This is a genomic window from Azospirillum sp. RU38E (genome assembly GCF_900188385.1).
Classification (GTDB): domain Bacteria; phylum Pseudomonadota; class Alphaproteobacteria; order Azospirillales; family Azospirillaceae; genus Niveispirillum.
This window is the reverse complement of record NZ_FZOI01000004.1, coordinates 1-55,074: the sequence shown is the minus strand read 5'-3', so window position 1 is coordinate 55,074 and position 55,074 is coordinate 1. Positions and strand designations below refer to the sequence as shown.

The 55,074-nt window shown below is 63.3% G+C and carries 55 protein-coding genes and 3 tRNA genes (1 of these 58 only partly in view); 38 read left to right on the top strand and 20 right to left on the bottom strand.

The window, feature by feature from the left end; genetic code table 11:
- Positions 1–1,171: the 5' portion of an alpha/beta hydrolase gene (locus CHB97_RS09905; protein WP_089287815.1), read on the bottom strand. Its footprint begins 629 nt before the window's first position; only the first 1,171 of its 1,800 coding nucleotides appear in the window; its start codon is at positions 1,169–1,171; its stop codon lies off the left edge, out of view.
- Between the two features lie 167 nt (positions 1,172–1,338).
- On the opposite strand from CHB97_RS09905, the gene CHB97_RS09900 reads away from it, so the two are divergent.
- The 8 genes from CHB97_RS09900 to CHB97_RS09865 all read left to right on the top strand — a co-directional run bounded on the left by CHB97_RS09900 (position 1,339) and on the right by CHB97_RS09865 (position 9,724).
- A complete protein-coding gene (locus tag CHB97_RS09900) occupies positions 1,339–1,830 on the top strand; it encodes a hypothetical protein (protein ID WP_089367426.1) in 492 nt (163 codons plus the stop codon).
- Positions 1,831–1,955: 125 nt separating this feature from the next.
- Positions 1,956–3,185, top strand: coding sequence for an LL-diaminopimelate aminotransferase (locus CHB97_RS09895; protein WP_089287813.1), 1,230 nt, complete (start codon positions 1,956–1,958; stop codon positions 3,183–3,185).
- Positions 3,186–3,197: 12 nt separating this feature from the next.
- Entirely contained in the window at positions 3,198–4,496 is a 1,299-nt protein-coding gene (locus CHB97_RS09890) for a homoserine dehydrogenase (RefSeq protein WP_089287812.1), read from the top strand.
- 94 nt (positions 4,497–4,590) lie between these two features.
- A complete protein-coding gene (gene glpX / locus CHB97_RS09885; protein ID WP_089288100.1) occupies positions 4,591–5,565 on the top strand; it encodes a class II fructose-bisphosphatase in 975 nt (324 codons plus the stop codon).
- Between the two features lie 95 nt (positions 5,566–5,660).
- Positions 5,661–7,451: a single-stranded-DNA-specific exonuclease RecJ gene (gene recJ / locus CHB97_RS09880; RefSeq protein ID WP_089288099.1), complete on the top strand. Its 1,791-nt coding sequence runs from the start codon at positions 5,661–5,663 to the stop codon at positions 7,449–7,451.
- Positions 7,452–7,661: 210 nt separating this feature from the next.
- Positions 7,662–9,176, top strand: a complete 1,515-nt coding sequence (locus tag CHB97_RS09875) for a hypothetical protein (RefSeq protein WP_143270824.1) — start codon at positions 7,662–7,664, stop codon at positions 9,174–9,176.
- A 117-nt stretch (positions 9,177–9,293) separates the two neighbouring features.
- A tRNA-Glu gene (locus tag CHB97_RS09870) sits at positions 9,294–9,369 on the top strand.
- 148 nt (positions 9,370–9,517) lie between these two features.
- Positions 9,518–9,724 carry a hypothetical protein gene (locus tag CHB97_RS09865; RefSeq protein WP_089287810.1) on the top strand — a complete coding sequence of 69 codons (207 nt, stop codon included), beginning with the start codon at positions 9,518–9,520 and terminating at the stop codon, positions 9,722–9,724.
- Positions 9,725–9,921: 197 nt separating this feature from the next.
- Here the strand turns inward: CHB97_RS09865 and CHB97_RS25890 are convergent, their stop codons facing one another.
- Entirely contained in the window at positions 9,922–11,082 is a 1,161-nt protein-coding gene (locus CHB97_RS25890) for a hypothetical protein (RefSeq protein ID WP_143270822.1), read from the bottom strand.
- Positions 11,083–11,552: 470 nt separating this feature from the next.
- On the opposite strand from CHB97_RS25890, the gene CHB97_RS09850 reads away from it, so the two are divergent.
- Positions 11,553–12,194, top strand: coding sequence for a hypothetical protein (locus CHB97_RS09850; protein WP_089287807.1), 642 nt, complete (start codon positions 11,553–11,555; stop codon positions 12,192–12,194).
- Positions 12,195–12,315: 121 nt separating this feature from the next.
- On the opposite strand, the gene CHB97_RS09845 is transcribed toward CHB97_RS09850, so the two are convergent.
- Positions 12,316–13,464: an MBL fold metallo-hydrolase gene (locus tag CHB97_RS09845; RefSeq protein WP_244559483.1), complete on the bottom strand. Its 1,149-nt coding sequence runs from the start codon at positions 13,462–13,464 to the stop codon at positions 12,316–12,318.
- Between the two features lie 107 nt (positions 13,465–13,571).
- Here CHB97_RS09845 and CHB97_RS25885 point away from each other — a divergent pair, with 107 nt between their 5' ends.
- Both CHB97_RS25885 and CHB97_RS09840 read left to right on the top strand, forming a co-directional pair.
- Entirely contained in the window at positions 13,572–13,757 is a 186-nt protein-coding gene (locus tag CHB97_RS25885; RefSeq protein WP_089287805.1) for a hypothetical protein, read from the top strand.
- 217 nt (positions 13,758–13,974) lie between these two features.
- Positions 13,975–15,057, top strand: a complete 1,083-nt coding sequence (locus tag CHB97_RS09840; RefSeq protein ID WP_089287804.1) for an OmpA family protein — start codon at positions 13,975–13,977, stop codon at positions 15,055–15,057.
- 173 nt (positions 15,058–15,230) lie between these two features.
- Here CHB97_RS09840 and CHB97_RS09835 read toward each other — a convergent pair whose 3' ends face one another.
- The gene (locus CHB97_RS09835) at positions 15,231–15,854 is read right to left on the bottom strand and encodes a DsbA family oxidoreductase (RefSeq protein ID WP_089287803.1); all 624 of its coding nucleotides are present in this window, start codon (positions 15,852–15,854) and stop codon (positions 15,231–15,233) included.
- Positions 15,855–16,076: 222 nt separating this feature from the next.
- Here CHB97_RS09835 and CHB97_RS09830 point away from each other — a divergent pair, with 222 nt between their 5' ends.
- The gene (locus tag CHB97_RS09830; protein ID WP_089287802.1) at positions 16,077–16,826 is read left to right on the top strand and encodes a hypothetical protein; all 750 of its coding nucleotides are present in this window, start codon (positions 16,077–16,079) and stop codon (positions 16,824–16,826) included.
- A gap of 22 nt (positions 16,827–16,848) precedes the next feature.
- Here the strand turns inward: CHB97_RS09830 and CHB97_RS09825 are convergent, their stop codons facing one another.
- Complete coding sequence (locus tag CHB97_RS09825) at positions 16,849–17,196, bottom strand: hypothetical protein (RefSeq protein ID WP_089287801.1); 348 nt, start codon at positions 17,194–17,196, stop codon at positions 16,849–16,851.
- Between the two features lie 175 nt (positions 17,197–17,371).
- Between CHB97_RS09825 and CHB97_RS09820 the strand changes: the two genes are divergently transcribed.
- Positions 17,372–19,267, top strand: coding sequence for a propionyl-CoA synthetase (locus CHB97_RS09820; protein ID WP_089287800.1), 1,896 nt, complete (start codon positions 17,372–17,374; stop codon positions 19,265–19,267).
- A 264-nt stretch (positions 19,268–19,531) separates the two neighbouring features.
- Here the strand turns inward: CHB97_RS09820 and CHB97_RS09815 are convergent, their stop codons facing one another.
- A complete protein-coding gene (locus CHB97_RS09815) occupies positions 19,532–20,575 on the bottom strand; it encodes an NAD(P)-dependent alcohol dehydrogenase (protein WP_089287799.1) in 1,044 nt (347 codons plus the stop codon).
- Positions 20,576–20,764: 189 nt separating this feature from the next.
- Between CHB97_RS09815 and CHB97_RS09810 the strand changes: the two genes are divergently transcribed.
- Positions 20,765–21,664 (top strand): AraC family transcriptional regulator, encoded by a 900-nt coding sequence (locus CHB97_RS09810; RefSeq protein ID WP_089288098.1) that lies wholly within the window; start codon positions 20,765–20,767, stop codon positions 21,662–21,664.
- Between the two features lie 156 nt (positions 21,665–21,820).
- On the opposite strand, the gene CHB97_RS09805 is transcribed toward CHB97_RS09810, so the two are convergent.
- The 3 genes from CHB97_RS09805 to CHB97_RS09795 all read right to left on the bottom strand — a co-directional run bounded on the left by CHB97_RS09805 (position 21,821) and on the right by CHB97_RS09795 (position 24,371).
- Entirely contained in the window at positions 21,821–22,270 is a 450-nt protein-coding gene (locus CHB97_RS09805; protein WP_089287798.1) for a DNA polymerase III subunit chi, read from the bottom strand.
- A gap of 21 nt (positions 22,271–22,291) precedes the next feature.
- The gene (locus CHB97_RS09800) at positions 22,292–22,810 is read right to left on the bottom strand and encodes a hypothetical protein (protein WP_089287797.1); all 519 of its coding nucleotides are present in this window, start codon (positions 22,808–22,810) and stop codon (positions 22,292–22,294) included.
- Between the two features lie 76 nt (positions 22,811–22,886).
- Positions 22,887–24,371, bottom strand: a complete 1,485-nt coding sequence (locus tag CHB97_RS09795; protein ID WP_089287796.1) for a leucyl aminopeptidase — start codon at positions 24,369–24,371, stop codon at positions 22,887–22,889.
- 266 nt (positions 24,372–24,637) lie between these two features.
- On the opposite strand from CHB97_RS09795, the gene lptF reads away from it, so the two are divergent.
- From lptF to rsmA, 5 genes are read left to right on the top strand one after another with little or no spacing between them, the layout of a single operon-like run.
- Positions 24,638–25,759: an LPS export ABC transporter permease LptF gene (gene lptF, locus CHB97_RS09790; RefSeq protein WP_160105740.1), complete on the top strand. Its 1,122-nt coding sequence runs from the start codon at positions 24,638–24,640 to the stop codon at positions 25,757–25,759.
- Between the two features lie 3 nt (positions 25,760–25,762).
- Positions 25,763–26,857, top strand: a complete 1,095-nt coding sequence (lptG, locus tag CHB97_RS09785) for an LPS export ABC transporter permease LptG (RefSeq protein WP_089287794.1) — start codon at positions 25,763–25,765, stop codon at positions 26,855–26,857.
- Positions 26,858–26,913: 56 nt separating this feature from the next.
- Complete coding sequence (locus CHB97_RS09780) at positions 26,914–28,227, top strand: peptidylprolyl isomerase (protein WP_089287793.1); 1,314 nt, start codon at positions 26,914–26,916, stop codon at positions 28,225–28,227.
- A 4-nt stretch (positions 28,228–28,231) separates the two neighbouring features.
- Complete coding sequence (pdxA, locus tag CHB97_RS09775) at positions 28,232–29,254, top strand: 4-hydroxythreonine-4-phosphate dehydrogenase PdxA (protein ID WP_089287792.1); 1,023 nt, start codon at positions 28,232–28,234, stop codon at positions 29,252–29,254.
- Positions 29,247–30,107, top strand: coding sequence for a 16S rRNA (adenine(1518)-N(6)/adenine(1519)-N(6))-dimethyltransferase RsmA (gene rsmA / locus CHB97_RS09770; protein WP_244559482.1), 861 nt, complete (start codon positions 29,247–29,249; stop codon positions 30,105–30,107). The genes pdxA and rsmA overlap by 8 nt, the downstream gene beginning before the upstream one ends.
- Positions 30,108–30,206: 99 nt before the next feature.
- On the opposite strand, the gene CHB97_RS09765 is transcribed toward rsmA, so the two are convergent.
- The 6 genes from CHB97_RS09765 to CHB97_RS09740 all read right to left on the bottom strand — a co-directional run bounded on the left by CHB97_RS09765 (position 30,207) and on the right by CHB97_RS09740 (position 33,711).
- On the bottom strand, positions 30,207–30,497 hold the full coding sequence (locus tag CHB97_RS09765; RefSeq protein WP_089287791.1) for a hypothetical protein: 291 nt from the start codon (positions 30,495–30,497) through the stop codon (positions 30,207–30,209).
- A 219-nt stretch (positions 30,498–30,716) separates the two neighbouring features.
- Positions 30,717–31,166, bottom strand: a complete 450-nt coding sequence (locus CHB97_RS09760; RefSeq protein WP_089287790.1) for a response regulator — start codon at positions 31,164–31,166, stop codon at positions 30,717–30,719.
- A gap of 288 nt (positions 31,167–31,454) precedes the next feature.
- Positions 31,455–32,147 (bottom strand): class I SAM-dependent methyltransferase, encoded by a 693-nt coding sequence (locus CHB97_RS09755; protein WP_160105738.1) that lies wholly within the window; start codon positions 32,145–32,147, stop codon positions 31,455–31,457.
- Between the two features lie 147 nt (positions 32,148–32,294).
- Positions 32,295–33,077 (bottom strand): enoyl-CoA hydratase-related protein, encoded by a 783-nt coding sequence (locus CHB97_RS09750; RefSeq protein WP_089287788.1) that lies wholly within the window; start codon positions 33,075–33,077, stop codon positions 32,295–32,297.
- 108 nt (positions 33,078–33,185) lie between these two features.
- Positions 33,186–33,488: a hypothetical protein gene (locus CHB97_RS09745; protein WP_143270820.1), complete on the bottom strand. Its 303-nt coding sequence runs from the start codon at positions 33,486–33,488 to the stop codon at positions 33,186–33,188.
- 133 nt (positions 33,489–33,621) lie between these two features.
- Positions 33,622–33,711 (bottom strand) — tRNA-Ser (locus CHB97_RS09740).
- A gap of 238 nt (positions 33,712–33,949) precedes the next feature.
- On the opposite strand from CHB97_RS09740, the gene CHB97_RS09735 reads away from it, so the two are divergent.
- The 6 genes from CHB97_RS09735 (at position 33,950) to gatB (ending at position 41,385) form a co-directional block, all read left to right on the top strand.
- Positions 33,950–36,289, top strand: coding sequence for a response regulator (locus tag CHB97_RS09735; protein WP_089287786.1), 2,340 nt, complete (start codon positions 33,950–33,952; stop codon positions 36,287–36,289).
- A gap of 85 nt (positions 36,290–36,374) precedes the next feature.
- Positions 36,375–36,749: a response regulator gene (locus CHB97_RS09730; protein WP_160105736.1), complete on the top strand. Its 375-nt coding sequence runs from the start codon at positions 36,375–36,377 to the stop codon at positions 36,747–36,749.
- A complete protein-coding gene (locus CHB97_RS09725; protein WP_244559481.1) occupies positions 36,746–37,216 on the top strand; it encodes a GNAT family N-acetyltransferase in 471 nt (156 codons plus the stop codon). Before CHB97_RS09730 ends, CHB97_RS09725 begins: the two co-directional genes overlap by 4 nt.
- Before the next feature lie 90 nt (positions 37,217–37,306).
- Positions 37,307–38,476, top strand: a complete 1,170-nt coding sequence (locus tag CHB97_RS09720) for a PQQ-dependent sugar dehydrogenase (protein ID WP_089287784.1) — start codon at positions 37,307–37,309, stop codon at positions 38,474–38,476.
- Positions 38,477–38,579: 103 nt separating this feature from the next.
- Complete coding sequence (locus CHB97_RS09715; RefSeq protein ID WP_089287783.1) at positions 38,580–39,815, top strand: hypothetical protein; 1,236 nt, start codon at positions 38,580–38,582, stop codon at positions 39,813–39,815.
- Between the two features lie 115 nt (positions 39,816–39,930).
- On the top strand, positions 39,931–41,385 hold the full coding sequence (gatB, locus tag CHB97_RS09710) for an Asp-tRNA(Asn)/Glu-tRNA(Gln) amidotransferase subunit GatB (RefSeq protein ID WP_089287782.1): 1,455 nt from the start codon (positions 39,931–39,933) through the stop codon (positions 41,383–41,385).
- A gap of 84 nt (positions 41,386–41,469) precedes the next feature.
- Here the strand turns inward: gatB and CHB97_RS09705 are convergent, their stop codons facing one another.
- Entirely contained in the window at positions 41,470–42,165 is a 696-nt protein-coding gene (locus CHB97_RS09705) for a DUF3313 family protein (RefSeq protein WP_160105734.1), read from the bottom strand.
- Positions 42,166–42,413: 248 nt separating this feature from the next.
- Between CHB97_RS09705 and CHB97_RS09700 the strand changes: the two genes are divergently transcribed.
- Positions 42,414–42,505: transfer RNA gene (locus CHB97_RS09700), tRNA-Ser, on the top strand.
- Positions 42,506–42,876: 371 nt separating this feature from the next.
- On the opposite strand, the gene CHB97_RS09695 is transcribed toward CHB97_RS09700, so the two are convergent.
- From CHB97_RS09695 to CHB97_RS09680, 4 genes are read right to left on the bottom strand one after another with little or no spacing between them, the layout of a single operon-like run.
- Positions 42,877–43,266, bottom strand: coding sequence for a hypothetical protein (locus CHB97_RS09695; RefSeq protein WP_089287780.1), 390 nt, complete (start codon positions 43,264–43,266; stop codon positions 42,877–42,879).
- Positions 43,263–44,603, bottom strand: coding sequence for a recombinase family protein (locus CHB97_RS09690; RefSeq protein WP_089287779.1), 1,341 nt, complete (start codon positions 44,601–44,603; stop codon positions 43,263–43,265). Before CHB97_RS09690 ends, CHB97_RS09695 begins: the two co-directional genes overlap by 4 nt.
- Positions 44,600–45,112, bottom strand: a complete 513-nt coding sequence (locus CHB97_RS09685) for a DUF2924 domain-containing protein (protein WP_089287778.1) — start codon at positions 45,110–45,112, stop codon at positions 44,600–44,602. The genes CHB97_RS09690 and CHB97_RS09685 overlap by 4 nt, the downstream gene beginning before the upstream one ends.
- A gap of 2 nt (positions 45,113–45,114) precedes the next feature.
- Entirely contained in the window at positions 45,115–45,303 is a 189-nt protein-coding gene (locus CHB97_RS09680; RefSeq protein ID WP_089287777.1) for a hypothetical protein, read from the bottom strand.
- Positions 45,304–45,708: 405 nt separating this feature from the next.
- Between CHB97_RS09680 and CHB97_RS09675 the strand changes: the two genes are divergently transcribed.
- From CHB97_RS09675 to CHB97_RS09625, 12 genes are all read left to right on the top strand, one after another.
- Complete coding sequence (locus CHB97_RS09675) at positions 45,709–46,509, top strand: hypothetical protein (protein WP_089287776.1); 801 nt, start codon at positions 45,709–45,711, stop codon at positions 46,507–46,509.
- Positions 46,506–48,368, top strand: coding sequence for a 7-cyano-7-deazaguanine synthase (locus tag CHB97_RS09670; RefSeq protein ID WP_089287775.1), 1,863 nt, complete (start codon positions 46,506–46,508; stop codon positions 48,366–48,368). Before CHB97_RS09675 ends, CHB97_RS09670 begins: the two co-directional genes overlap by 4 nt.
- A 204-nt stretch (positions 48,369–48,572) precedes the next feature.
- Positions 48,573–48,758 carry an AlpA family transcriptional regulator gene (locus CHB97_RS09665; protein ID WP_089288095.1) on the top strand — a complete coding sequence of 62 codons (186 nt, stop codon included), beginning with the start codon at positions 48,573–48,575 and terminating at the stop codon, positions 48,756–48,758.
- The gene (locus CHB97_RS26360) at positions 48,755–49,195 is read left to right on the top strand and encodes a hypothetical protein (protein WP_160105732.1); all 441 of its coding nucleotides are present in this window, start codon (positions 48,755–48,757) and stop codon (positions 49,193–49,195) included. The genes CHB97_RS09665 and CHB97_RS26360 overlap by 4 nt, the downstream gene beginning before the upstream one ends.
- Positions 49,192–49,671 carry a hypothetical protein gene (locus tag CHB97_RS09660; protein ID WP_200819886.1) on the top strand — a complete coding sequence of 160 codons (480 nt, stop codon included), beginning with the start codon at positions 49,192–49,194 and terminating at the stop codon, positions 49,669–49,671. The genes CHB97_RS26360 and CHB97_RS09660 overlap by 4 nt, the downstream gene beginning before the upstream one ends.
- Before the next feature lie 115 nt (positions 49,672–49,786).
- Positions 49,787–50,638 carry an ATP-binding protein gene (locus CHB97_RS09655; protein WP_089287774.1) on the top strand — a complete coding sequence of 284 codons (852 nt, stop codon included), beginning with the start codon at positions 49,787–49,789 and terminating at the stop codon, positions 50,636–50,638.
- An 11-nt stretch (positions 50,639–50,649) separates the two neighbouring features.
- Positions 50,650–51,375 carry a hypothetical protein gene (locus tag CHB97_RS09650; RefSeq protein ID WP_089287773.1) on the top strand — a complete coding sequence of 242 codons (726 nt, stop codon included), beginning with the start codon at positions 50,650–50,652 and terminating at the stop codon, positions 51,373–51,375.
- Positions 51,376–51,394: 19 nt separating this feature from the next.
- Positions 51,395–51,622 (top strand): hypothetical protein, encoded by a 228-nt coding sequence (locus CHB97_RS09645; RefSeq protein ID WP_089287772.1) that lies wholly within the window; start codon positions 51,395–51,397, stop codon positions 51,620–51,622.
- A gap of 134 nt (positions 51,623–51,756) precedes the next feature.
- On the top strand, positions 51,757–51,984 hold the full coding sequence (locus tag CHB97_RS26780) for a DUF6511 domain-containing protein (protein ID WP_244559480.1): 228 nt from the start codon (positions 51,757–51,759) through the stop codon (positions 51,982–51,984).
- A 15-nt stretch (positions 51,985–51,999) separates the two neighbouring features.
- On the top strand, positions 52,000–52,797 hold the full coding sequence (locus CHB97_RS09635) for a hypothetical protein (RefSeq protein WP_089287771.1): 798 nt from the start codon (positions 52,000–52,002) through the stop codon (positions 52,795–52,797).
- The gene (locus tag CHB97_RS09630) at positions 52,746–54,116 is read left to right on the top strand and encodes an ATP-dependent RecD-like DNA helicase (protein WP_244559479.1); all 1,371 of its coding nucleotides are present in this window, start codon (positions 52,746–52,748) and stop codon (positions 54,114–54,116) included. Before CHB97_RS09635 ends, CHB97_RS09630 begins: the two co-directional genes overlap by 52 nt.
- Positions 54,113–54,982 carry a toprim domain-containing protein gene (locus CHB97_RS09625; protein ID WP_244559478.1) on the top strand — a complete coding sequence of 290 codons (870 nt, stop codon included), beginning with the start codon at positions 54,113–54,115 and terminating at the stop codon, positions 54,980–54,982. Before CHB97_RS09630 ends, CHB97_RS09625 begins: the two co-directional genes overlap by 4 nt.
- Positions 54,983–55,074 lie beyond the last annotated feature (92 nt).

Sequence of the window (55,074 nt, the reverse complement as noted above, 5' to 3'; positions counted from 1 at the left end):
GGCTGTTCATCTTCTCTTCCAGGGCGGCCAGCTGTTCTTCATCGATGAAGACAGACAGTTCCCCCGGCTCGGTAAAGTCGGTCAGCGTCACCAGATAAAGGATGCTCTTGATCCGCTCATCGCCCTTGGCGGCCATATAGGCCAGCGTGGAGGCCATCAGCGTGCCACCGATGCAATAGCCGACGGCATTGATCTCCGTCTCGCCGGTGGCCTGTTCGATGGCATCCAGGGCCGAGAGCGGCCCCAGATTCATGTAATCTTCCCAGGTCTTGTCGGCCAGCTTCTCATCCGGGTTGACCCAGGAGACGATGAAGACCGTATGGCCCTGATCGCACAGCCATTTCACCAGCGAATTGCTGGGCCGCAGGTCCAGGATATAGAATTTGTTGATCCAGGGCGGCACGATCAGCAGCGGGCGCTTGAACTGCTGCTCCGTCGTCGGCTCATACTGGATGAGCTGCATCAACTCATTCTGATAGATAACCTTGCCCGGCGTGGCGGCGATATTTTCGCCCACCTTGAACTTGGAATAATCGGTCATGGAAATGGCCAACTGGCCCTTGCCACGTTCCAGATCGCCCAGCAGGTTCTCCAGCCCCTTGACCAGATTTTCCCCACCCGATTCCAGCGTCTTGCGCAGCACTTCCGGGTTGGTCAGCACGAAATTGCTGGGGGCCATGGCATCGACGAACTGGCGGGTATAGAAATCCACCTTCTTGGCCGTCTTGTCGTCCATGCCCTCCACCTCCCGCACGGTGGATTGCAGCCAGCGGGCGGTCAGCAGATAGGATTGCTTGATATAGTCGAACAGCGTGTTCTCATCCCAGGCGCTGTCCTTGAACCGCTTATCTTCCTTGGCGGGGGCGGCCACCGGCGATGTGGCTTCCTGGCCCAGCATCCGCTGGGTGGTGCGCTGCCACAGCGCCATGTAATCCTGCCACAGCGACCATTGCGCCTGCATCAGCTTGGCCGGATCGGCCATCATCCGGGCTGTCATTTCCAGAAAGGCGGCGCCGATATGCATGGCATCCTGGGCGCCGTTGCCGCCCTCGCCCTGCCGTTTCAGGAATTCCGCCACCAGCCGCTGGCTCTGTTCCGCGATCGTCGCCATGTGACGCGACATCTCCACGGGATCGGGGATCTTGATTTCGGACCCTTGCGGTTCGGCCATTCGCGCTTTCCTCAAAACTGGTTGGAACAGAACCCCAACTCTTTCCTGACATAATTTATTGGCCTGATTGTCGGCAGGCGCGTTCAGGCAATGCGGCTTTCCTTGCCTCTTGCCCCAGGATAGGGCTTAAGGTTGCCGACACGGGCATTTTCATACACGATCCGGCCATGATTTTCACCGACCCATCATCCCCTATCCGTAAGAATATTTCGTTGCAGCTGGGGGGGCTGGCCCTGGCGGCCGCCTTGGGCTTGGGCGGTTGCGCCCGTGTGCCTTTACCCGACATCGTCTTCGATGACGGGCCGGCGCCGGCCACCAAGGAAGCCATCAGCGACAGTGACCCCACCCGCGTGCTGACCGGGTCGCGGCCGATTCGCCGTGCGGATCCACGGGCGGATGGTACAGCCAATCTCGCCGCCGTGCCCGCCCGGCCAGAGGCATTCTCCTCCCCCATTGAACGGCAGGCCATGATGGATCGGCTGACCCAGGATCGGGAGCAGGGGACCAGTGTGGGCGACGCACTGCGCGCCACCGGGGCCACACCACAGGCCCCGACGGTGGATATCCCCACCCTGCCAGAGGCGCCGCCGCCGGTTCCCAGCGCCCTGCCGTCCACCAGCGCTACGCCGGGTGCTGCTGTCGGAAAGAAGGAAAAGTGAATTTTCTGCCGCCATCCCTTCCATTCATGGCAGCAAATCGGTTCAACCTGTAAAATCATGTCGCGGCGGCGAAAGCCGGTGCGCTACATATTTCGCCCCTTCCTCTTCTAACCGGTGCCAGGTCCATGAGCGACGCTGAATTCCACCGCATCAAGCGGCTTCCGCCCTATGTGTTCGCAGAAGTGAACGCGATGAAGGCGCGAGCTAGGGCCGCCGCGGAGGACATCATCGATCTGGGCATGGGCAACCCCGACCAGCCGACCCCGCCGCATATCGTGGCGAAGCTGGTTGAAGCGGTGCAGAACCCCAAGACCCACCGCTATAGCCAGAGCCGCGGCATCCCCGGCCTGCGCAAGGCGATCAGCGCCTATTACAAGCGCCGCTTCGATGTCGATATCGACCCGGAGACGGAAGCCATCGTCACCATCGGCTCCAAGGAAGGCCTGGCCAATCTGGCCCAGGCCATCACCAGCCCCGGTGACGTGATTCTGGTGCCGAATCCCAGCTATCCGATTCATCCGTTCGGCTTCATGCTGGCCGGTGCGGCGCTGCGCCATATCCCGGTCAATAGCGGGCTGGATGATTTTGTGCCGGCGCTGGAACGCGCCATCAAGCATTCGGTGCCCAAGCCGACGGCCCTGATCGTCAGCTTCCCCGCCAATCCGACCGGGCAGACGGTGACGCTGGATTTCTATCGGCCGATCGTCGATCTGTGCCTGAAGCACGGCATCTACATCCTGTCCGATATCGCCTATGCGGAGATCTATTTCGACGGCAACCCGCCGCCGTCGGTGCTGCAGATCCCGGAAGCGCGCGACATCACCGTGGAATTCAACAGCCTGTCCAAGACCTACAATATGCCGGGCTGGCGTGTCGGTTTCGGCGTGGGGTCGAAGAAGCTGGTCGGCGCGCTGGCCAAGTTTAAATCTTATGTCGATTACGGCGCCTTCACGCCTATCCAGGTGGCGGCAACCGCCGCCTTGAATGGCCCGCAGGATTGCGTCCTGGAAATCCGCGAGATGTACAAGCAGCGCCGCGATGTGCTGATTGAAGGCTTGCAGCAGGCCGGCTGGCCGGTGGTGTCGCCCAATGCCTCCATGTTCGTCTGGGCGGAAATTCCCGATCCGTTCAAGCATCTGGGCAGCCTGGAATTCGCCAAGCTGCTGATGCAGGAAGCCAAGGTGGCGGTCAGCCCCGGCATCGGCTTTGGTGAATATGGCGATACCCATGTGCGCTTCGGTCTGGTGGAAAACACCCAGCGCATCCGTCAGGCGACCCGGAATATCAAGCTGTTCCTGGACCGCGTGCGTAAAGCCAATGCCCCCGTTTCCCCCGTCTCCGTTTCCGCTGACTGAGGACGTCACAGCATGAGTGTTGCCAAACCCCTGCGTATCGGTATCGCCGGCCTTGGAACGGTCGGTGGTGGTGTGTTGAAGCTGCTGGCCAGCCATGGCGAGCTGCTCACCCAACGCACCGGCCGGACTTTGCAGGTGACCGCCGTGTCCGCCCGCGATGCCTCGCGGGACCGTGGCGTCGACCTGTCGTCCGTCCGCTGGTACCAGGATGCGGCAGCGCTCGCCGTTGATCCCGAGATCGACGTGTTTGTCGAGCTGATCGGCGGCTCCGACGGGATCGCCAAGCGCGCCGTCGAAGCCGCCATCGCGGCTGGCAAGCATGTGGTGACGGCCAACAAGGCCTTGCTGGCCCATCACGGTTCGGCCCTTGCCACGGCGGCCGAGTCTGCCGGCCTGACCCTGGCGTTCGAGGCGGCGGTGGCCGGCGGCATCCCCGCCATCAAGGGGCTGCGTGAAGGGCTGGCCGGCAATAACATCCGTGAGGTGCATGGCATCCTCAACGGTACCTGCAATTACATCCTGACGGAGATGCGGACCACCGGCCGTGACTTCGCCGATGTGCTGGCCGATGCCCAGCGTCTGGGCTATGCGGAGGCCGATCCCTCCTTCGATATCGATGGGGTGGATGCGGCGCATAAGCTGGCCGTGCTGACGGCGGTGGCTTTTGGCACCAAGGTGGATTTCAAGTCGGTGCATGTGGAGGGTATCCGCCACATCTCCGCACTGGATATCAATTACGCCCAGGAACTGGGCTATCGTATCCGCCTGCTGGGCATTGCCCGCCGCACGGATGCCGGCATTGAACAGCGCGTGCATCCCTGCATGGTGCCCACCAACAGCCCGATCGGGGCCACGGATGGCGTGTTCAACGCCGTGGTGGCCGATGGCGATTTCGTGGACAAGGTGGTGCTGGTCGGCCGTGGTGCCGGTGCCGGCCCAACAGCGTCTGCGGTGGTGGCCGATCTGGTCGATATCGCCCGTGGCCGTTCCACGCCCACCTTTGGCGTGCCGGCGGAACAGCTGGCGCCGCTGGTGTCCTCGCCGATCAGCCGGCGCCAGGGGCGCTATTATGTCCGCTTGATGGTGGTGGACCGGCCGGGTGTGATCGCCGATATTGCCGCCACCTTGCGCGACCAGCATGTGTCGATGGAGGCGTTCTTGCAGCGTGGCCGTTCGCCTGGTGAGGCGGTGCCCGTGGTGTGGACGACGCACGAAACCGATGAAGCGGCAATGCAGAGTGCCTTGGCTGCCATCGGGGCGCTTGACGCCGTGCTGGAGCCGCCGCGCATGATCCGTATCGAGGATTTCTGACGCTGACCGGCCCGTACAAGCACAAGACCGGCGGCGTTTTCGTGGAGGGGAACCAACAATGAGCAGCAATCCCAAGGGCGACATTTCCCTGGTGATGGACCGGAACCTGGCGCTGGAAGTGGTCCGCGTCACGGAGGCCGCCGCATTGAGCGCGTCGCTGCTGATGGGCCGCGGCGATGAGAAGTTGGCCGATCAGGCTGCCGTCGATGCCATGCGTCAGGCGCTGAACGCGCTGTCCATCGATGGCACTGTGGTGATCGGTGAGGGTGAACGCGACGAAGCCCCGATGCTCTATATCGGGGAAAAGGTCGGCACCGGCAACGGCCCGAAGATCGACATCGCGCTGGACCCGCTGGAAGGCACGACCATCTGCGCCAAGGGCGGCCCCAACGCCCTGGCCGTCATCGCCATGGCGGAGGCCGGTGGCTTCCTGAACGCGCCCGACGTTTATATGGACAAGATCGCCGTTGGTGGTGGTCTGCCCGACGGCGTGGTCGATCTGGACGAGACGGTTGAAAACAACCTGAAGAATCTGGCCAAGGCCAAGGGCGCCGACGTGTCGGAGCTGGTGGTCTGTATCCTGGACCGCCCGCGCCATTCCGAGCTGATCGCCAAGGTGCGTGAAGCCGGTGCGCGGATCATGCTGATCGGCGATGGTGACGTGTCGGGCGTGATCGCCACGGCCCAGCCGGCCGCCGGCATCGACCTGTATATGGGTTCCGGTGGTGCGCCGGAAGGCGTGCTGGCCGCCGCCGCCCTGCGCTGCATCGGCGGGCAGTTCCAGGGCCGTCTGATTTTCCGCAATGATGCGGAGCGGGAGCGTGCCAAGCGCTGGGGTGTCACCGATCTGGATAAGAAGTATGGCCTGCATGATCTGGCCAAGGGTGACGTGATGTTCTGCGCCACCGGCGTGACCACCGGCCCGATGCTGGGCGGTGTGCGTCGCTTTGCCGGCGGGGCCATCACCCATTCGGTGGTGATGCGGTCCAAGTCCGGCACGGTGCGCTATGTCGAGGCACATCACAATTTCCGCACCAAGACCAGCATGATCCCCGAGCCGAAGCGCTGATATCGGCTGATCTGTTGTTTGTTGTATGATGCTGATCCCTCTCCCGCTGCCGCGGGGGAGGGATTTTCCATTCCTGAAGCCTGTTGATTGTTGCCATGACCGAACCTGCCTTCCTTGGTGTTGAGAGCTCCATCACCGGCCGCCGCTGGAAGGCGCGTGGCACGGACGACCGTATGGCGCTGGCCCTGTCACAGAGCTTCGGCCTGCCGGAACTGGTGGGAAGGCTGCTGGCGGCGCGCGGGGTGGGGCTGGAGGAGGCGGAACGGTTCCTGTCGCCCACCCTGCGCGCCTTCCTGCCCAACCCATCGGTGCTGAAGGATATGGACAAGGCCGCCGACCGGCTGGCCCGTGCCATCCGGGATGGGGAGAAGGTGGCGGTCTTCGGCGATTATGACGTGGATGGTGCCACCTCCACCGCCTTGCTGCACCGCTTCTTCCGGGCGCTGGGGCGGCCCTTGCGCGTCTATATCCCCGACCGGATCGAGGAAGGCTATGGCCCCAACCTGCCAGCCCTGCTGCGGCTGAAGGAGGAGGGGGTGAAGCTGGTGGTGACAGTCGATTGCGGCGTCACCAGCTTTGACCCGCTGAACGGGGCCGTGGCAGCGGGGCTGGAGGTGATCGTCGTCGATCACCATAAGGCCGAACCGCGCCTGCCCGATGTCACCGCCGTGGTCAACCCCAACCGGCTGGATGAGCCGGCGGGCGGGCCGCTTGTCACCCTGGCGGCGGTGGGGGTGACCTTCCTGCTGATCGTTGCCGTCAACCGCGCCCTGCGGGGGACGGGGTTTTACGCCAATGGCGTGGCCGAACCCGATCTGATGGGTTGGCTGGATATTGTGGCGCTGGGTACGATCTGTGACGTGGTGCCGTTGGTGGGGCTGAACCGTGCCTATGTCGCCCAGGGGCTGCGGGTGATGGGCAAGCGCGGCAATGCCGGCATTTCGGCCCTGGCCGATGTGGCCAGCGTCAAGGATGCGCTGGATGCCTATTGCTCCGGCTATATTATCGGGCCGCGCGTCAATGCCGGCGGACGGGTGGGGCGGGCCGATCTGGGCACCCGCATCCTGTCCACCGAAGATCCGGCAGAAGCCGCGCAACTGGCCCGGGAGCTGCACGAATTCAACGCCGAACGCCGCGCCATCGAAGCGGTCGTCCTGGAAGAGGCCATGGCCCAGGTGGAAGCGGCGGATGGTTCGCCGGAACTGGTGCTGGCGGCGGGGGAGGGCTGGCATCCTGGCGTTATTGGCATTGTCGCTTCCCGCCTGAAGGAAAAATTCAACCGGCCGGCCTGTGTGGTGGCGCTGGATGGCATGGTGGGCAAGGCCTCCGGCCGATCGGTGCGCGGCGTCGATCTCGGCTCGGCGGTGATTGCCGCGCGTCAGGCGGGGCTGCTGGTGGCCGGTGGCGGCCACGCCATGGCGGCGGGATTCACGGTGGAACGGGAGAAGCTGGACGATTTGCGCGGCTTCCTGCGTGACCGCATCGCGGCGCAGCTTTCCGATCTGGGGCCGCTGGTGCCCAGCCTGAACCTGGACGGTGCCCTGTCGGTTCGCGGTGCCAATCCGGAATTGATGCGGCATCTGGAGAAACTGGCGCCCTATGGCACCGGCAATTCTGAACCGCGCTTTGCCATCACCGATGCGCGTATTGTGAAGGCCGATGTGGTGGGGGCCAACCATGTGCGCTGCATCCTGACCGGCAATGATGGCAGCCGGTTGAAATCCATTGCTTTCCGTGCCTTGGACGGCGACTTGGGCGTAGCCCTGCTGCAGTCCGGTGGTATGCCCATGCATCTGGCCGGCACGCTGCGGCCTGATCGCTGGAATGGCAATGATGGTGTCCAGCTGTTGATCGATGATGCCGCCTCAGCTGGTCATAATCTTTAACGGAAACGCCATCGGAACTTCATTGTTGCAAGGTGAACCCAGTGGCACGTCTGTCATAGTCTTGACGCAGTTCGATACAGACAAAATGATCGTGAGCCCCTATACTTTGGGATAAGCGCTGCCTATGGCGTTTGATCCGAAATCGGGTCGGGGCAGGCCGGGCTGATCGCCCGGTTGAGCGATCGGCGCGGGTGGGGGACTTGGCTGGTCATGACGATGAAGTCGGCCGACGCGCCGCTGGATCGTGAGCGTTCGGAAAAGCCGGCCGAGGCAGAGGCCGGACCGGCACTGTCGCGGCTGCGGGCGCATTTCGATGGGCTGGATGAAACCGCCCTGCTGCGCGTTGCAAGGGCGGTAGAAACCGCGCGCGCGGTTGAGCATGGCAACGCAGCGGACGAACAGATATTGGACAGTCTGCGGCCCCGCCTGCGGGAACTGAAGCCGCCCCGGCTTTCCACCTTCCAGCGCGCTGTCTGTGCGCCCATTCAGATTTATCTGTTCGATGGTTCGCCACCGGAGCAGAAGCGCAAGGCCGCGATTCCGCGCCAGCTGCTGAATCCCTGGTGGCGGGTGCTGACCAATTCCCCCCATCGTACCGATTTGCTGGCGATTGATGCGGAATATGCCAAGGCGGTGAACGAACAGCGCTGGGATGATCTGCCGGCCATCGTTGACCGCGGGGTGCTGGCGGCCGGGGATGTGACCCTCACCATCCTTGGCGAAGCGGAACGTTCCTATGGCCGGCGCGGCGAATTGGCGGCCATGCTGGGTGGGGAGCGAGCCCTGGCCGACATGCGGGAGATCGGGCTGCTGATGCGCCTTCATGCGCATCTTTCCCCCGCCCTTGCGCGCATCCAGCGGGCAGCCGGTGTGACGGCACCCGCCCGCATCCTGGATTTCACCCCGGCGGCGGTGATCGCAGCGCGCACCGCCTATCTGAACCTGCATAATCTTGGCGCCGAGCTGGTGGAGTATTTCTTCTTCGGCCTGATCGCCCTGTTGAACCAGCCCTTCCAGGCGCTGCGGCTGGTGCGCCTGCTGTCGCAGGACATGTCGAACACTGGCAGCGACAATCCCGCCCGCCTGATCCCCGCCCGGCTTTTCTCCGACCTGACCCATACCTTGTCGGAGATCGGGCGTCAGGGTGGGGGCCATGCGGCGATGGGGCGGCGGGTCTGGCTGCTGACCAGCGCCCGGCTGCTGTCCGATGCCGGCCTGATGATCCGGGGGCTGGCGGAAGAAACGCGCGACGGGGCCGATCCCGAATGGCAGCGCCTGCTGTCAGAGGCGCGCGCGCGCGTGATGAACGCCATCAATGCCTTTGCCGATGCCGCCCTCCATGATTGTCTGAGCGTGCTGCCGACACGGGCAACCAAGGAACGCCCCGGTGCTGAGCTGCGGGTGGAACCCGACATGGCGCATATCCCCACAGAGGAGGAACAGGGCGTGGCTATCGCCGCCGCCCTGCTGCTGACCACCCTGCGCAAATTGCTGGAGCAGGAGGGGCAGGAACGGCTGCTGCGCGCGCGGGAGGCGGACCTGACCCAGGGGCTGGAGATCGCCATCAAGTTCCGCGTGGAATATCTGCGTGCCCGCCCGCGCCATGCCGTGGCGCTGGCCCAGCTGGCGGCCATTCATCGCGTGTTGAAGGGGCTGCCCTCCATCAACATCATCCGTGACTTGGAACATCGTGTCGGCTGGACCCTGGAAAGGTATAGCGATTGAACCTTTGGGCGGTGGTGAAGCCCCCGCCATGTAGAAAGCATGGGCGTTATGCGCGAAATATAAAAAAACTGCTTGATCTGCCCGGCTGCCCCGGCTAATTAACCGCCCACCGACGACGTCCCCATCGTCTAGAGGCCTAGGACACCAGCCTTTCACGTTGGTAACACGGGTTCGAATCCCGTTGGGGACGCCAATCCCTTCCAAGGAATATCTTGGAAGACTTGGCAGTGCCAGATGGTTTACTTGATGGCCATTTGGTCGGACGGAAAAAAGCCCCGTGCCCTCTGGCCGGGGCTTTTTCGTTTCCTCCAGACGAGCTTTGAAGAATAAGGAATGTCACCATGCGTGCGATGGATGGACAGCGCAGCGATAACAAGCCCCTGAAGCGCAACGATGTGGAAAAGCGCAAGGCCCTGCTGCAGCTTGAAGCCGCCTTGGCCGCCCTGGGCCCGAAGCCGACCCCTGGCCTGCGCGATACGATGGAAAAGCGCATCCGTGAACTGAAGGCCGAACTGGCCGAAGGCAGCAGCAAGCCCCGTACCCGTTGAGGGATCTGGCAGGCTCGCTGATGCAGAAAAGGGCGGCGCCATCCCCGGCGCCGCCCTTTTTGTTTATGGCGAATGTTACCGCCCCTTCGTGTTCGGGTAGATGCCCCCCAAGAGCTGTGCATCTGACCGGGCGCGGCGGCGGCAACAAAAAGGCCCCTGGATCGCCAGATCCAGGGGCCTTTTTGTTTTAGCTTGTATCAGCCGCGGGGAGCCTGCGGCGGCGGCTGGCTGCGACGGTAGGAGGGAAGCGGGATCGGCCGCTGCTCTTCCTTGCGGCTGGCTGAAACCTCAATCTCCATCCGGGCAATCACCTTGCGCAATTCATGGATGGCATCACCCAGGGACTGCACATCCCCTTCGCCTGCCTTCCACACACGATAGGCTTCGGCACAGGCCTTGGCGGCCGCGTCCATCCGCTCATCCGCCGGCACTGTCGGCGTTTCCTGGGCTTCCAGGCGAGCGGGATTGCGCTGCTGCTGACGATAGGGATAAACCACCTCTACCGGCTGATCACCTATATTGGCATCCGGCGGCGGCAGGCGATCTTGCCCACGATCCTGGGTCGGGCGGTCGAAATCACGCGGGGGACGGTTATCCCGACCTTCCTGGCGATCCCGCCCGGCGAAGCGCTGCCCACCCTGCGGGAAGCGAGGCACCCCCTGCTGGGGACGCCGCCCTTCCTGTGGGGCGCCGCGACCTTCGTTCCGGTCACCACGATTGCCGTTTTCCGCGAATCGGGGCTCGCGGGGCTCCCGGGGCTCGCGCTCCCGCCCGTCGCGTTCCCTTCCATCACGGTCGCGATTATCGCGATCCCGTGGCGGACGACCCTCGCGGCTTTCAAAACGACGTGCGGCTTCACGTGCTTCATGCCGACCGCTGTCATGTTGAAACAGCTCGCCCGGCCCAGCCTCCCGATTGGGGGCGGCGGTGCGATCACCCGTTGCCGGCTGCGCGGTAATTTCCACCTCGTCCGTGGAAACCGGGGCTGGCTTTGCCACCGGCGTCACCTCTGCCACTGGTGCGGCAGGGGGGGCAAGCGGCGCCGGCGCAGGCTCCACCACCTCAGCCTGTGCTTTCACACGGCGTGACGGGCGAGCTGCTTCAGGCGGCGGTGCCTCCTCAGCGGCGGGCGTCGGCGGAGCCTGTTCCTCCACCGTGCCGGCGTCAGCGGTCAGGCCAGCAGCCTCCGCCTTGCGGACGATATAGGAAATGGCACTGGGCGTGCAGTCAAACTCCCGCGCAATGGCGGAAAGCGTGGCGCCTGCCCGGTGGCGTTCCAGGATTCGCGGCCAAGCAGATTGCGGAATACGTCCCCGACGCTTCGGGGACTCCGCATCACCTTCGGTTTCGGCGTTCAAGATATCACTCGGTTGCCAGAGAGGCTCATGCGTCATTAAGCGGATTCACAAATCTCGGCGTGTCCGGCGGTTGAGCCTGCCCATTAATGGCGAACCCGAGGGATCGTTTGGGCCCAGGGGATCGTTTGGGGAGGTGTTACGCACGGTGGTGCCAGGAGTTATAGTCCAGATATGGGCGAAATGGTCAGAAATTAAAAGAGGAACTGCGTGTTGGGAGCAAAAAAAATCACCAGCGCGTTTGTTGCTCTCCGCGCCGCTCCCTGTCGGGCTGTTCTCGGCGTGCGTAGATTTTGAAAGCTGCAGCAGCAATGCGGTTCAGCCACAGACGAGCTTCATCCGAAATTGCGTCGGCTGCGTCCATGCGGACTCTTGCGGTCACCGCCTGCCTTGGGGCACAGTCGGCCCGCAAAAGCCAGCACGGCTGATCCGTGCGAGGCTTTGATTATAACGGCTTCTTGGACCCAGAAACCATGCTGCGTAAACGTCTTGCCGCGATGGCGGCTCTGTTGGCGATGTTCGCCGTGCCTGTCCAGGCCAAGCCACCTTGCTACACCCCTGATGAGTTTGAGGCTGAGCAGGGCATTCGGTTGCATACCGAACTGATGGTTGTGGGTCTGACCTGTCAGGAAATGAGCGTCCAGGGTCAGCCCAGCCTTTTTGCACAATATAAAATGTTCACGCTGAAACATCAAAAGCAGATCAAGGTCTGGGAAAGTAACCTGATCAGCTATTACAAGCGGACGGTGAAGGGAAACCCCAACCGCGCTTTCGATACGTTCCGCACCCGGCTGGCGAATGAGACCTCGCAGCGCGCCATTGCGCTGACCAATCCGGTGTTCTGCGCCGATCACGTGCCGGTGGTTGCCAAGGCCATGGCGACGGATATCGAAGCGCTCCGCGCTGGCCTGCGTCCCGATGCACCGGGCGTTCGGCTGGCGCAGGAACCCCGTTGTGACAAGCCGATGCAGGGCGCCCTGGTGGCGGAGGCGGCAGCCAGCCCGGCTGCCCGTGCCACACCGGCGGCGGCACCGGCCAAAAAGACCAATCCGGCGAAGAAGCCCGAGGCGGCAAAGAAAGCTGATACGGCCAAGAATGGTGGCAAGGCCGGCTGATCCCGGCTTGCTGGCTTTGTCGGGCGTGTTTTGAAAACGGGAAACACGCCCGGGCTTTTCAGTTTCTCAATCGGCCGTGACGGTCATCATACCTTGGTAGAAGGGAAGATCGACCAAGGCTTCAGACCTGAAAAAGATCAGGTGTTCCTGCCCGTTCTTTGCGGTGCAAAAGGCCCTGGCCTACCAGATGGTTCAGGTGCGCCAGGGCTTCCCCTACCGCGAAGCTTAATTGATGGGTGTCGAGCGGGCGCCTGAACAGCAGCTGCGTGATGTCTGCCACGCTGCAGCCAGGGCCTGAGCAGGCCGTCCGGATCTCTGCCAGCCTTTCCTGATGATGATTGGCCAGCTGGTCGATTCGCTCCCGCAGGCCGGTGAAGGGCTGCCCATGCGAGGGCAGAACCAGCGTATCGGCGGGGAGCTGGCGGAGCCGTCCCAGTCCCGCCAGATATTCTGAGAGCGGGTCTGCGGCTGGTTCGGCCGGCCAGACGCTGATATTCGGGCTGATGCGTGGCAGCACCATGTCGCCCGCGATGAGAATATGCGCATCGCTGTTGAAAAGGCAGACATGTTCGGGGGAATGGCCACCGCTGCATATCACCTGCCAACCGCGTCCGCCGATATCCAGCATCTGCCCGTCACGCAGCCGCTGGAATATGGCGGGCACGGCTGGAACGCCCTGCCGATAGGCGCCCACACGCGCCGTTAAATTCGCCACCTGTTCGGGCGACAGCCCGGCCCTCATGTAGAAGCGGTTGGCGATCTGCTGATCCATGGTCGCCGGTGGCCGGCTGTGCAGTTGCGCCAGCAGCCATTCGCTGCGGGACATTGCCAGGGGGATGTCAAACCGTTGGCAAAGCCAATCGGCCAAACCGACATGATCGGGATGGAAGTGCGTGACCAATAGCCGCAGAGCCGGCAGCCCGTCCATATGACGGGCGATCACCTGTTCCCACAGCGCCCGCGTCAGGTTGCTGGCAATGCCGGTATCCACCAGGGTCCAGCCGTCACGCGCTGCGCTGTCCTTGTCGGCAAGCAGCCAGACATTGATATGGTCTAGCGCGAAGGGAAGGGGCAGCCGAACCAGACGAATCCCAGGGGCTGGCTGACCCAGCACGAGGTCATCGTCCGTCACAAGGGTGGGGGCAACTGATGCAAGACCTGATTGTTCACGAGGTGGCACGGGCACTTTTCCTTGTCGTCGGGCGCTTGGGCCTGCTGCCTGTGGCGAAAGGCCATTTTGATCAGGATTTTCCACGGCATTCAGTGTCACGCAACCATGATGGAAAACGTCATGAAAATCTTGTTAGAAGCCGCACCGGCGGGGTGAAGAACGTCAATGGGCCACTGCTTGTGGCCTGTCACTGAAAGGTGGCGATCATGGATCGGCCGATGGATTACCTGATTGAGATTGAGGACGAACCGCTTGGTCTGGCCATGGCGGAGGAGGAAGGCGTGGTGTTCCATGCATTCCACCCAGCCGTGCAGCAGTTGCATGGTCGTGCCTATCCGGATGCTGGGGAAGCGCAGCGCGCCGCATTAAATGCCTTTCGCGCTGCGGCATAGCTGAAAAGCAAGAGGGGGAGCGGGCGCCTAGCCGATAGGGCTAGTATCTTTAGCCAGCCCCCTGCCTCCTTGAGTTGCCCCTTCATTTTCTGTTAAGCCTATGAACGCTGGGATATAAAAGACGGCGATGCCATCTTTTTGCCCAAGACAGAACAAGCTGCCTCCGTTTTCGGCGTGTAAGGGCGGCAATCCAAGGGCCTTCGAGGAGTATAAAGAGATGAATCTGCGCCACTTGCTGTTGGGGACGGCGATCGCTTTGGCCCTCCCCAGTGCCGCCTTCGCCCAGAAGTCCGTTGAGGGCCCCTATTTTGGTGCCCAGATCGGTGTCAACTGGCTCCAGGACAGCGATTTCAAGTCTTCCACCATCACCAACGAAGTCTCCACCAAGGATGCTTTGTCCTCTGTCGTTGAACTGGGTTACCAGTTTGGTGAAGGGCTGCGTCTGGGTCTGGAAGGTGGTTACACCGTTCATGAAGTCAGCGGTATTGTCGGTGGCCCCGCCAGCCGCTCTGGTCAGCCGAATGGCAACCTGAAGGCCTTCACCATGATGGGTGTGGTGCAGAAGGAGTTTGATATCGGCTCCCCGCTGCGCCCCTATGTTGGCGCAGGTGCTGGTTGGGGCTGGGTGAAGACCGAGGCTGTTGGCCCGCTGCTGGCGCCGAACAACTATAATTACGGCAACACGGACAGCTTTGCTTACCAGCTGAATGCCGGTGTCGCCTATGCGATCACCGACAATCTGGATCTGACGCTGGGCTATCGCTTCCTGGCGATGGACACGCTGAAGTACAAGAACGAGCGGCCGGCCTTTGACGCCGACTACAAGTCCCACAGCGTGCTGATCGGTGTTCGCACCGTGTTCGGCGCCGCCCCGGCCCCGGCGCCGGTGGCCACCACCGTTGTGGCTCCACCCCCGCCGCCCCCGCCGCCGGCCCAGCCCGCTCCGCCGCCGCCCCCGGCGCCGTCGATCACCCGTAACTTCACGGTGTTCTTCGACTTCGACAAGTCCACCCTGTCTGCCGACGCTCAGCAGGTTCTGCAGAACGTCGCCCGCGATGCCAAGGCTGGCAAGATCGTGCGCGTTGTCGTGTCCGGCCATGCCGACACGTCGGGCCCGTCCGATTATAACCAGAAGCTGTCGCTGCGCCGCGCCGAAGCCGTGCGCGATTACCTGGCGTCCCAGGGTCTGACGTCCAAGGAAATCGCCGTGGAAGCCAAGGGTGAGACGGATCTGCTGGTCCCGACCGCCGATGGCGTGCGTGAGCCGTCGAACCGCCGCGCCGTCATCGTTTTCCCGTAATCCAGTATTGAAGAGACCCTGTCCCATCGGGACGGGGTCTCTATCTTTTCACGAAGAAGAGAGGGGCTTGCGATCAGCACGCCCCTTTTTTGTCGTACAACGGGTGAGCATTGCGGATCTGACGTGCGGCGCTGTAACCAAAGCCTCAGTCATTCGAAAATCGACCACCATTGCTAACCCCGCGCCATATCCAGGAACGGCAGGAATGCCTGCGGTTCCTGCGCGCCGGACAGGGCGTAGCGTCGTTCGAAGACGAAGCAGGGCACGGCCTGCACGCCCAATTGCCGGGCCTGCTGGTCGCCGGCGCGGATGGCTGCTTTGTCGGCTTCACTACTGAGATATGTCGCCACCTCATCTCCCGGCAGGCCGTTGGCGATGGCGAGTTCTAGAAGAATCGAAGTGGCACCAATGTCGAGCCCCTGAGCGAAATAGCTCTGAAAGAGCGTGGAGGCCATCTCGGTTGAACGGCCGAACCGCTCGGCAAAACGGACCAGCCGATGTGCGTTTGTTGTGTTAGGCGTGCGGCGGACAAGGTCCAGACGCAACGGCAGCCCTTCCTTGCTGGCAGCCTGTTCGACCATGGCCGAAAGCTGCCGCGCCCGGTCAATGCTGCCAAATTTTGCCACCAGATAGGTCGCCCGGTCCATGCCAGCTTCCGGCAACTCAGGATTCAGCTGGAAGGGCATCCAGCGGATATCGACAGACAGGCCTGGGCGCAGCTCGAGCGCCTGCTCTAACCGGCGTTTCCCGATATAGCACCAGGGGCAGACAAGGTCGGCATAGATCTCGATAAACATGATGTCCGTTCCAGGCGAGGGGATAGAGCGGATCGCCAAAATGTGAAATCACCTTTTGGCGTGAATCCGCTCTAAACGCAGGTGGCTCTCGCTGCCAGCCTATTCGAAAGGTGACACTGCCGCGACTCCCATTGCCGCACCGGGCGCAAGGCTCCATGATGTTACAACAACATGTCCATAGGGTGGATGGACCGGGCTGAGGAAGAGTGGAAGGTAAAGCTCATGGTGGAGGAACGCGCGGAAATACGACATATGGCGGCGGCTTTCGTCTCCCACGTCACCGTGCTGCTGGCCGTCAACCTGACCCATGAGCTGGATCCCGTATTGACCGGCTTGCTGCCGGAGTCGGTGCCGACGGCCGATGAATTGCTGGATGACCATGTGCTGATCGATCAGGTGATCCGCGCCCCATCGGATGAGCCAAGACTGGAACGGGCACTGCAATGGTTCGACCAGCACTGGTTCAGCAGCGACAAGGGACGCCCGGCAGAAGCCATCATTCAGCAGGAATTGAAGAGCTGGCGCGACATGCCAACCATCTTCGATCTGGATGAGGCAATGGATCGTTCAGCTGGATTACTAGAACAGTTGCTGCGTGAAGCCGCGGACAGAGACACCTCATTCGCCCAGGCCGTGTTAAGGGCCGTTCGGGCGTGGCAGGCCGATCCGGCGCGCGATGGGCTGTTGCAGGTCAGCACCCTCTGTGAACCCGCCCTGGCGCAGGCTGTGGAAGGGCTGCCTTCCACAGAGGCCCTGCGCCAGATCCAGTTCTTTGCCCGTGAGGGGTCCCTGCGGGCCGCCGATTATCTTGCCCTGCATTTCGATCCGGCGGCCCTGATGGAATGGCCGGTGGATGAATTGACCACCTTGTTGCGCACCCGCTATCCGCTGTTGCGGCAGGAAGATGTGGTGGCGTTGCTGGCAGAACAGGCGGCGCGCCCCAGGCTTGTACCGGAAATGCAGTTTTCCTGATTGCAGCGGTTGGCGCCAGCGCTCAGGCCGGGACCGCCGGCAAGGTCAGCGTTTTGGAAACGATCAGGGCGATATTGTCGCCCTGCACCTTGATGGCCTTGTCCGCCGTGCGCGGCAGGGGGATGCGCAGCTTGCGGCAATAAAGGATCAGCATGGCCGCCACCTCGCTTTCCGCCATCTCCACCTCCCGATAGACGCGCGATCCCATGGCCTGGACCTTGACGCCCAGGGAGATCGGGTTGATGCCCCGGATCATCACCGCGCCCAGCAGGCCCGGCGGCTGTTTCTGTGGAAACAATTCCCGATAGGTCTTCACGGCGTCCTTCAACGCCTCAGCGGAAAATTGGATTTGGCGGCTGTCGACGATCATCGGGGCTCGATGGAAGACCAAGGTAGGGGATGAAACCGCAGGTTCCATCAGGCTGATTCAGATCATGGCCGCTGCGGTGGCGACGGCGTTGACTATGCCCAGCCTCGTGCCTTTTAGCGAGGCGAAAAAGCGCCCTCGCTGGAAAAGCGACGATAACAAACAGGGGAGGAAAATCATGTCGGCCCGATATCAGGAGATGTATGACCGGTCACTGGCGGACCCGGTGGGTTTCTGGGCCGATGCCGCCAAGGCTGTTGATTGGCTGACCCCGCCCGCCACCATTCTGGATGACAGTGCCGCACCGCTTTACCGCTGGTACAAGGGCGGGGTGCTGAATATGTGCTGGAACGCCGTGGACCGGCATGTTGCTGCCGGGCGGGGCGGGCAGGCGGCCTTCATCCATGACAGCCCCGTCACCGGCACCAAGCGCACCATCACCTATGCCGAACTGCGCGATCTGGTGGCGGGCTTCGCGGGTGCCCTGGTGGGGGCCGGCGTGGCCAAGGGGGACCGCGTCATTATCTATATGCCGATGATCCCGGAAGCTGCCGTGGCCATGCTGGCCTGCGCCCGCATCGGCGCCATCCATTCCGTCGTCTTTGGTGGCTTTGCCCCGCACGAACTGGCCACCCGCATCAATGATGCCAAGCCCAAGGTGATCGTCACCGCCAGTTGCGGCATCGAGGGCAGCAAGGTGCTGCCCTATAAGCCAATGCTGGATGCCGCCATTGAGGAGGCCAGCCACAAGCCCGACCATTGCTTCATCGTGCAGCGGCCGCAGGTGCAGGCCCAGCTGCTGCCCGGCCGTGACCTGGATTGGAACGCCGCGCTGGCGGCGGCTTCGCCGGCTGACTGTGTGCCCATGGCGGCCACAGATACGCTCTATGTGCTCTACACCTCCGGCACCACGGGCCAGCCCAAGGGGGTGGTGCGCGATACCGGCGGCTATGCCGTCGCCCTGCAATGGACCATGGAGCATTTTTACGGCGTCAAGCCGGGGGAAGTGTTTTGGGCCGCCAGTGATGTCGGCTGGGTGGTCGGCCATTCCTATATCGTTTATGGCCCGCTGCTGCAGGGCTGTACCAGTATCTTCTATGAGGGCAAGCCGGTGGGCACGCCGGATGCCGGTGCCTTCTGGCGGGTGATTGCCGATCACAAGGTTGTCGCCTTCTTCACCGCGCCCACCGCGTTTCGCGCCATCAAGCGGGAAGACCCGCAGGCGCTGCTGATCAAGGATTATGATATTTCCAGCCTGCGCACCCTGTTCCTGGCCGGCGAACGTTCCGATCCCGATACGCTGCAATGGGCGGAAACAAACCTGAAGGTGCCGGTGATTGACCATTGGTGGCAGACGGAAACCGGCTGGCCGATCGCCGGCAACCCGGTGGGGCTGGGCCTGTTCCCGGTGAAATATGGCTCCACCACCAAACCGCTGCCCGGCTGGGATATCCGCATCCTGGCGCCGGACGGGCAGGAGGTGCGGCGGGGCGATATCGGCGCCATCGTCGCCAAGCTGCCCCTGCCGCCGGGCACCCTGCCGACGCTGTGGAATGCCGATGACCGATTCCGCAAAAGCTATCTGGCGGACTTTGCCGGCTATTATCAGACCTCTGATGCCGGCTTCATCGACGCGGATGGCTATATCTATGTCATGGCGCGCACCGATGACATCATCAATGTCGCCGGCCATCGCCTCTCCACCGGCGCCATGGAAGAGGTGCTGTCCGGGCACCCGGATGTGGCGGAATGCGCGGTGATCGGGGTGGCCGATGCGTTGAAGGGGCAACTGCCGCTGGGGCTGGTGGTGTTGAAGAAGGGGGTGGAGCGCCCCTATGCCGATATCCTGGCGGAACTGGTCAAAAAAGTGCGGGATGACATTGGCCCGGTCGCCGCGTTCAAACAGGCGGTCATTGTTGATCGCTTGCCCAAAACCCGGTCGGGGAAGATTCTGCGCGGCACGATGCAGAAGATTGCCGACAGCGAGTCTTGGAAGATGCCGGCCACCATCGACGATCCAGCCATCCTGGAAGAGGTGGCACAGGCCTTGCGCGACGTGGGCTATGCCCGCTAATTGTACGATTATTGCCCGTTTATCCCCTGAAAGTGAGATAAAATGGCAACAAGCATGACGGTTATTTGACAGTGGGTTAAGAAAGAAGCGTCAGAATGATTGACCGATCTGCCTGAACTGCATACCTTGCGCATCGTTCGTTCCGGGTTGAACGGGCGGGGCTTCAGGGAAACGGGTATAAAAAGAGGGCCGCTGCACCGCAGCGGCCCTCATCAATTTTAAGCCCTTACACGCTGTTTTTCGCGGTTCGACCCTTCCGAAACCTCAGAACGACGCCTCAACATCGATGACGAAGCGATAGCGCACATCGCTTTTCAGCACGCGCTCATAGGCGTCATTCACATCCTTCATCTCGATCTTCTCGATGTCGGCAGTGATATTGTGTGCGCCGCAGAAATCCAGCATCTCCTGGGTCTCCTTGATGGAGCCGATCATCGAGCCGGCAAGGTTGCGCCGCGTCGGGATCAACGAGAAGGCATGGACCGGCACGGCCTTTTCCGGCACGCCCAGCAGGCAGAGGGTGCCATCCACCTTCAGCAGCCGCAGATAGGCGTTCCAGTCAATATCGCTGGAAACCGTGCAGATGATCAGGTCGAAGCTGTTGGCCAGCTTCTGGAACGTTTCGGGATCGCGGGTGGCATAATAATGATCGGCCCCGAAGGCGTGGCCATCGGCCTCCTTCGCCAGGCTCTGACTCAACACGGTTACCTCGGCCCCCATGGCATGGGCCAGCTTCACGCCCATATGGCCCAGGCCGCCCATGCCGACGATGGCGACCTTCTTGCCCGGTCCCGCCTGCCAGTGGCGCAGCGGTGAATAAAGCGTGATGCCGGCGCAGAGCAGCGGCGCGGCGCGGTCCAGCGGCAGGTTGTCCGGGATCGAAAGCACATAGCCTTCGCGCACCACGATATGGTCGGAATAGCCGCCATAGGTTGGCGTCACGCCATCCGCTTCCACATCATTATAGGTCTGCACCAGACCGGGCAGATATTGCTCCAGATCTTCGTCACGCGTCTCGCACTGGGTGCAGGAATGCACGAAACAGCCGACGCCGACAGGGTCGCCGACCTTGAACTTCGTCACCTGGGAACCGACGGCGGTGACGATGCCGGCAATTTCATGGCCCGGCACCATGGGATAGCGCGACGCCCCCCATTCATTGCGGGCCTGGTGGATGTCGGAATGGCAGATGCCGCTATATTTGATGGCAATGACCACATCATCGGCGCGCGGCTCCCGCCGCTCGACGGTGAAGGGGACCAACGGGGATTGCGCGTCCAGGACGGCATAGGCTTTGGCGAGACTCATGGCTTGCTTCCTTCGCAGCGGCGAAACGGGATGGCCGACTATCCCCCAGGTAACGCTGCAGCCGGTAGACCGATCCTGCAAGCTTCTTGCCTGATCCTGCAAATGCGATCAGGACAGGATGTGCGGCGGCAAAGCGCGTATTATCCTGGCCTTATGGTAGGCGGCAATGCAGGGCAAGGGGTTGATGTGATGGATGTCACAGGAAGGCTGCAGGAGCTGTCGGCGCTGTTTGCCCGTTTCACCGAACAGGACCGGGACCGCCCGCTGGATTTCGGCGGGGTGCGGCTTTATCGCCGCGACACGCCGACCCTGCCGCAGCATTATGAATGCGGGCCCGGTTTCTCCCTGGTGATCCAGGGGGCGAAACGGCTGACGGCGGGGACGGAGCGGTTCGATTATGCGGCCGGTCAGTATCTGCTGACCTCTCTGCATCTGCCGGTGGTGACGCAGGTGACAAGGGCCAGCCCGGAGGCCCCGCATTTCTGCCTGTTCATCCCCATCGATACCGAGGCGATGGGGGAACTGCTGGCCCGCATTGGCACACCGCCGGGCCTGGATGCCGACGGGATGCGCAGCGTCGCCGTCACCCCCGCAACGCCGGACCTGCTGGATGCCGCCACACGGCTGGTACGGCTGGCCGACCGGCCGCAGGACATACCGGCCCTGGCGCCGTTGTTCCGGCGGGAAATCCTCTACCACCTGTTGACGGGGCCGGACGGGCCGCGTCTGCTGCATCTGGCTTTGTCAACGGGTCACCATGCCGGGCGTATTCCGCGCGCCATGGCCTGGATGCGCGCCCACTTCGCCGAGGCGCTGCGGGTGGAAATGCTGGCCGACCATGTGGGGATGAGCGTTTCATCCCTGCACCATCATTTCAAGGCGGTGACGGCAATGACGCCGATCCAGTTCCAGAAGCAATTGCGCCTGCATGAGGCGCGACGCCTGATGCTGATGGAAAATCTGGATGCCGGTACAGCGGCCCTGCGCGTCGGCTATCAAAGCCCGTCGCAGTTCAGCCGGGATTACAGCCGGCTCTATGGTGCGCCGCCGGCGAGGGATGTGGAACGGGTGCGGCAGGCGGCGGCTTGACGGCGGCTCATACCAGCGGCACGAAATCATGACCGATGGTCACGCATTCGTGCGCCTCAATCGCCGGCGGGCGCATCCGCGCCCTTGGCTACGCGGCACGGGCCGCGCGGCGGCAGTCGCCGCCGTACCAACGGTCATGAATTATGACCGTTGGTATCAGGCCTTCTTTTCCCAGCCGCCTTTTTCATTCTGCTGCCAATAGGTCAGCGCGTGGCCGCCATCCTTGGCGTGGCGCCAGCGCCCGCGCGCGGCGGCCACGGCGTCTGGGTCGTTGCCATCGAACAGGTCGCAGACCAGTTCATAATCACCCAGCAGCGGGCTAGTCGCCCCATCGGTCAGGAAAAGCACATGGGCCGCATTGGCGCGGTCATCCGTTTCGGTGATCAGCACCGGCTGCATCTCCGCATGGCCATCCTTGCGGGTGCCGTGCGGGATAAAACCATCCGGCTTGTAGGTCCAGAGATGCTGGCACAGCATCTCCGCCCGCTCATCACTGGCGGTCAGCACCAGGGCCTTCCAGCCGCGTTCCAGCGACTTTTCCAGCAGCGCCGGCAAGGTCTGTTCCAGCGTGCGGCGCGTCAGGTGATAGAAGCGGATTTCCGTCATTGCCCCTGTCCGCCAGCCGGATCAACGCAGCGGGAAATGATCGAAATCCACCTGCTTGGCCAGTTCCACCAGATGCTCATAGGTGCCGTTGCGGGTGGTCAGCATGACAATGCCATCCGTGCCGGCCAGCAACTGCATCGTGTAGAGCGGGGGCGTGGAATTGGGGAAACGGGCAACGATGGCGTAATGATCGGCGATCACCTCCACCTTGCTGTCAGGCGGCAGGGTGCCGGTATTCTTCACCGATCCCATCACCGCCTTGAAAAGCGTCGGGCTGCGGGCGGCACCGACCGTCACTTCCACATTGCCCTTCTTATAGACCGCCTCCGCCGTGGCGACGGAATACATGGGCAGGGCACCCCGCGCCGGACGGATTTCCCCCATCTCCCAGCCATCCGGGTCATCCGGCAGGGCCTTGCTCATCGACCGGTTGACCTTGGCCTCCTGCGCTGGGGCGGCCAGTGCCACGGGGGTGGAAAGGGCCAGGGGGGCGGCCAGCAGGCCAAGGACCAGCGGAAGGGAAAAGCGGCGTTGGGCCATGGGCGGGCGGGCTCCGTCAGCGATAAAGGCGGGGCCGGCGGTTGCCCGCCAGCCCCTGTTTATATAGGGCTTAAGCTTACCCTTCGTAATGGGTGGCGACCAGATGATCCAGCAGGCGCACACCGAAGGCGGTGGCGCCCTTCGGCACCACGCCCTTGTTTTCCTTGCTCCAGGCGGTGCCGGCAATGTCCAGATGCGCCCAGGGCGTGCCATTGACGAAGCGCTGCAGGAACTGCGCCCCGATGATGGAACCGGCGGTCATGGGGCGGCCAATGTTCTTCACATCGGCCACATCGCTGTCGATATCTTTGTCATAGGCGGGCGACAGCGGCATACGCCACAGCTTCTCCCCCGTCGCCAGACCGGATTCGGTCAGCTTGGCGGCCAGATCGTCATTGTTGGAGAACAGGCCGGCATGTTCATTGCCCAGGCTGACGATGATGGCACCGGTCAGCGTGGCTAGATTGACCATGAATTGCGGCTTGAACTGATCCTGCGTGTACCAGAGCGCATCGGCCAGCACCAGGCGGCCTTCGGCGTCGGTGTTCAGCACCTCAATCGTCTGGCCGGACATGGTGGAAACGATGTCGCCCGGACGCTGGGCATTGCCATCGGGCATGTTTTCCGCCAGCGCCACGACGCCGACGACATTCACCTTGGCCTTGCGGCCGGCCAGGGCGGCCATCAGGCCGATGACGGTGCCGGAACCGCCCATGTCCCACTTCATCTCATCCATGCCGGCCGCCGGCTTGATGGAGATGCCACCGGTATCGAAGGTGATGCCCTTGCCGACAAAGGCAACCGGGGCGTCACCCTTGTTGCCGCCATTCCACTTCATCACCACCAGACGCGGCGGCTGGGCCGAGCCCTGGCCGACGCCCAGCAGCGCGCCCATGCCCAGCTTCTTCATCTTCTTTTCGTCGAGAACTTCGACTTCCAGGCCCAGCTTTTCCAGCTCCACGCAGCGGTCGGCTAGCGTTTCCGGATAGATCACATTGGGCGGCTCTGACACGACATCGCGGGTCAGGAAGATGCCGTCGGCGATCTTTTCCAGCCGTTCCCAGGCCTTCTTGGCGCCCTTGGCGGCCGTCTGCACGGTGACCTTCTTCACCGACGGCTTCTTGTCGTCGGCCAGCGTGGTGCGATACTTGTCAAAACGGTAGCTGCGCAGCAGCGCCCCGAAGGCCACTTCGGCGGCAAACGGCCCGGCCTCGATGGCCAGACCGGCATGATCATCCACCACCAGGGTCAGCTCAGACTCGCCCGCATATTGCACGGCGGCCAGGGCCGCTGCACCGGCATTGTTGGCGGCCAGCGCACCCGGCGCCCCACCGATGCCCACCAGCACCAGACGGCCCAGTTCCAGCCCTGCCGGGGCCACCAGAGCCAGCACTTCATCGGCCTTGCCGGTGAAGCGGCCCTGTTCCATGGCGCGGGTGATCTGGCCACCGCTGGCCTTGTCCAGGCTGGCGCCGATGCTGCCCAGGGCGCGATCGGCGGCAACGGTGATGGCCAGATGACCCGATTTCGGCAGGTCCGGTGCGGAAAAGGCGATCTTCATGGATTTGCTCTCTGGTTGGCTGTCCGGGCAGGATGGACCCTGCTCCACCGGTTCCGGTGGTTGTGTGTATGGCAGAGAGTCGATAAAGAACAGTGGCACTGTGGTGTCAAGGGCAGTGGCAGATTAAACTTCGGCACCGCGCGATGAAAGCGGCCTGCCACGATGGCGACGCAATCGGCGGCTACGCCTCGGGCGACGGGGGCTTGCCGTCCCTAAAGGGTAGTTTGGGCGACAGGCCGGCGGGCCCGCCATCGTTTCAGGGCAAGATGAACCAGATCAACCGCTATCTGTTCCGGAACCTTCTGATCGCCACGCTGGTCGTGACCAGCGGGCTGTCGGCTGCCATCTGGCTGACCCAGTCCCTGCGGCTGGTGGCGCTGGTGGTGGAAGGCGGTGCCTCCCTGACGGCTTTCTTCCGGCTGGCCATACTGACATTTCCCACCTTTCTGGCGCTGGTGCTGCCCTTTGGCCTGCTGGCGGCGGTGTTGTTCACCTATCACCGGCTCACCATCGACAGCGAACTGGTGGTGATGCGGGCTGCCGGGCTGGGGCCGCTGGCACTGTCCAAGCCCGCCCTGCTGCTGGGCAGCGGGGTGATGGCGGCGTGCTTTGCCCTGACCCTGTTCCTGGGGCCGGCGGCACAGCGGGAACTGGTGGCCCTGCGGCAATCAGTCCGCAGCGACATGTCGGCGGCCCTGCTGCGGGAGGGCACCTTCAATGATCTGGGCGACGGGCTGACCGTCTATGTCCGCGACCGTCTGCCTGATGGCACCCTGATCGATCTGCTGATCCACGATGCCCGGCAGCCGGGTATCATCAACACGGTGGTGGCAGAGCGCGGTACCCTGACGGATCTGGAGGGGCAGCCGCGTGTGCTGGTGCATGATGGCACACAGAGCAAATATATTATGGCCACCGGCAAGACCGAATGGCTGGAATTTGAACGCTATGCCGTGGACTTGCAGTCCCTGCGCAAGGAACTGACGGATCGCTGGGTCGAACCGCGGGAACGCACACTGGCCCAACTGCTGCACCCGACCAATTCGCCCGATGATGTCCGTTTTGCCGGCCGCCTGCGGGCGGAGCTGCATAACCGTTTCGCCAGTCCGTTCCTGGCGCTCAGCTTCACCATCATCGCACTTGCGGCCCTGTTGCCGGGCGAATTTTCCCGCCGGGGGCGGGGCGGCCGCATCACGGCCGCTGCCGTCGGGGCCCTGGTCCTGCAAGCGTCCGTCATGGGTATTGCCAACCTGATCAGCAAATTACCGGCCATGACGCCGCTGCTTTATGCCGTGGCCGTTCTGCCTATTCCGCTGGGGCTCTGGTACGTGAACCGCAACCGCATCGGCGGCCGCCGGCCGGTCGCCACCGCGCCGGAAAGGGGGTGAGCCATGCGCCTTTCCGCGACCCTTTCCCATTATATCGGCCGGCAGTTCCTGCTCTGGTTCGTGGCCGGGCTGGCGGCACTGCTGGCGCTGATCTATCTGCTGGATACGGTGGAACTGTTGCGCCGCGCCGCCAACCGGCCGGAAGCGACCTTCGATATCGTCATTTCCATGGGGTTGCTGAAACTGCCGGAGATCGGGCAGGAGGTGTTCCCCTTCGTCATCCTGTTTGCTGGCATGTACACATTCTGGCGGCTGACCCGCACCCAGGAACTGGTGGTGGCGCGGGCCAGCGGTATCAGTGTCTGGCAATTCATGACGCCGGTACTGGGCTGGGCCGTCATCATCGGGCTGGTGCTGATCATGGTGCTGAACCCGATCTTCGCCGCCATGATGAAACGCTATGAGACGCTGGAAAACCGCTATCTGCGCGGTCAGGTCTCCTCGTTGGATATCGGTTCCTCCGGTCTCTGGCTGCGGCAGGTGAACAAAGATGGCAGCTATCGCATCCATGCTGACAGCCTGGTGCCGGGCCGGATGGAGATGCGGCGGGTGATGGTGCTGATCTCCACCCCCGAACGCAAATTGGCGGCCCGGCTGGACGCCGCCTCTGCCGTGCTGGCCGACGGGTTCTGGGATCTGTCGGAAGTCTGGTATAATCAGCCGGGGGAACCGGCGCGCTTCCTGCCGCGTTACCGGCTGGCGACCGACCTGACGGAAGAGCGGATTCAGGACAGTTTCTCCTCGCCTGACACGCTTTCTTTCTGGGCTCTGCCGGATTTCATCCGCACGCTGGAATTGACCGGTCTGTCGCCGCTGCGTCACCGGCTTTACTGGCACACGCTGCTGTCCCAGCCGGTTCTGTTCGCCGCCATGGTGCTGCTGGCGGCGGCCTTCTCCCTGCGGCAGATGCGCGGCGGCGGCACGCTGGCCTTGCTGGGGGCGGGGGTGGTGTCGGCCCTGGTGCTGTTCATCGTCAAGGACGTGATCCATGCCCTGGGCCTCTCCGGCTCCGTACCGGTGGTGCTGGCGGCCTGGGCGCCGGCGGGGGTGACGGTGATGTTGTCCGTCGCCGCCCTGTTGCATACGGAAGATGGCTGATGGCCTCTGCCGGTACGCTTTGCCTTCGCGCTGTTCCTTCTCTATAAGAAGCCCCCATGATGCATTCTTTGACCCGACGGACCATGACCAGCTTCCTGCGCAAAGCCCTTCTGGGTGCCACCGCCTTCGCCCTTGTTGCTGTGACGGTTCCGGCGGGCCGGCTGGCCCATGCACAACAGGCGGCACCGCTGGGCCGCATTGCCGCCGTCGTCAATGAATCGCCCATTACCCAGGCCGATGTCGAAGGCCGGTTGCAGCTGGCCATCGTCTCTTCCGGCCTGCCGGACACGCCGGATACGCGCAAGCGTCTGCTGCCCCAGGTGATCCGCATCCTCACCGATGAAGCGCTGCAGGTGCAGGAAGCGCGGGAGCGTAAGCTGTCCGTCACCGAGGATGAGCTGAACAACGCCCTGTCGGAGATGGCGGAACGCAACCGCATGACGCGGGATCAGCTGCAGCAGGCCTTGCAGCAGGCCGGCGTGCCGTGGAGCACCATGCGCCAGCAGATGCTGGCCCAGCTGGCCTGGAGCAAGGTGGTACAGCGCGTGGTGCGCCAGCAGGTGAATATCCCCGACAGCGAAGTGAACGCCTATATCGAGCGTATCCGCGCCAATGCCGGTAAGCCGGAATATCAGGTGGCGGAAATCTTCCTGGCGGTGGACAACCCGGCCAATGAGCAGGAAGTGCAGAATCTGGCGGACCGGCTGGTCGACCAGATCGGCAAGGGGGCCAATTTCGCCGCCGTCGCCCAGCAATTCTCCCAGTCCGCCGGCGCGGCCACCGGCGGCGATCTGGGCTGGATTCAGCAGGGCCAGCTGGAAGAGGCGCTGGATCGCGCCCTGCAACAGCTGCATTCCGGCCAGTTCTCCCGCCCGATCCGGGGGGCGGCCGGTTATCATATCCTCTGGCTGCGCGACCAGCGCACGGTGGCGGCCGGCGACCCGAAGAATATCCAGATCAGCCTGGGCCAGTTCGTGGTGCCGGCCCCTTCCGATCCCAACCAGCAGGGCGCGCTGTTCGACGCCGTCAAGCAGTTGGGCGAAGGGGTGAAGGGGTGTGAGGCTTTGCAGCAGGCAGCCTCCAAGATCCATGGCGCCCAGGTCTTCACCCAGCCGCTGACCAAGCTGGGCGACATTCCCGAACAGATCGCCGGTCTGGTGGCGGGTTTGGGCGTGGGCAATGCCACCCAGCCGCTGGTGACCGACAGGGGCACCATGCTGCTGATGGTCTGCGACCGGGTGGTGCCGGAAGGCAGCCTGCCGCCGCCCGATCAGGTACGCTCGGCCCTGTTCCAGGAACGGATGGATCTGCAGCAGCGCCGCTATCTGCGCGACCTGCGCCGTCAGGCCACGATCGAGACGAGGCTGTAAGGCGATGGTGACCGCCCCCCTGGGTTTGACCATGGGTGAACCGGCCGGCATCGGCGGCGACATTGCCCTGATGACCTGGGCGGGAAGGCAAGGGCGGCCGGTGCCGCCCTTTGTCATGCTGGACGATCCGCAGCGGCTTGCCGCCCTGGCGGAACGACTGGGGCTTTCCGTTCCCGTCCGTGTGGTTGCGGAGGGGGAGCTGGGTTCGGTGGCGTCCCTGTTCGCCGATGCCCTGCCGGTGCTGCCGGTGCCCCTGTCGCACCCGGTGCAGTTGGGCCGGCCCGACCCGGCCAATGGGGCTGCTGTCATTGCCAGCATCGACCGGGCGGTTGATCTGTCGCGGCGCGGGTTGCTGGCGGGTGTCGTCACCAACCCGATTCAGAAAAGCGCGCTGTACGCCACCGGCTTCCGCTGGCCCGGCCATACGGAATATCTGGCCCATCTGGCCGGCCTGCCCGATGATGGAACGGTGATGCTGCTGGAAGGTGGGGGGCTGCGGGTGGTGCTGGCCACCATCCATCTGGCGCTGAAGGATGTGGCAGCACACCTGACCGCCGATGCCATCTTGCACGTTGCCCGCGTCACCGATGCCGCCTTGCGGCGCGATTTCGGCATTGCCAGCCCGCGGCTGGCCGTCGCTGCGCTCAATCCCCATGCAGGGGAGGGCGGGGCCATGGGGCGGGAGGAGATGGAGATCATCGCCCCCGCTGTGGCCGCACTGCAGGCCGAAGGCATCAATGCCAAGGGGCCGTTCCCGGCCGATACCCTGTTCCATGCCGGGGCGCGCGCCGACTATGATGTTGTGGTCTGCATGTATCATGACCAGGGGCTGATTCCGTTGAAGACCCTGGATTTTGACCAGGGCGTCAATATCACCCTGGGGCTGCCCTTTGTCCGCACCTCCCCCGACCATGGCACGGCCTTGTCGCTGGCGGGCACGGGCAAGGCCAGCCCTACCAGCCTGATCGCCGCCCTTCATGCCGCCCGATCCATTGCCAGCCGCCGTTTAGGGCTTTCCTGTGACTGACGTGAAAAGTAATGACGGGCGTGACCTGTCGCATCTGCCGCCCCTGCGGGATGTCATCGCCACCCATGATCTGGCCGCCAAGAAGGCGTTCGGCCAGCATTTCCTGTTGGACCTGAATGTCACCCGCCGCATCGTGCGGGAAGCGGGGGATTTCAACGATCTGCATGTGGTGGAGGTGGGTCCCGGTCCCGGTGGCCTGACCCGCGCGCTGGTGGAAAGTGCCGCCGTGCAGGTGCTGGCGGTGGAGCGCGATCCGCGTTTCGCGGCGGCGCTGGGCGATGTGATTGCCGCCTCGGCCGGCCGGTTACAGCTGGTGGAGGCCGATGCGCTGACGGTTGATCCGGTCGATCTGGTGCCCGCACCGCGCGCCGTGGTTTCCAACCTGCCTTACAATGTCGGCACGCCGCTGCTGATCGGCTGGCTGAAGCGGATCAGCGAATATCGTTTCCTGGCCCTGATGTTCCAGAAGGAAGTGGCCGATCGGCTTGTCGCCCGGCCCCGTACATCGGCCTATGGTCGGTTGTCCGTCATGTGCCAATGGCTGGCCGAATGCCGGACCATCATGGATCTGCCGGCCCGCGCCTTCACCCCGCCGCCCAAGATCGACAGCGCCGTTGTGCGGCTGACACCGCGCGTGCGGCCGACGGACGATCCGGACTTCTCCACTATGGAAACGCTGGTGGCCGCCGCCTTCGGGCAGCGTCGCAAGATGTTGCGCGCCAGCCTGAAAACCTTGATGCGGGAGCCGGAACCCGTTCTGCTGTCGGTTGGGATCGCCCCCACCGCGCGGGCGGAGGAAGTGGATATTGACGGATTTGTCGCGCTGGCCAAGGCGTGGCGCGAGACGCGTTGAGAACATCTCCCAACGCAATGATCACAACGGAATGAAAAAAGGCCGGGGCAATGCCCCGGCCTTTTCATCAACCGTTCAACCCGGTTGACCGGCAACCGATCAGTTGCTGGTGCCGCTCTGCGGCGGGGTGGTGGTGGTGCCTTCGGCCGGCGGGGTTGCACCCTCGGTCGGCGGGGTGGTGGTGGTGCTGTCAGCCGGCGGCGTGGTCGTGCTGTCAGCCGGGGGCGTGGTCGGAGCCGGGGTCGCCGGCGGCGCGGTGGTGCCCGACGGTTCCGGCGGATTGGACGTCGCCGGCGGCGGGGTGGTTTCCGACTGGTTCTTTGCCTTGTCGCCGCAGGCGGCCAGCCCCAGCACCATCAAACCAGAGAAAACCCAAGGAAGCACGCGCATGTTCTTCGCTCCTTCATATAAACCGGTGGTCCATTCCCGCAGGTGCGGGTGGATTTTCCACCCATAACCGGCCGTTGCACGGCCGTTTTCCCCTGTAACAACAGAGTAAGGGTCCATTCGGGTCAGGAAAAGCCAAAAAGCACTTAATTTCAGCATTCCGGTCTTTCAAGACCCGATCTTTGTTTCACCTAACGACACAAATGCGGCAAAGCCGTGATCTCAGCCTGACGTTTCCGTGTTTTGGTGCAAACGCCGACAGGCGAGATCAAGGGCGGCGCGCAACTGGCTGGCGGCATAGGGTTTCTGCACGAATCCCAGCGGATAGGTCTGGGCCACCCGCGCCATGGTCTGTTCATCTGCATAGGCGGAGAGATAGACGCTGCGGATACCATAATCCGCCCGCAGGCGGCGGGCGGTATCCACCCCATCCACGGGGCCGCGCAGGCGGATATCCATCAAGGCCAGATCGGGTCTTTCCGCCTGCGCCAGGGCGATGGCTTCCAACTCCGATGCGGCGATTCCCACCACCTCATACCCCAGTTCCAGCAGCGTCAGGCGGATACCCAGGGCCACCAGCGCATCATCCTCAACCACAAGAATCCGGGGGGGCAGGGCCGATAGGGGCGCTGCCTGGGTGTTCCTGTCGTCGGAGATACCGGTGTCGGACATCAGGTAAAGCCAATCAGGTTCATATGCAGCGGACGCCCGTTTGAATACGGGCGCAGGAGACCGCTGCGGAAACCGATTGCCAAGGCCGGTCATCCGCTGTCAGTTGCCCCATGACCACCTGTTACCGCCAAACCCGCATCAAGGGCAAGCCGTCCGCTTGGTCGAGCCGGTAGGACTTATGGCAGGGGTACGTTAACCATGCTACTCATAACGTATAGTGGTGTTCGACAGCTTGTCCGCCCCGAACACACCAGTGTCGGCGGCTGCGTCCGATGATCGGGGCCGCGTTCAGCGGCGGATAAGCTGCCAGAGCTGCAGCATCGGCTGCCCCTGATATCGGGCCCATTTCGGGTTCAGGGCGGCCAGCCTGTCATCGCCGGCCACATCGTGCCGCTCCCGCACCTGAAAACCTGCCCCTGTGGCCGCTGCCGCCAGTTGCTCGGCCGTGTGCGGATAGCTGGCCAGTGACACGTCCGTTCCGGTTTCGGCATCCTTGAAATGGGCAAAGGTGCCGGCCGCCGTCCGTGCCGGATGAATCTCTGAGATGAAGAATGGGGCGCCAGGCCGTAAGCTTTTGGCCAAATGGCGGAAGAAGCCGGGCAAGTCAGCGATATGTTCCAGAACCAGGGCCGTCAGGGCGGCATCAAAGCCAGCTTCTGCCAGTTCCAGGGCCAGGAAATCGCCTTGCAGCAGGGTGGGGGCCGGTCCCAGCTTGGCCCTGGCGACTGCCAACATGCCGGGGGACTGATCCACCCCTGTCACCTGTTTTCCGGCCGCCAGCAGCCGCGCCGTGTGGCGGCCGGTGCCGCAGCCAATTTCCAAGACGTGCTGTCCCGGAAACCCTTTCCAAAAATCAGGAAAGGCCAATTCATCCATCGCCACGGTTGGGTTGGGATACTGGTCGTAAAAGCCGGCCCAACGGTCATAACCGTCAATATTGGTCTGGCGATGGTCTTGGGAAGCCTGTTCGGTCGTGCGCATGATCCATATCCCTTGTTTTCCGTTCACCTGTACGGAAAGGGGCATGGATGTTTATCCCAAGGTCGGGAGCGGCGCCACCGCAGGCATGAAGATGCCCCAGGATGGCGGCCGGGCGCAAGCCCCCATCCGCCGATGCCGGGAACAGGGTCAGGAATAGGGGAATTGCGGCTTGCGTTTTTCCCGGAACGCATTGCGCCCCTCCGTGAAATCGGCTGATTCCACGGCATCCAGAAAGGCATCCAGGCTCTCGCCGTCATCCAGCTGCTGCCCAGCCAGGACGCGGGCCACCATCTTCTTGATGGCGCGGATGGACCATTGGCTGTTGGCACTGATCTGGGCGGCATAATCCAGCACGGCGGGCTCAAGGGAAGCCGCCGGCACCACCCGGTTCACCAGCCCGATGGCCAGTGCCCCGGCTGCGTCCAGCAACCGGCCGGTGAACAGCAGATCCTTGGCATGGGCCGGGCCCACCGCCTGCACCAGCCGTTTTGTATCGCCCAGCGGATAGACCAGCCCCAGCTTGGCGGGGGTGATGCCCAGTTTCGCATCATCGGCGGCAAAGCGCAGATCGCAGGCCAGCGCCAGCCCCATGCCGCCGCCCACACAGGCCCCCTGGATCATGGCCAGGGTCGGCTTGATACAGGCGGCCAGCCCTTCCATGGCGGCGGCAATGTCGCTCGCATAGGCGGCCGTGCTTTGCCGGGTGGCATAGGCGCTCTCAAATTCGGAAATATCGGCACCGGCGGCAAAACAGCCACCCGCCCCCTGTACCAGAAGCAGTTTGATGGCCGGGTCTGCCTCGGCTTCCGCAACGCGAAGCGCCACGCCCTGCCACATGTCCTGGCTCAGCGCGTTGCGCTTTTCCGGCTGGTTCAGGATCAGGCGGCCGATGCCCCCTGCTTCACGGATCAACAACACCTTGTCGGACATGGGGCGACCTGTCGGGGAACGGATGTTTTCCCCTATCACCACGGACCCAAACTGTCGATGGCGACCATCCAGCCCCATCCATTACGCGGATTAAAGAGGGTCGCTGGTTCAGCCGCGCCGGCGGACAGCAATGGGAACCGGCACCAGCTCCACGCGCCTGGGCCGGCCGCGCGGCGGCTCCCCCTCATTATCATAGGGCAGCAGCATGACGGCGAAACCGATCTGCAGCCCGCCAAAGGTCAACCCGATCAGGAAGCAGAAGGCGCTGAGGCCGATCCAGCCCAGCGAGGTCGCCTGGGCCAGGCTGCGCAGATGCGCAAAATCGAAGCCGACAGCAATAGCCGCCGACACCACGCCCAGGGTGAAACCGGCCAGAGCATGGCGCAGCATGAAACGGATCAGGAAAGGCATCCCGGCCTCCATCCAGCGAATCATCACAGAGGCTGATGCTACATCCGCCTGTGCGGGCAGACGACAGGTTTTTACGCAACAGGTGATATCCCCTGAGATCGGGGGCACCGTCTGATGGAACCTGAATTGAAAATGGCGGAAGAGGTGGGATTCGAACCCACGGACAGCTCGCACCGTCGCTGGTTTTCAAGACCAGTGCCTTAAACCACTCGGCCACTCTTCCTGCACAGCCGCCCAGGCTATCGCCCGGTGACGCGGATGTTGGTCGACACGCCTAAACGAACTGAGGCCGGAGGGCAAGCCCGTTTTGTGTGGCTATGCCGTGCGCCGGTTGAAAGCAGGGGGTAACGGGTGAAGGTTGAGTTGTGTGGCTACTTTGATATGCTTTAATGGTCAGATGACCAGACAGCACCAATATACCGGCGGCAGGGCTGAAGTCCGGTAAGGGGAAGGGGCGTGTGATGGAGGGGGAGGACGGCGACGATCTGTTCGCGCCGGAGGAGCCGGATGCCGGTCCCGCCGGCAATGGATCGGATTCCCTTGCCCCCTTGTCCCCCTGGCCTGTGCTGGTGGTGGATGATGATGAGGAAGTCCATGTGATGACGCGGCTGGTGCTGGGCCGGCTGCGTTACAAAGACAGGGCGCTGGAATTGCTAACCGCCCGTTCCGCCGCAGAGGCGGAGACGATTCTGCGGCAGCGGGACGATATCGCCGTTGCCTTGGTGGATATCGTCATGGAAACCGATGATGCCGGGCTGCGGCTTGCGCGCTGCATCCGCAATGAGATCGCTAACAGCGACATCCGCATCATCCTGCGCACCGGCCAGCCCGGACAGGCGCCGGTGCGGGAGGTGATCGTCAGCTATGACATCAACGATTACAAATCCAAGACCGAGCTGACTTCGGAAAAGCTGTTCATCACCATCGTTACCGGCCTGCGCGCCTATGATAATATCCGCAGTGCGCGGGAGGCGGAAAGCGCCAGCCGTCTGAAATCCGCCTTCCTGGCGGCGATGAGCCATGAAATCCGCACCCCGATGAACGGGGTGCTGGGGATGCTGGAACTGCTGGGCCATAGCAGCCTGACGGCTGAACAGCGGGAAATGCTGGAAACGGCGCGCGATTCGGCCGGCACCCTGCTGCATATCATCGACGACATCCTGGATTTCTCCAAGATTGAAGCCGGCCGCATGGATATTGAGCGGCAGCCGCTGGATATCCATGCGCTGATGGAAGGTGTTGCGGAAACCCTGGCCCCGGCTGCCCGCAAGAAGGGCATCGCCCTTCACCTGCATATCTGCCCGACCATTCCCCCATCTTTGCTGGGCGATCCGGTCCGCCTGCGGCAGGTTTTGTTCAATCTGGCCGGTAATGCGGTGAAATTCACCGAGCGGGGCCATGTTGCCATCCGTCTGGAACGGGTGGCGGGTGCCGCTTCCAAGGGGCTGGCCCTGCGTCTGACGGTGACTGACACCGGTATCGGCATTCCCGATGAGTTGAAGGCCAAGCTGTTTCAGCCCTTTACCCAGGCCGACAGTTCCACCAGCCGCCGGTTCGGCGGTACCGGGCTGGGCCTGTCCATCACCCGGCGTCTGGCCGAATTGATGCAGGGGCGCATCGGCCTGGAAAGTCAGGTCGGCCAGGGCTCCACCTTCTGGGTGGAACTGGAATTGGAGGAAGGGCCGGGCGAGGGGGGGGAGTCCCTGTCCTTCCCCGGCCTTTGTGTCGCCCTGCGGCTGTCTGATCCCTTGCTGCGCCAGACGCTGGAGACCTATCTGACGCATGTCGGCGCGGTGGTGCTGAATGATGATGATCGGGCGCTGCCGGATATCACCATCGCTGATACGGCATCGGCCCTGTCCGGCCCTGGCAAGGCCATTCTGCTGGTGGATGGCGAAGCCGGCCGGCCGGCGGGGGTGGATTATTTCCTGAGCCGGCCAGTGCGGCGTGCGGCCCTTTATCGGCTGCTGGCCAAGGCACAGGGCCTCTATGCCGAGGAGGTGGCGGAGCCGGCAAGGCCCGCCCCGACGGCCCCGCCGGGGCGGGATGCGGCAGCGGCCAGCGGCCGGCTGGTGTTGGTGGCGGAGGATCACCGCGTCAACCAGATGGTGATCAGCCGGCAGCTGGCGCTGCTGGGCTATGCCTGCGACATGCATTCGGATGGCCGCTCGGCACTGGTCGCCTGGCGTCAGGGCGGCCACGCCCTGCTGCTGACCGATTGCAACATGCCGGAGATGGACGGGTACGAACTGACCTCTGCCATCCGCGCGGCGGAGGTGGCGGAAGGCCGTCAACGCCTGCCCATCGTGGCCCTGACGGCCAATGCCATGGCGGGGGAGGACCAGCGCTGCATCAATGCTGGTATGGATGGTTTCCTGTCCAAGCCGCTAGACCTGAAACAGTTACAGGAATGCCTGGAACGCTGGGGCCGGGGGGGGGAGGAACCGGCGCCGGCCGATGACCGGCTGCCGGATGCCGATTTCGATCCTGCCATGACGCTGGCCCTGTTCGGCTGCCTGGATGCCGATGCCCGGGATTTCCTGGCAACCTTTGTGGACAGCCTGCAACCGCTGCGGGACGAGAGCCTGTCGGCCCTGGCGGCGGGCGACCTGGAAACGGCGCGTGCGCGCATCCATGCGCTGGCCGGTGTGGCCAAGAATGGCGGGGCCGATCCGCTGGGGCGGCTGGCCGACCGGATCGAACAGGCGCTGCGGGCCGGCGATGGGGCGGAAGCCTCCCGCCTAGCCACAGCGCTGCCCGATATGGTTGGCCGGGTGATCAGCGCGATTGCACAATTATAGCCATATCAATCTTGTCACGTTAGTATCCGCGCGATCTATTACGCGCCGCGAGGGGTAGATGGTCGGCTTTGTCAGCTTCTCACGCATGAACGCCCTGATTGTGGAGGATCAGTCCTTTATCCGGACCGTCGTATCCCGCATCCTGAAGCAGCTCGATTTCAACAATATCTGGGAAGCGGAGGAGGGGACGGCCGGGCTGGATATCGCTCTGGAGCGGCGGCCCGATGTCATCATCTGCGATATTGAGATGGAGCCGATGGACGGGCTGACCTTCCTGCAGCAGTTGCGCCAGAAGGAAGAGCTGGGGCGGCGCACCCCGGTGATTTTCCTGACCAACCATGCCCAGAAGGATATTGTGCTGAAAGCCCGCGATCTGGGCGTCAATGCCTTCATCGCCAAGCCGGTGACCGTTATTGGCCTGCGGGACAAGCTGGCGGTGCTGCTGGGGGTTCGCCGTTGAACCCGCCCGGCCTGGAAGGGTTGCGTTTTGCTTGGCAATCCTTTGCCGCCTTCGATGCAGCCTCCCTCTATCGGGTGCTGCGGTTCCGGCAGGATATTTTCATCGTTGAGCAAAATTCCGCCTATGCCGATCTAGATGGGCTGGACCCTGTCTGTGACCATCTGCTGGTGACGGATGGGGCAGGGGATTTGGCGGCCTATCTGCGGGCCCGTGGTCCCGCTGAGGCGGAGCCGGCCTTTATCGGCCGTATCGTCGTGGCCCCCTCCTGGCGTGGCACCGGGCTGGGGCGGCATCTGGTGGCCGCTGGCCTGGACCATCTGGCCCGGCATTATCCTGCTGACCCCGTCCGTATCGGCGCGCAGCTTCATCTCGAAGGTTTTTATGCCAGCTTCGGGTTTGTCACCGACGGGCCGCCCTATGATGATGGGGGCATTGCGCACTTGACCATGTGGTTGCGGCGCGCCTGAACGGCTTTTTGACGCCCTCGCCCCTTGGTGCGGCGTTGATTACCCCCTATCTAGGCCAGCAATCATAATCCAGCCGGAGATGGGAACCCCATGTTCATCCGCGCCGCTTTGCTTGGCAGTGCCCTCGCCCTTTTCAGCCTGACCGCCTCGGCGGCGCCCCAGGAGTTCGCCAGTTTTCCCGCCCCCAAAGCCCGGCATGATGTGAAGGTGACGGTGGTTGCAGAAGGGCTGGATACGCCCTGGGCCATCGCCTTCACGCCCGATGGCCGCATTCTGGTGACGGAACGGACGGGCCATCTTCGGGTGATCAAGGATGGCAAGCTGTTGCCCGACCCGGTGAAGGGTCTGCCGGAGATTGAGGAGTTCGGCCAGGGGGGCCTGCTGGACATCGCGCTGGACCCCGATTATGCCAGCAATCGCTATATCTACCTTTCCTATATGGAAAAGGCAGAGAAGGGTGCCGATGCCAAGCCGCGCGACCAGGACAAGGGCAATCGTACGGTGGTGGCGCGTTTCACCGATGACGGTGCATCCCTCACCGATATGAAGGTGCTGTACCGTGGCAGTCTGGTCAGCAGCCGGCTGCATTTCGGCAGCCGCTTCGCCTTTGACCCGCAGGGGCGGCTCTATTTTGGGATTGGGGAACGCGGGCAGCAGGATCGGGCGCAGGATCTGCTGGACGCAGCGGGCAAGGTCTTCCGCCTGGAACGTGATGGCAGCGTGCCGGCGGATAACCCCTTTGTGGGCCGCGCCGATGCGCTGCCGGAAATCTTCACCTATGGCAACCGCAATCCCCAGGGGCTGGCCACCCAGCCGGGCAGCGGCCTGATCTGGGAAAGCGAGCATGGGCCGCAGGGCGGGGATGAGATCAACATCATCCGCCCCGGCACCAATTATGGCTGGCCGGTCATCACCTATGGCAAGACCTATGGGCTGGGGATGAAGATCGGCGAAGGCACGGAGAAGGAAGGCATGGCGCAGCCCGTGCTGTATTTCGTGCCCTCGCTGGCCCTCTCGGGCATGACGTTTTATGAGGGGGCCACACTGCCCTTCTGGCGTGGTGATCTGATTGTCGGCCTGCTGGCGGGTGGCATCGCCCGGCTGGATGTGGAGGGCGACAAGGTGGTGGCCACCGAACGGCTGCTGGAGGCCGAATTGCCGCGCACCCGCGATGTGGCGGTCGGGCCGGATGGCCGGCTTTACGCGTTGATCGAGGCACCGGGGCCGGAAGGTAAGCTGGTGCGTATCGATAGAAAGTAGCACGACATCCGGGCGTAACCCCTATCGGATATATTGGTTCTGGACAAAATGCCCTGCCGGTCGCATGATTTAGGTTGCGCGGCCGGTAGGGGAGGGCTTTGTCATGGCGCTTTCTGGAAGCGGTTCCAGCATTCTGGGAGCCACCCAGAAACTGTTCCAGGCCAAGGCACAGGCCGCGTGGAAGCAGATTGCTGACGCCAACAAGGCAGCCAACCTACAAGGTGCGGCAAATAAGCAAACCTCGCAGAGTGCCGCGTCCGCTGCGATCCTGGACAGGGTTGACCCCGACACGCGGAAGAAGCTGCAGGCGATGCAGAATGACACCGAGTCCCTGGTCAAGAAACTCTCTGACAGCGGTGGGGAATCGAAAAAGGAAGCCGCCACGCGCAAGGCCGATGAGGCCAAGCGCAAATTGAAGGCGTTGAAACTGCAGGCGCAGATGGCGGCGGCCTCCGGCGACAAAAAGGCTGCCGCCCGCATTGCGCGCGAGGTTTCCCAACTGGCCAAGGAACTGGGGCAGGCGGCCAAGGATTATGGTGGCGGCGGTACCGATGCGGTAACGGCCGTTACCGGTGCCGATTCCGCGGCTGCCGCGACAGCGGCTGCGGCCAAAGGGGAGGCTGCCGCTGCGGCTACTGCGGCAACATCCGTTGCAGCCACTGTTCAACCGGGCGCCACAGCACCCGCCGCGACGACCGGGGATGTTGCTCAGGCCCAGGCTGCCGCAGCTTCAACGGCGGTGGTTTCCCCGCCTTCTGCGCAGAAAGAGGCCCCGGAAAAGGATACCGCCGAGGCGGAAGGGGCGGAGGCGCCGGTCACCGCTGAAGGTGAAAGCTCCGCCGGTACCGACACAGAAGCGAAGGGTACGGATACAGCCGCCACTGAGGTGACCGATAAAGCGCAGGCTGATGGGGCCAAGGCGGGAGCCACAGCCGCTGCGAGTAATCCCACCACTGCCAGCAACGCGGCGACCGATAAAACGGTGACCGATAAAGCACCGGCTGAAGGGGTGAAGGCGGGAGCCACAGCCTCTCCGAATAATCCCACCGGCACCGCGCGGGCCGAGCTGGATGCCAAGCGCGAAGCCATCATGAAGGAAGGGGCGGCGCGCAAGGCGGCCGGTGAATTCTATAATGATGTGCGTGGCAGCATGGCCCAGCTGCGTTCCCTGCTGGATCAGATGAAAAGGCTAGCCAGGCGGGACGGGGAGCCCGGAACAGCAACCCAGATGGATCAGGCCTCCCGCGATATGGCGGAGGGGGAGCAGATGCTGAATGATGCCGCCGGCCCGGGCACTTTGGCCCTGCCATCGGGGTCGCTGGTACAAATATCTGTCTGATCGACATCACAGCAGCGCTGATACAGCCATAAAGCGTGGCAAGCCCCTTGCCCTTTGCGGCGAATCCCGCCAGAAAACAACCTTGTCTATTTCCGTTACTCAGAGCGCAGAGACGATGGCTTACCGCATTCAGGGCGAGACGGGTGAGTGGGAGGTTGTGATCGGGCTGGAGGTTCATGCCCAGGTCATTTCCAAGGCGAAGCTGTTCAGTGGCGCTGCCACGGAATTCGGTGCCGCGCCCAACAGCCAAGTGAGCTTCGTTGATGCCGGCTTCCCCGGCATGTTGCCGGTGATCAATGAATATTGCGTCGAACAGGCGGTCCGCACGGGCCTGGGCCTGAAGGCGCAGATCAACCTGCGCAGCGTCTTCGACCGCAAGAATTATTTCTATGCCGATCTGCCTTCGGGCTATCAGATCAGCCAGTTCAAGCAGCCGATCGTCGGCGAAGGCACCATCATCCTGGATCTGGCCGATGGTGCCACGCGGGAAGTGGCGATTGAGCGGCTGCATCTGGAAATGGATGCTGGCAAGTCGCTGCATGATCAGCACCCGTCCAAGACCTATGTCGACCTGAACCGGGCCGGCGTGGCGCTGATGGAAATCGTCTCCAAGCCCGACATGCGGGCACCGGAAGAGGCGGCGGCTTACCTGCGTAAGCTGCGCACCATCCTGCGCTATCTCGGCACCTGTGATGGCAACATGGAAGAAGGTTCCATGCGCTGCGACATCAACGTGTCTGTGCGCAAGCCGGGCGGCCCGCTGGGCACCCGCACGGAGACCAAGAACGTCAATTCCATCCGCTATGTGCAGCAGGCCATCGAGTATGAGGCACAGCGCCAGGTGGAACTGATCGAGGAAGGCGGCACGGTGGTGCAGGAAACCCGGCTGTGGGATCCGGGCAAGAGCATCACGCGTTCCATGCGCTCCAAGGAAGAGGCGCATGATTACCGCTATTTCCCCGATCCGGACCTGCTGCCGCTGGTGCTGGAACAGGGCTTTGTCGACCAGATCAAGGCCACCCTGCCGGAACTGCCGGACGACAAGAAGGCCCGCTTCATCGACCAGTACAAGCTGACACCCTATGATGCCGGCGTGCTGGTGGCCGAGCGGGTGCGTGCCGATTTCTATGAGGAAGTGGCCAAGGGCCGCGACCCGAAGATGGCGGCCAATTTCGTCATCGGCGATCTGCTGGGGGCATTGAACAAGACCGGCAAGGATATCAGCGAATCGCCGATCTCCGCCGCTGATCTGGGCGGCCTGATCGATCTGATCACCGACAACACCATCTCCGGCCGTCTGGCCAAGGATGTGTTTGCCCTGATGCTGGAAACCGGCAAGCCGGCGGCGGTGATCGTCGATGAGCAGGGCCTGCGGCAGGTGACGGATACCGGCGCCATTGATGCCGTCATCGCCCAGGTGATGGAAGCCAACCCTGACAAGGTGGCCGAATATCGCTCCGGCAAGGACAAGCTGTTCGGCTTCTTCGTCGGCCAGGTGATGAAGGCCAGCCAGGGCAAGGCCAACCCGGCCATGGTGAACGACATTCTGGCGCAGAAGCTGAAGGGCTGATCAACAGTCAGCCCTGTCGGTTCAGTAAAAAGGCCCCGGCATCACTGCCGGGGCCTTTTCTGCATCCAGGGGATACGTTACGGCTCAACTGCCCTGGTTGGCTGCCGGAACCAGCAGCTTGGTCAATTGCTTGGCCCAGCGGCTGCTGAACCGGTCTGCATCGCCGTAGAACGTGTAGGTATTCACATTGTCGGGGAAGGGCAGGCCCATATCCGCATCGGCGATGGTGGCCAGCACCTGGCCTGACTGGCTGTCGCGGATAACGGCCTGGAAAGCGGCACTGCCCACGGAATAGACTCGGTCCACCATGGTGCCGCTGGCCTTGCGGGCATTATAGGCGCGGTTGGGCACATAATCGGTGAAGGTGATCTCCAGCTTCAACACGCCGGGGCCCGCCTGATCCACCAGGGCTGGCCCCATGGCCTTCTGCAGCTTCTCGGTCAGATATTCGATGGCGTGGTCGCGGTCACGGTTGGACAGCAGCACCTCATCAAAGCGCCGCTCCACGCTCAGCCCAATGGGGGCCAGCATCACCTTGCCATAACTGGCGAGATTGACGCCGGGGCGCACCATCAGCTTGTCCAGCGTATCATGATCCTGCTCCACCAGCCCTTCATTGGGCAGGGGCGGGGCCTTCTCCGACTTCACCGAATCCCAGGCGCTGGCGGCATGTGCCGCCGTGCCGGCCAGCAGCATCAGCGACAGCCCCAGCACCCCAGCAAGCCGCGCCAGGGTGTTGCCGGAACGAATCATTGGTGAAGCAATGGGGGTGGCCGGCATTACCGGACCCGGGGCATGATGTCCGAACATCGTTCGATCTCCATGATTTGGCGGCGGAAACCCCGCCGAACAGCCTTCTGGGCGGCTTTTCGCCGGGTCGCCCCCGTCCCGGCATGGTCCGCAAGCCCGTGCGGATCATCTTTTTACAATGGGGTGAGTTAGAGGCGTTGACAAGCCCGCTTCATACCCTTAAACACCCCTCCACCGACGACGCCGGTGACCGAAAGGGAACGGGCGGCACACGGTGCGGAGGGGTGGCCGAGCGGCTGAAGGCAACGGTTTGCTAAACCGTCATACCGGGAAACTGGTATCGTGGGTTCGAATCCCATCCCCTCCGCCATCTACCTGATAGAGACCAGGAACCGGGCCGCTCACGCGGCCTTTTTTCTTTTTGGATCAAAGGGGTTTAGCGCCTGCGGTTTTACCGTGGAGCAGCGGTGGCATCGCCCCGATACCCGGATTCGGCGTCTCCGTCTCCAACCGACTTTACCGGTCCCGTTTCAGTACAGATTCAGAAAATCGAACAAAAACCAACGCTTATGCATTGGCTTGGTGCGTTCATTTTCACTGATTCGAGTTGGTTGCGGCAGTCATTCCAACCGTCAGTAAATTATGCGCCCGCTGCGTGGTGGGTCTATGTTCAGTGAAGCCGCGCGAATTTTGGAGAAATAGCCTCCCCGCATTGCCGATGTGGAGGCGTTAATCTCTAACTCACTCCTCGAAAACCAAGCCCGGCTGCTGCTGCCATGGTGCCTGGGCAACGGTCGCCAGCCGGTCCAGAGACAGGGGGCTCGGGCGGCGGTTGATCAGAAGCTGTTCCAGAACCGCCGGCGACAGATAGGCCAGCCGCAGGAATCGGCTGATAAAGGGCACCGTCACCCCTTCCGCGGCGGCGATGTCCGTCAGGGTTGCTGCCTCGCCCCGCTCCAACCGGCGACGCCAGTCCCAGGCGCGGGCGATGGCCCGCAACAAACGGGGATCGGGCGTGCGCCCGTCGGCGGCCATTTCGATCTCGGCGGGCGGCACGATGCGGGGGCGGCCGTTGCGGCGCTTCAGGGCCAGCGGGATGACAATGCGGATGGTATCGGGGCTGTTGCTCATGCGACGCTCTCCAGGCTGCGCGGGGTGAGCAGATCGCGCACCATTGTGCCCAGGCCGGCTGTGCGCAGGTCAACGATGATGCCGTCTGCGGTAACGGTGACGCGATCCACCAGCAGCCGCACCAGACGCGCCTGTTCGGTCACGAACAGGGCAGACCAGATCTCATCGAACCGGTCCAGTGCCGCCACCACCTCTCCCTCGGTCAGGTCGGGTGCTTCGGGGCGGGCCGCTGCCAGGGTTTGCGCCACGATCTCCGGCATACGCACAAGGCGGCGCACCTCCCGGATCACGGCATTTTCCACCATCTCCGCCGGCAGGCGCAGCGGGGCGCCGGAACCCGGGTCGATGGACCGCCCCCGGATCACATCCATCGAGGCGTAGTACCGATATAGACGGCTGCCCTTTTTGGTGGCCGTTGGCGTCATGGCGGTGCCGGTCGGCCCGAAGATCAGACCCTTCAGCAGAGCCGGCGTCTGTGCCCGTGTGGCGGCGGCGCGGGAGCGTGGGCTTTCCTGCATGATAGCATGGACCTTGTCCCACAGATCCTGGCTGATGATCGCCACATGTTCGCCCGGATATGACGTGCCCTTGTGGACCGCTTCCCCCAGATAGATGCGGTTGTTCAGCAGCTTGTAGAGAAAGCCCTTGTCGATGGGTTTGCCCCGCTTGCTGACGACACCTTCGTTGGCCAGTTGCGCCACCAGGGCGGTGGCGGAGCCCAACTGCACGAATCGTTCAAAGATCATGCGGATGGTCGCGGCCTCCGCCGCGTTCACCACCAGCTTGCGGTCCTTCACGTCATAACCGGTGGGCACGTATCCGCCCATCCACATGCCGCGTGCGCGTGAGGCGGCAAACTTGTCCCTGATCCGCTCCCCGATCACCTCCCGCTCGAACTGGGCGAAGCTGAGCAGGATGTTCAGCGTCAGCCGGCCCATGGAGGTGGTGGTGTTGAAGCTCTGGGTCACGGAAACGAAGGTGACGCCGTTGCGATCGAACACCTCGACCAGCCGGGAAAAATCCATCAGGGCGCGGGACAGGCGGTCGATCTTGTAGACGACGACCACATCCACCAGCCCGTCATCGATATCGGCCAGCAATTGTTGCAGGGCCGGCCGTTCCAGGGTGCCGCCGGAATAGCCGCCATCATCGTAGCGGTCCCGCAGCGCCACCCAGCCTTCGCCCTTCTGGCTGGCGATATAGGCCTCACAGGCGGCGCGCTGGGCGTCCAGGCTGTTGAATTCCATCTCCAGCCCTTCCTCGGTCGATTTGCGCGTGTAGATGGCGCAGCGCAGGCGGCGTTGGGGCGGGCTGGCGGGGGTGCTTGTCCGCTTCATGGCTTGTCCTTTCCGATTTCCCGCAGCCCGAAGAAGCGCCAGCCGTTCCAGCGCGTGCCGGTAATGGTGCGGGCAACCGCCGACAGGGACTGGAAGGCCCTTCCCTCAAACTCGAATCCGTCGCGCAGGACGGTGACGGTGTGCTCCACCCCGTTCCATTCGCGCACCAGCCGCGTGCCGGCCACCGGCTTACGCGGATCGACCAGCATCGCCTTGCGACCGGGCTTGCCATTCACCTCGTCGGCCAGCGCATCCAGCAGCCGGGCCGTTTCCCGCGTGGGGCCGCCATAGCTCAGTTCCTGAATGCGCCAGGCCAAGCGCATTTCCAGAAACGGACGGCTGTTGTTCGGCGCGTCTGCGCTGAACAGGCGGCGCCATTCCGTCTTCAATTCGTTGACGGTCATTTCCTTCAGCGCGGCCAGCCGCGCCAGCACCGTGGCGTCCCGTTCCGGGTCCGTACCGGGACGGGGCAGCCCGCTCGCCTGTTTTCGTGCCTGCGCCCGCGTCATCCTCACCCTCCAACCCTGTTGCGTGGTTCGCGACCACCACCGCGCTGGGCAGGCGAGAAGTCCAGGCGAATGTCTCCGCCACGCACGCGCAACAGGCCGGCGGCGAGCAACCGGCCCACCTCGGCCAGCCGCTCCTCTGCTGTCATCCGGTCGGGGCCGAGGGCGTTGGGGCCGCTCAGGGGCTTGTCCATGGAGATTGTCCGCAACTGATGTCGATGGCGCGGACCGTAGGCGTCTGGGACAAAAAATAGAAGTAAAGTCATATGCTTATCGCGGCAGGGCGAAGAAGAAGGAATTGCCGGTATGGGAATGCGTACCCTGCATTCCCATACCGGTCGCATCTATCATGACCTTCGGCATCAGTTCGCCACCCCATCAACCAATGGCTCTCCCCCGGTCGCGAACGCATCTTCGGGTGGGTGGTAAAAATCTTGGCGCGGGAGACTTTTTTTTGAGATGCTTCTACCAACATCTCCGAAATGCGACATCAATGCATAGGCTTTCGCGCAATGGCATCTGTCTATCGGTTCTGTTCCCCGATTTTGAGCATGGTTGCCGCCCATAACCAGACCAACGACTGTTGGTAGGGGCAAATTATGGGCCACCAGCGTCTTGGAAAGCTGCCTGCCCTTCGTTCCCTGCCGGAGATTGTCCGTTATCTCGTTGCTGGAGGAACGCCAACGGACGATCTGGTCGATCAGGTGACCAAAATTGGCCAGGATGCTCTGAAACGCGGCCAGCAAGATCCCTTATTTGTCGAAGCACTATGGTTGTTAGCGCGACTTCCTCAGGCGGTTGGTTCTCCTGATGTGGCCGGTGCCTGCCAGGAAATTGGGTTGCCTGATACGTTACCGACGACATTGTCGGAAATGCTGGTCGTCTACGATCGCGCACTTGAACGGTTCCAGCGGCGACAGCACGCAGACGTGACGGATCTCGGCGAAATCGCGCGTCGTGCTGGTGCATCCGCTTTGGGTGAGGCCATTCAAAGCCGGCTGCCCAGTCTATGGCAGCCGACCGCAGATGATCTCAGGACAACCCTTTCGACATTGAAGGGCACGGAGTCGTTTGCTGTGATGGCGCACAGCTTTTATGCGAACTTCGTGGGGCGGGTTATTCGCTACTACGTGGATCGAAATATTCACAAAATGGTCGGCGTCGATAGGCTTAGTCGATCTGTTTCAGATCTCCGGACATTTGATGATGCCATCAAACGGCACTGTAACGAAGCCGCACTGATCATGCGTAATTTTGCACGCGACTGGATGGGGAAGAACCATTACCGGGATGGTCGGACAATAACCAGACAAGACATGGGTAGGTTCTCTGCCTTTGCCGTGGAGAAAATTGGGCGCGAACTGGAGCAGAGAAGGGGCCAGAGGAAGGGTTTATCGTGAGACACCACCGGATCGAATGTGGCGTTGCGCAGTCTTCTACCCCTGAGTCCATCATCATGGATGTGCAAGGCCCTGGCCGGAACGTTAAGCTTCGCATCGACTACATCACCCGAACGATGCTGGGAAATGTTCCGGACCTGCTGATTGATCTTCTGGAATTGGCGGCCTATGTCTACTGCGCTGATCAGCGGATCGGGCGCGGATCGGAAAATCTGCCGAATTTCGGAGAAGACTGGCGACGTAGTTTGCATTTTTCTATCCCAGTCCGGCAGTTGGACGTATGGCAGGATCCAGAAATCAACGACCTTCTGATCGAGACACTTGGTTTCCTTTCCGACGACAGCTACGAGTTTGACTTCCGGCAAGCGCAGGCACCGGCGCAGCCGCAGTCACTTTACTTTGCAAATCTGATCGACGGCTCAATGGAGAATGACGAGGTTGCTCTGTTCTCAGGCGGCATTGATTCGTTCGCGGGCGCGGTGGACGATGTCGCTATCAACGATAAGTCAGTCACCCTCGTCGGTCATTCTTCATCAACGAAGGTTCGTAATGTTCAGGAACTTCTTATCAACGGCCTAAAGCAGCGCGGCTTTGAGCGAAAGATCTCGTACATTCCTGTATGGGTCAGCAATGAAGGTGAGCGCGCGCGTGAATACACCCAGCGAACCCGTTCATTCCTTTTCGCCTGTCTCGGGTTGGTTGTCGCGCGCATGTCCGGAAAGGACAGTTTCAGCTTCTACGAGAATGGTGTGGTCAGCATCAACCTGCCCTTGGCAGGTGACGTGATCGGCGGGCGGGCGACCCGCACCACGCATCCAAAGGTCCTGCGGGGGTTGGAGGGGCTGTTCTCGGCCCTGCTGGAGCGCGACATCCAAATCCGCACGCCACTGCAATGGCTGACCAAGAAGGAGGTCGTCCTCAGGATCAGGGACGCGGGCTTCTCAGACATGCTGGCGATGACGGTCAGTTGCACACGACCACGAAAATGGACTGGAACGCAAAAGCATTGCGGTGTCTGCTCGCAATGCATTGACCGCCGTTTTGCGGTGTTGGCTGCCGGAATGGGCGATCACGAGCCCGCGGACAGCTATATGCGGGACCTGCTCCTGGCGGACCGGAGCATCGATGACGATCTACGCATGGCCCTCAGTTATGTATCCTTTTTCCAGCGGCTGGGAAGCACCTCGAAAGAACGCTTTCTGATCGATCATCCTGAAATCGTACCAGCATTGGACCGGTTTCCCGGCTTGTCAGCCGACGAAGCCGGCACAAGGCTCTACAGTCTGTTCCAACGGCACGCAAAAGCTGTGGAAGACGTCATTGCCGATGCAGTGACCAAGCATTCCCGATCCCTATTCCGCAATGAGCTGCCATCCGGTTCTCTCTTGGCCGTCTGCTTCAGCCGGGGACATGTCGAAGTCGCTCCGGCCCCTGATTATGATACCCGAACCAAGGCCTTCATCGACAGGCTCAGCGCCCCCATCCTTGAATTCGCCGTCGATGGACAGGGGAAGCGGGTGCTGTTTCGCGGGGAGCACAGTCTTGATGGGGCAAATTTCCGGATGGTTGAGGCATTGATCGAGAATTTCCGGAGGGCAAAAGCTGTCGATGAGGAGATCCCGTTTATGGCTTCAGTCGATCTGGCGGATCGGCTTGGGCTGAGCGATCCGTCCATGCGGCAGCAATTACGCCGGCTCCGGGAGGCGCTTGAGCCTCTTGTCGTCAGTCTCGGCATCCCTCTTGACCAAGATACTTTCATTCAGACCAAAGAGCGTTCCGGTTATCGGTTGAACCCGGCGCTGCGGGAAGTTTCGATGGCCGACATCCGAAGCGAGTCCGCACTGTTGTCAAAGGCCTGAAGTCGCTCCGTCACAAGCTGAAGCCCGCACGTCACGCACTCCGTATCAGCCCCTCGGAAATGGGGGGCTTTTTCGTGTCCGGACGTCACAAGAAAATTCGGGTCTGACCATATCGGCAGAACCGTAATCCGCTGAAAATCCTCGCATATCCAAGCACCCCAACGTGACTGGATGAAAAGACGAGATGCAGCAGCGGAGATGTCCATGCACATCACACATTTAACCCAGACCGATCTGGCCCGGCGCTGGCGGATCAGCCCGCGCACCCTGGAGCGGTGGCGCTGGCTGGGACAGGGGCCGAAATACCTGAAGATCGGCGGCCGCGTCGTTTACCGCCTGGAAGATATCGAAGCCTTCGAAGCTGAAAAGCAGCGGGAGGCGGTCGCATGACCCAGGCGATGACAGCAGACACCTGCGCAGAATCCCGCAGCGATCACTTTGTTTTCTCTCCGGTTCGCGGGCGAAACAGGGCGAAAACACGCGAATTTGTCCAGGAGCCTGCCTCCAGTACTGAAATGGGGATGCAGAACACCGAACCCACCCGCCCCCTGTTCACCGACGAGACCGCGTTGCTGGACTGGCTCCGGACCGCACAGCCGGGCGAGCACTTTCTCTACCACATTGGCCATCTTGCTGCCGACCGTGAGCGCGGCAGCACCACCCTGACCGACCCGCAGCGGCAGGCGCTGTGCCGGCTGGCCAACCGCGTTCTGACGCTGGTTGCCGAAGAAACGGTGACGGCGGCACAGCGCCGCCGGGCCGACGGGCACATGGCCTATCTCGCAATCAAGATGTCCGGCGTGAGCGCCGGCAGGAGATTTCCATGAACAATCGGATCACGCTCGACGATCTGGTGGGAATGCCGGTGGGTGAGATCGCTGGCCTGCCGGTCGAGCAGTTGGCACTGCTGCTGGACGATCTGGCCGAGAAAAAGGCCCGGCTGAAACGGCTGGACGATTGGCTGAACGGGGCGCTGGCTCTGCGGTATGGCGAGCGCGCCCAGGCCCTGCGCCATGCCCTGGGCAAGGATGCCGGCACCGTCCGCATCGAAGAGGCCGAGGGCTTCGTCGCCATCTGCGACCTGCCGAAAAAGCCTGACTATGACCAGGGCAAGCTGCGGGCGGCTGTCGAAACCCTCCGATCCTGGGGCTCTAACGCAGACGATTATGTGACCACCGAAATCAAGGTCAGCGAAACCCGCTATGGCGCGTGGCCGCCGGAAATCCGCCGGCTGTTTGAGCCCGCCCGGACGCTGCGCTTCGGTAAACCGGGTTTCCGCCTGGAACGGCCAAAGCCGCGCTGACCACCCCGGACGCGGCGGGGTGGCCCTATCCGCAAGGACGGGCGGGCTTCCCTTCGGCGCCTGGTCAACACCCCGCCGCACCCCTTCGACCTGCCTTTCCAAGGAGCCATAGATCATGGCCATCCGCATCATCACCGCCGACGAGCGCCTGTCGGCCGCCAGCAACAAGACGAGCTTTGCCGTTTTCGGACCACCCGGTGTCGGCAAGACCTCGCTGCTGAAGACCCTGCCGCCGGACCGTACCTTGTGCCTCGACCTGGAGGCGGGGCTGAAATCCGTCCAGGACTGGCGGGGCACCAGCATCCCGATCCGCAGCTATCTGGATTTCCGTGATCTCGTCGTTCTGATCAGCGGCCCCGACCCGGCGGTCCACCCGACCGCCACCTATGGCGAGGCGCATTACCAGCATGTCCGGGCCAGTCACGCCGATAGCGGGCTGGAAGCGTTCCTTGCCTCCAAGCCCATCCTGTTCGTTGACAGCATTACCGACCTTTCCCGGCAGGTGATGACCTTCGCCCGCCAGCAGCCCGAGGCCTTTTCTGAGCGCACCGGCAAGCCCGATGTGCGGGGGGCGTATGGCCTGCTCGGGCGTGAGGTGATCCACGCTTTGAAGCTGCTGCAGCACGCGCCGGGCAAGACGGTGATCTTCGTTGGGGTGCTGGAGAAGGTGACCGATGAGTTCAACGCCGTCACCTGGCAGCCCCAGATGGAGGGCGCCAAGATCGGCCGCGAACTGCCGGGCATCGTCGACCAGGTCATGACGATGCATTTCTTCGACAGCACCAACGACGGCGGATTTGCCTTCAACGAGAAGGGCGAACACCGGCGGCTGGTCTGTCGCGCCGGCAATCCCTGGGGCCTGCCGGCCAAGGACCGCAGCGGCCGCCTCGACCCGACCGAGCCGCCTGACCTCACCGCCCTTTTCACCAAGATCAACGCGCCCGGCACTGCCGCCGCGACCGCCTGAAGGAGAGCACCATGTATGATCTGAACGATGCCCAGCCGCAGATGGCCCCGGCCGGCGACCTGATCCCGGACGGTACCTTCGCCCGCGTGCGCATGACCATCCGCCCCGGCGGCGTGAACGGCTCCAGCCCGTTGGATGCCGGGCTGCTGACCGCCTCGAAATCCTCCGACGCCAAGATGCTGGATTGCGAATTCACCGTCGTCGAGGGGCCGTTCGCCCGGCGGAAATTCTGGCAGAACTTCACCGTGGCCGGCGGCAAGCTGGATGACAAGGGCGTGTCCAAGGGCTGGAACATCGCCAAGGCCGCCTTCCGCGCCATGGTGGACAGTGCCCTGGGGCTGGATCCCAAGGACATGGGCGATGCCGCCAAGGCCAAACGCACCCTGCGCGGACTGAAGGATCTGGACGGCATCACCTTTGTCGCCCGCATCATGGTCGAGCCGGCGAGCAACCCGCAATACAAGGATGCCAACAAGCTGGCCCGTGTGGTGACGCCCGATGAGCCGCAGCACGCAATGGTGCTGCGCGGGGAGACGGTGCCGCCCGAACCGGTGAACGCCAAGCCCCGCAAAGCGACAGAACCCGCGGCGCAAGGTGGCCCCGCCTGGGCTGCCAACCCACCGGCCACCGCCAACAGCGGCACTGCCTGGAATGCGGCCCCCGCCTGGGCGGGCCAGACCACGCCGCCCCCATCGCCGCCCGCCGCTCCGGCTGGGCCGGCATGGCTGAACGGCTGACCGGGCCGGCACCACCGGCATGACGAACGATGAATGGCAGGCGCTGGCAACGCGCGAAGCGGCAAAGGCGATCGGACAATGGCTGGAAGGACGTGGTCGGTTGCATCAGCCCATTTCGGTGCTGACGCTGACAGAGCTGGAAGCGATGGCAGCAAACGCCGTCGCCCGGTTCGTGGTGCTGGCCGCCCAACGGATCCGCGACAAGCCAAACGACAGCCAGGACCTGACCCGGCTCTTGCTCGGATAGGCCCTTGTGAACTGTGCCACCGGGAGGGACGCGGCTTCCTCTACCTGCACCGGCACAATCCACTGCTGTTCCACCGCTTCTGCTCCATGGGCTGCCTTGATGCAGGATCCCGTCTGGTAAAGGAGAATAACGGGATGATCGACAAGACCGCACGGGAAGTGCGGGCGCTGAAGGACGCCCGCCGCCCCTTTGCCGAGGCGCTGACCGACCTTGGCCTGATGGAACCCTTTTTCCATCGCACCGCCGCCGAGATCGACCGCCTGATCGAGGCTGCCGTCACCGGCTATGTCGAGAGTATGCAGCGCCAAGCCGGCGTGCAGGAGCGGACCGGCACCGCGCTGGACGACCCGATTCCCTTCTGAAACCGGGCTGCCGCCATGATCGACCTTAACCACGGTTCCGGCTGCCAGTATGAGCGACCGGCTCGCGACCCCGGCATTGCCGCCGCCATCAACGCTGCCATCGATGCTGCCCTGGCCACCCGCAACCAGGCACAGCCGCCCCGGCACTATGTCAGCACCTCTGGCATCGGCCGCGAATGCCTGCGCCAGATCCAGTACGACTATCTCGCCCTGCCCAAGGACGCGGGCGCCGGGTTCGCGGGCGCCACCCTGCGCATCTTCGAGGCCGGCCATCGTGGCGAGGATGTGGTGGCCGACTGGCTGCGCGCCGCCGGCTTCGACCTGCGCACCCACCGCCGGGACGGCAGGCAGTTCGGCTTCTCGGCGCTGGACGGGCGGTTCCGCGGCCACATCGACGGCTGCGTCGTCTCCGGCCCCGCCGCCATGGCCTATCCGGCCCTGTGGGAGAATAAATGCCTGGGGGCAGCCCCGTGGAAGGAGGTGGTCAAGCGGGGTGTCGTCCTGGCTCGGCCGGTCTACGCGGCACAGATTGCGCTTTATCAGGCCTATATGGACTTGGCCGAACCGGCCCTGTTCACGGCGCTGAACCGCGACAGTTGGGAACTGCACGCCGAACTGGTGCCCTATGATGCGCCGCTGGCGCAGCGGATGAGCGACCGGGCGGTGGAGGTGGTGCGGGCATCCGCGGCGCAGGAACTGCTCCCCCGTGCCGCCGCCCACCGCACCTCGGCCTTGTGTCGCGGAGGCTGGACCGGCGGGGAATGGCACGCGCCCTGTGCCTGGCAGAACCGTTGCTGGGGGCCCGCGCCATGACCGGCATCACCCCGTCCGCCATCCAGACCCGTGCCATCGCCGCCATCCGCGACTGGTTTGAGAACCGCACCCGTGAACAGCCGGTGTTCCGCCTGTTCGGCTATGCCGGCACCGGCAAGAGCACCGTTTTGAAATTCGCGCTCGACGATCTCGGCCTTGATCCGCACCGCTCCGGCAAGGAGGGCGGCACCATGGTGCCGGGCGTGGTCACCGCCACCTTCACCGGCAAGGCGGCTCTGGTGCTGCGGCGCAAGGGCACGCCGGCGCGCACCATCCACAGCCTGATCTACCGGGTGATCGCGGCAACCGAGGAGGAGATCGAGGCGGCGCGGCAGAAGATCGCCGAGGCCGAGCAGCAGGCACGCACCCTGTCCGGCTTTGAGCGCGTCACCGCCGATGCAGCGATTGAGGCCATGCGCCAGGGTCTGAAAGAAATGCGCAAGCCGCGCTTCGACCTCAACCCCGACAGCGATGCCGCCCATTGCCGGCTGATCGTGCTGGACGAGGTGTCGATGGTGGGCACCGACATGGCCCGCGACCTGCTGTCCTTCGGCAAGCCTATCCTGGTGTTGGGCGATCCCGGACAGTTGCCACCTATCAAGGGCGAAGGCGCCTTCACGCAACAGGATCCCGACATCATGCTGACCGAGATCCACCGGCAGGCGGCGGAGAGCGCCGTCATCCGGCTGGCCACCTGGGCGCGCGAGGGCCGGCCGATCCCCATGGGCCGGCAGGATGATCACGTCTGGAAGCTGGCCAAGACGGCGGTGACGCCGGACCAGTGCCTGCGCGGCGGACAGGTGATCTGCGGCCTGAACGCTACCCGGCTGCAATTGAACAACGCGCTGCGCCGTGCTGCCGGCTTCAATGGCGGCTGGTTGCCGACGGGGCCGGCCGAGAAGATCGTCTGCCTGAAGAACCGCAACGACCTTGGCCTGATCAACGGCATGTTCCTGACGCTGGACGACATCGTGGATGAGGGCGGCCTGTATTTCTCCGCCACGGTGGCCGACGAGGATGGCAACGCCATCGGCCCTGTCGGCCCGGAGGGAAAGCGGGAGCGGTTGCGCCTCTACAAGGGGCATTTCGAAGATCACCACACCCTGGACAAGGACCGCCACGACCGCGACTGGAAGGAGAAGCGGCATCTGGTCGAAGCGACATATGGCTGGGCCATCACCGGCCATAAGGCACAGGGCAGCCAGTGGGAGAACGTCATCGTCTGGGACGATGGGCTGGGCCGCACGGCGGAGGACCGCGCCCGCTGGCTCTACACCGCCATCACCCGGGCCGAGAAGGGGCTGGTGATCCTGGCATGATCGACCTGAACGATGTCTGGCAGCCGTCGCCCCGGATCGATCTGCACCAGGTCCGTGACCGGCTGGCGGCATCGGCGCCCGACTGGCTGCCGGCCCTGTTCCCCAGGGGGCGCCTGTCCGCCGACCGCCGCACCCTGCGCTGTGCCGATCTCTCCGGTCGGCCACCGCGCAACGAAGGCTCCTGCGTCATCCATCTGGCCGGCAGCCATGCCGGCTGGGGCTTCGACTTCGCCACGGGGGAAAGTGCTGGCCCCATCGACCTGATCCATTACGCCACCGGCCTGGAGGACGCGCCGCTGTTCGAGGAAGCGGCCCGGCTGGCGCGTCTGGATATGCCGCTGCCGGTGGCCCGACCCGCGACCGCCCGTCCAGACCACAGCCTGGAAATTGCCCGTATCCTCGACGGCTGCCGCCCGCTGGCCGGTACGGTGGCAGAAGCCTATCTGCGCAGCCGGGGTTTGATGGCACCCGGTTCACCCGACCTGTTGTTCCATGACGACCTGACCGACTATGACAGCGCGCGCGGCTGGCCCGGCATGGTGGCCCTGGTGCGCGACGGCACGGGCCAGCCGACCGGCGGCATCCACCGCACGTTCCTGCTGGAGGATGGTTCGGGCAAGGCCCCGCCGGGCAAGAAGATGCTGGGGCCGGTCGCGGACGGGCATGTCCGGCTGGTTCCCCTCAGCGCAGACGGTCATCTGGGCGTGGCCGAAGGCATCGAGACGGCCCTGGCGGCAACAGCGATCTTCGGTATTCCCACCTGGGCCGGGCTGTCGGCTGACGGCGTGCGGCGGTTCCAATGGCCGGAGGGCACCCGCCATGTCACCATCTTCGCCGATGCTGGCGAGGCCGGCCTTCAGGTATAAAAGTCTGGACTAAATCTGACGGCATGCTGGAATGGCGGGTATTGATCGCCTGTGTCGGGGCATGCCCCGACACAGGCGGCGGCGTAAGAAGA

What these genes read in the sequence shown, in the direction of transcription:
- CHB97_RS09795 (WP_089287796.1), bottom strand. Translation starts at nt 24,371, where the DNA reads ATGAAGATCGCCTTTTCCGCACCGGACCTGCCGAAATCGGGTCATCTG.
- CHB97_RS09765 (WP_089287791.1), bottom strand. Translation starts at nt 30,497, where the DNA reads ATGCGCGTGCTTCCTTGGGTTTTCTCTGGTTTGATGGTGCTGGGGCTG.
- CHB97_RS09650 (WP_089287773.1), top strand. Translation starts at nt 50,650, where the DNA reads ATGTATGATCTGAACGATGCCCAGCCGCAGATGGCCCCGGCCGGCGAC.
- CHB97_RS09675 (WP_089287776.1), top strand. Translation starts at nt 45,709, where the DNA reads ATGGGCCACCAGCGTCTTGGAAAGCTGCCTGCCCTTCGTTCCCTGCCG.
- CHB97_RS09735 (WP_089287786.1), top strand. Translation starts at nt 33,950, where the DNA reads ATGGAGGGGGAGGACGGCGACGATCTGTTCGCGCCGGAGGAGCCGGAT.
- CHB97_RS09665 (WP_089288095.1), top strand. Translation starts at nt 48,573, where the DNA reads ATGCACATCACACATTTAACCCAGACCGATCTGGCCCGGCGCTGGCGG.
- CHB97_RS09755 (WP_160105738.1), bottom strand. Translation starts at nt 32,147, where the DNA reads ATGCGCACGACCGAACAGGCTTCCCAAGACCATCGCCAGACCAATATT.
- CHB97_RS09655 (WP_089287774.1), top strand. Translation starts at nt 49,787, where the DNA reads ATGGCCATCCGCATCATCACCGCCGACGAGCGCCTGTCGGCCGCCAGC.
- recJ (WP_089288099.1), top strand. Translation starts at nt 5,661, where the DNA reads ATGACCGAACCTGCCTTCCTTGGTGTTGAGAGCTCCATCACCGGCCGC.
- CHB97_RS26360 (WP_160105732.1), top strand. Translation starts at nt 48,755, where the DNA reads ATGACCCAGGCGATGACAGCAGACACCTGCGCAGAATCCCGCAGCGAT.
- CHB97_RS09715 (WP_089287783.1), top strand. Translation starts at nt 38,580, where the DNA reads ATGGCGCTTTCTGGAAGCGGTTCCAGCATTCTGGGAGCCACCCAGAAA.
- gatB (WP_089287782.1), top strand. Translation starts at nt 39,931, where the DNA reads ATGGCTTACCGCATTCAGGGCGAGACGGGTGAGTGGGAGGTTGTGATC.
- CHB97_RS09720 (WP_089287784.1), top strand. Translation starts at nt 37,307, where the DNA reads ATGTTCATCCGCGCCGCTTTGCTTGGCAGTGCCCTCGCCCTTTTCAGC.
- CHB97_RS09760 (WP_089287790.1), bottom strand. Translation starts at nt 31,166, where the DNA reads ATGTCCGACACCGGTATCTCCGACGACAGGAACACCCAGGCAGCGCCC.
- lptF (WP_160105740.1), top strand. Translation starts at nt 24,638, where the DNA reads ATGAACCAGATCAACCGCTATCTGTTCCGGAACCTTCTGATCGCCACG.
- CHB97_RS09780 (WP_089287793.1), top strand. Translation starts at nt 26,914, where the DNA reads ATGATGCATTCTTTGACCCGACGGACCATGACCAGCTTCCTGCGCAAA.
- CHB97_RS09835 (WP_089287803.1), bottom strand. Translation starts at nt 15,854, where the DNA reads ATGTTTATCGAGATCTATGCCGACCTTGTCTGCCCCTGGTGCTATATC.
- CHB97_RS09815 (WP_089287799.1), bottom strand. Translation starts at nt 20,575, where the DNA reads ATGAGTCTCGCCAAAGCCTATGCCGTCCTGGACGCGCAATCCCCGTTG.
- CHB97_RS09800 (WP_089287797.1), bottom strand. Translation starts at nt 22,810, where the DNA reads ATGGCCCAACGCCGCTTTTCCCTTCCGCTGGTCCTTGGCCTGCTGGCC.
- CHB97_RS09805 (WP_089287798.1), bottom strand. Translation starts at nt 22,270, where the DNA reads ATGACGGAAATCCGCTTCTATCACCTGACGCGCCGCACGCTGGAACAG.
- CHB97_RS09645 (WP_089287772.1), top strand. Translation starts at nt 51,395, where the DNA reads ATGACGAACGATGAATGGCAGGCGCTGGCAACGCGCGAAGCGGCAAAG.
- CHB97_RS25885 (WP_089287805.1), top strand. Translation starts at nt 13,572, where the DNA reads ATGGATCGGCCGATGGATTACCTGATTGAGATTGAGGACGAACCGCTT.
- CHB97_RS09690 (WP_089287779.1), bottom strand. Translation starts at nt 44,603, where the DNA reads ATGAAGCGGACAAGCACCCCCGCCAGCCCGCCCCAACGCCGCCTGCGC.
- CHB97_RS09660 (WP_200819886.1), top strand. Translation starts at nt 49,192, where the DNA reads ATGAACAATCGGATCACGCTCGACGATCTGGTGGGAATGCCGGTGGGT.
- CHB97_RS09810 (WP_089288098.1), top strand. Translation starts at nt 20,765, where the DNA reads ATGGATGTCACAGGAAGGCTGCAGGAGCTGTCGGCGCTGTTTGCCCGT.
- CHB97_RS09850 (WP_089287807.1), top strand. Translation starts at nt 11,553, where the DNA reads ATGCTGCGTAAACGTCTTGCCGCGATGGCGGCTCTGTTGGCGATGTTC.
- CHB97_RS09865 (WP_089287810.1), top strand. Translation starts at nt 9,518, where the DNA reads ATGCGTGCGATGGATGGACAGCGCAGCGATAACAAGCCCCTGAAGCGC.
- pdxA (WP_089287792.1), top strand. Translation starts at nt 28,232, where the DNA reads ATGGTGACCGCCCCCCTGGGTTTGACCATGGGTGAACCGGCCGGCATC.
- CHB97_RS09750 (WP_089287788.1), bottom strand. Translation starts at nt 33,077, where the DNA reads ATGTCCGACAAGGTGTTGTTGATCCGTGAAGCAGGGGGCATCGGCCGC.
- CHB97_RS09745 (WP_143270820.1), bottom strand. Translation starts at nt 33,488, where the DNA reads ATGCCTTTCCTGATCCGTTTCATGCTGCGCCATGCTCTGGCCGGTTTC.
- CHB97_RS09680 (WP_089287777.1), bottom strand. Translation starts at nt 45,303, where the DNA reads ATGGACAAGCCCCTGAGCGGCCCCAACGCCCTCGGCCCCGACCGGATG.
- CHB97_RS09730 (WP_160105736.1), top strand. Translation starts at nt 36,375, where the DNA reads ATGAACGCCCTGATTGTGGAGGATCAGTCCTTTATCCGGACCGTCGTA.
- CHB97_RS09875 (WP_143270824.1), top strand. Translation starts at nt 7,662, where the DNA reads ATGACGATGAAGTCGGCCGACGCGCCGCTGGATCGTGAGCGTTCGGAA.
- CHB97_RS09890 (WP_089287812.1), top strand. Translation starts at nt 3,198, where the DNA reads ATGAGTGTTGCCAAACCCCTGCGTATCGGTATCGCCGGCCTTGGAACG.
- CHB97_RS09705 (WP_160105734.1), bottom strand. Translation starts at nt 42,165, where the DNA reads ATGCCGGCCACCCCCATTGCTTCACCAATGATTCGTTCCGGCAACACC.
- CHB97_RS09630 (WP_244559479.1), top strand. Translation starts at nt 52,746, where the DNA reads ATGGCACGCGCCCTGTGCCTGGCAGAACCGTTGCTGGGGGCCCGCGCC.
- CHB97_RS09830 (WP_089287802.1), top strand. Translation starts at nt 16,077, where the DNA reads ATGGTGGAGGAACGCGCGGAAATACGACATATGGCGGCGGCTTTCGTC.
- CHB97_RS09820 (WP_089287800.1), top strand. Translation starts at nt 17,372, where the DNA reads ATGTCGGCCCGATATCAGGAGATGTATGACCGGTCACTGGCGGACCCG.
- CHB97_RS09825 (WP_089287801.1), bottom strand. Translation starts at nt 17,196, where the DNA reads ATGATCGTCGACAGCCGCCAAATCCAATTTTCCGCTGAGGCGTTGAAG.
- CHB97_RS09635 (WP_089287771.1), top strand. Translation starts at nt 52,000, where the DNA reads ATGATCGACCTTAACCACGGTTCCGGCTGCCAGTATGAGCGACCGGCT.
- CHB97_RS09895 (WP_089287813.1), top strand. Translation starts at nt 1,956, where the DNA reads ATGAGCGACGCTGAATTCCACCGCATCAAGCGGCTTCCGCCCTATGTG.
- lptG (WP_089287794.1), top strand. Translation starts at nt 25,763, where the DNA reads ATGCGCCTTTCCGCGACCCTTTCCCATTATATCGGCCGGCAGTTCCTG.
- glpX (WP_089288100.1), top strand. Translation starts at nt 4,591, where the DNA reads ATGGACCGGAACCTGGCGCTGGAAGTGGTCCGCGTCACGGAGGCCGCC.
- CHB97_RS09840 (WP_089287804.1), top strand. Translation starts at nt 13,975, where the DNA reads ATGAATCTGCGCCACTTGCTGTTGGGGACGGCGATCGCTTTGGCCCTC.
- CHB97_RS09695 (WP_089287780.1), bottom strand. Translation starts at nt 43,266, where the DNA reads ATGAGCAACAGCCCCGATACCATCCGCATTGTCATCCCGCTGGCCCTG.
- CHB97_RS09685 (WP_089287778.1), bottom strand. Translation starts at nt 45,112, where the DNA reads ATGACGCGGGCGCAGGCACGAAAACAGGCGAGCGGGCTGCCCCGTCCC.
- CHB97_RS09625 (WP_244559478.1), top strand. Translation starts at nt 54,113, where the DNA reads ATGATCGACCTGAACGATGTCTGGCAGCCGTCGCCCCGGATCGATCTG.
- CHB97_RS26780 (WP_244559480.1), top strand. Translation starts at nt 51,757, where the DNA reads ATGATCGACAAGACCGCACGGGAAGTGCGGGCGCTGAAGGACGCCCGC.
- CHB97_RS09900 (WP_089367426.1), top strand. Translation starts at nt 1,339, where the DNA reads ATGATTTTCACCGACCCATCATCCCCTATCCGTAAGAATATTTCGTTG.